This window comes from Candidatus Planktophila sp. (genome assembly GCA_030681675.1).
In the GTDB taxonomy this organism is placed as follows: Bacteria; Actinomycetota; Actinomycetes; order Nanopelagicales; family Nanopelagicaceae; genus Planktophila.
Map to the genome: position 1 here is coordinate 1 of JAUXRP010000003.1, position 57671 is coordinate 57671.

At 46.3% G+C, this 57671-nt stretch carries 56 protein-coding genes and 2 tRNA genes (1 of these 58 running past the window's edge); 15 read left to right on the top strand and 43 right to left on the bottom strand.

What is annotated here, in order from left to right:
- Nucleotides 1–174 precede the first annotated feature (174 nt).
- Nucleotides 175–567 carry a response regulator gene (locus tag Q8K48_00545; GenBank protein ID MDP1850889.1) on the bottom strand — a complete coding sequence of 131 codons (393 nt, stop codon included), beginning with the start codon at nucleotides 565–567 and terminating at the stop codon, nucleotides 175–177.
- 104 nt (nucleotides 568–671) lie between these two features.
- On the opposite strand from Q8K48_00545, the gene Q8K48_00550 reads away from it, so the two are divergent.
- Genes Q8K48_00550 through Q8K48_00560 form a run of 3 tightly spaced genes read left to right on the top strand, consistent with a single transcriptional unit; the run spans nucleotide 672 to nucleotide 2839 of the window.
- Nucleotides 672–1355, top strand: coding sequence for a signal peptidase I (locus Q8K48_00550; protein MDP1850890.1), 684 nt, complete (start codon nucleotides 672–674; stop codon nucleotides 1353–1355).
- Nucleotides 1356–2021 (top strand): hypothetical protein, encoded by a 666-nt coding sequence (locus Q8K48_00555; protein ID MDP1850891.1) that lies wholly within the window; start codon nucleotides 1356–1358, stop codon nucleotides 2019–2021.
- A 44-nt stretch (nucleotides 2022–2065) separates the two neighbouring features.
- Nucleotides 2066–2839 carry a hypothetical protein gene (locus Q8K48_00560; protein MDP1850892.1) on the top strand — a complete coding sequence of 258 codons (774 nt, stop codon included), beginning with the start codon at nucleotides 2066–2068 and terminating at the stop codon, nucleotides 2837–2839.
- On the opposite strand, the gene Q8K48_00565 is transcribed toward Q8K48_00560, so the two are convergent.
- The 11 genes from Q8K48_00565 to Q8K48_00615 all read right to left on the bottom strand — a co-directional run bounded on the left by Q8K48_00565 (nucleotide 2836) and on the right by Q8K48_00615 (nucleotide 17142).
- The gene (locus Q8K48_00565; protein MDP1850893.1) at nucleotides 2836–3837 is read right to left on the bottom strand and encodes a 2-oxoacid:ferredoxin oxidoreductase subunit beta; all 1002 of its coding nucleotides are present in this window, start codon (nucleotides 3835–3837) and stop codon (nucleotides 2836–2838) included. The two genes, Q8K48_00560 and Q8K48_00565, sit on opposite strands and share 4 nt — an antisense overlap.
- Nucleotides 3830–5662 (bottom strand): 2-oxoacid:acceptor oxidoreductase subunit alpha, encoded by a 1833-nt coding sequence (locus Q8K48_00570; GenBank protein MDP1850894.1) that lies wholly within the window; start codon nucleotides 5660–5662, stop codon nucleotides 3830–3832. The genes Q8K48_00565 and Q8K48_00570 overlap by 8 nt, the downstream gene beginning before the upstream one ends.
- Nucleotides 5663–5762: 100 nt before the next feature.
- Nucleotides 5763–6962 (bottom strand): FUSC family protein, encoded by a 1200-nt coding sequence (locus Q8K48_00575; GenBank protein MDP1850895.1) that lies wholly within the window; start codon nucleotides 6960–6962, stop codon nucleotides 5763–5765.
- Entirely contained in the window at nucleotides 6955–7656 is a 702-nt protein-coding gene (locus tag Q8K48_00580; protein ID MDP1850896.1) for a UbiA family prenyltransferase, read from the bottom strand. Before Q8K48_00580 ends, Q8K48_00575 begins: the two co-directional genes overlap by 8 nt.
- Nucleotides 7653–8501 carry a formate dehydrogenase accessory sulfurtransferase FdhD gene (gene fdhD / locus Q8K48_00585; protein MDP1850897.1) on the bottom strand — a complete coding sequence of 283 codons (849 nt, stop codon included), beginning with the start codon at nucleotides 8499–8501 and terminating at the stop codon, nucleotides 7653–7655. The genes Q8K48_00580 and fdhD overlap by 4 nt, the downstream gene beginning before the upstream one ends.
- The gene (gene betA, locus Q8K48_00590) at nucleotides 8476–10122 is read right to left on the bottom strand and encodes a choline dehydrogenase (GenBank protein MDP1850898.1); all 1647 of its coding nucleotides are present in this window, start codon (nucleotides 10120–10122) and stop codon (nucleotides 8476–8478) included. The genes fdhD and betA overlap by 26 nt, the downstream gene beginning before the upstream one ends.
- 81 nt (nucleotides 10123–10203) lie before the next feature.
- Nucleotides 10204–11157: a glycine betaine ABC transporter substrate-binding protein gene (locus Q8K48_00595; protein ID MDP1850899.1), complete on the bottom strand. Its 954-nt coding sequence runs from the start codon at nucleotides 11155–11157 to the stop codon at nucleotides 10204–10206.
- Nucleotides 11158–11248: 91 nt separating this feature from the next.
- A complete protein-coding gene (locus Q8K48_00600) occupies nucleotides 11249–13177 on the bottom strand; it encodes an ABC transporter permease subunit (protein MDP1850900.1) in 1929 nt (642 codons plus the stop codon).
- Nucleotides 13178–14206 carry a glycine betaine/L-proline ABC transporter ATP-binding protein gene (locus tag Q8K48_00605; protein MDP1850901.1) on the bottom strand — a complete coding sequence of 343 codons (1029 nt, stop codon included), beginning with the start codon at nucleotides 14204–14206 and terminating at the stop codon, nucleotides 13178–13180.
- Between the two features lie 19 nt (nucleotides 14207–14225).
- A complete protein-coding gene (locus tag Q8K48_00610; GenBank protein MDP1850902.1) occupies nucleotides 14226–15698 on the bottom strand; it encodes an aldehyde dehydrogenase family protein in 1473 nt (490 codons plus the stop codon).
- A 7-nt stretch (nucleotides 15699–15705) separates the two neighbouring features.
- The gene (locus Q8K48_00615) at nucleotides 15706–17142 is read right to left on the bottom strand and encodes a trimethylamine methyltransferase family protein (protein ID MDP1850903.1); all 1437 of its coding nucleotides are present in this window, start codon (nucleotides 17140–17142) and stop codon (nucleotides 15706–15708) included.
- Between the two features lie 111 nt (nucleotides 17143–17253).
- Here Q8K48_00615 and Q8K48_00620 point away from each other — a divergent pair, with 111 nt between their 5' ends.
- The 7 genes from Q8K48_00620 to Q8K48_00650 are packed head-to-tail and all read left to right on the top strand — an operon-like array spanning nucleotide 17254 to nucleotide 23340.
- Complete coding sequence (locus Q8K48_00620; protein MDP1850904.1) at nucleotides 17254–18015, top strand: IclR family transcriptional regulator; 762 nt, start codon at nucleotides 17254–17256, stop codon at nucleotides 18013–18015.
- A complete protein-coding gene (locus Q8K48_00625; GenBank protein ID MDP1850905.1) occupies nucleotides 18012–18677 on the top strand; it encodes a corrinoid protein in 666 nt (221 codons plus the stop codon). Before Q8K48_00620 ends, Q8K48_00625 begins: the two co-directional genes overlap by 4 nt.
- 7 nt (nucleotides 18678–18684) lie before the next feature.
- Entirely contained in the window at nucleotides 18685–19065 is a 381-nt protein-coding gene (locus Q8K48_00630; GenBank protein MDP1850906.1) for a methylenetetrahydrofolate reductase C-terminal domain-containing protein, read from the top strand.
- Complete coding sequence (locus tag Q8K48_00635; GenBank protein ID MDP1850907.1) at nucleotides 19065–19961, top strand: methylenetetrahydrofolate reductase; 897 nt, start codon at nucleotides 19065–19067, stop codon at nucleotides 19959–19961. The genes Q8K48_00630 and Q8K48_00635 overlap by 1 nt, the downstream gene beginning before the upstream one ends.
- 9 nt (nucleotides 19962–19970) lie before the next feature.
- Nucleotides 19971–20852 (top strand): dihydropteroate synthase, encoded by an 882-nt coding sequence (locus Q8K48_00640; protein MDP1850908.1) that lies wholly within the window; start codon nucleotides 19971–19973, stop codon nucleotides 20850–20852.
- Nucleotides 20849–22759: an ASKHA domain-containing protein gene (locus tag Q8K48_00645; GenBank protein ID MDP1850909.1), complete on the top strand. Its 1911-nt coding sequence runs from the start codon at nucleotides 20849–20851 to the stop codon at nucleotides 22757–22759. The genes Q8K48_00640 and Q8K48_00645 overlap by 4 nt, the downstream gene beginning before the upstream one ends.
- Nucleotides 22756–23340, top strand: a complete 585-nt coding sequence (locus Q8K48_00650; GenBank protein ID MDP1850910.1) for a DUF1638 domain-containing protein — start codon at nucleotides 22756–22758, stop codon at nucleotides 23338–23340. Before Q8K48_00645 ends, Q8K48_00650 begins: the two co-directional genes overlap by 4 nt.
- Here Q8K48_00650 and fdhF read toward each other — a convergent pair.
- Genes fdhF through Q8K48_00695 form a run of 9 tightly spaced genes read right to left on the bottom strand, consistent with a single transcriptional unit; the run spans nucleotide 23326 to nucleotide 35637 of the window.
- Complete coding sequence (fdhF, locus tag Q8K48_00655) at nucleotides 23326–26319, bottom strand: formate dehydrogenase subunit alpha (GenBank protein MDP1850911.1); 2994 nt, start codon at nucleotides 26317–26319, stop codon at nucleotides 23326–23328. The genes Q8K48_00650 and fdhF overlap by 15 nt on opposite strands.
- The gene (locus Q8K48_00660; protein MDP1850912.1) at nucleotides 26316–27839 is read right to left on the bottom strand and encodes an NADH-ubiquinone oxidoreductase-F iron-sulfur binding region domain-containing protein; all 1524 of its coding nucleotides are present in this window, start codon (nucleotides 27837–27839) and stop codon (nucleotides 26316–26318) included. Before Q8K48_00660 ends, fdhF begins: the two co-directional genes overlap by 4 nt.
- Nucleotides 27836–28261 (bottom strand): NAD(P)H-dependent oxidoreductase subunit E, encoded by a 426-nt coding sequence (locus Q8K48_00665; protein ID MDP1850913.1) that lies wholly within the window; start codon nucleotides 28259–28261, stop codon nucleotides 27836–27838. The genes Q8K48_00660 and Q8K48_00665 overlap by 4 nt, the downstream gene beginning before the upstream one ends.
- Nucleotides 28261–29925 (bottom strand): formate--tetrahydrofolate ligase, encoded by a 1665-nt coding sequence (locus Q8K48_00670; GenBank protein ID MDP1850914.1) that lies wholly within the window; start codon nucleotides 29923–29925, stop codon nucleotides 28261–28263. The genes Q8K48_00665 and Q8K48_00670 overlap by 1 nt, the downstream gene beginning before the upstream one ends.
- Nucleotides 29926–29928: 3 nt before the next feature.
- Nucleotides 29929–30888: an electron transfer flavoprotein subunit alpha/FixB family protein gene (locus Q8K48_00675; GenBank protein ID MDP1850915.1), complete on the bottom strand. Its 960-nt coding sequence runs from the start codon at nucleotides 30886–30888 to the stop codon at nucleotides 29929–29931.
- Complete coding sequence (locus tag Q8K48_00680; protein MDP1850916.1) at nucleotides 30888–31643, bottom strand: hypothetical protein; 756 nt, start codon at nucleotides 31641–31643, stop codon at nucleotides 30888–30890. The genes Q8K48_00675 and Q8K48_00680 overlap by 1 nt, the downstream gene beginning before the upstream one ends.
- A complete protein-coding gene (locus Q8K48_00685; GenBank protein MDP1850917.1) occupies nucleotides 31643–34162 on the bottom strand; it encodes an FAD-dependent oxidoreductase in 2520 nt (839 codons plus the stop codon). The genes Q8K48_00680 and Q8K48_00685 overlap by 1 nt, the downstream gene beginning before the upstream one ends.
- Before the next feature lie 31 nt (nucleotides 34163–34193).
- A complete protein-coding gene (locus Q8K48_00690) occupies nucleotides 34194–34856 on the bottom strand; it encodes a GntR family transcriptional regulator (protein ID MDP1850918.1) in 663 nt (220 codons plus the stop codon).
- 46 nt (nucleotides 34857–34902) lie between these two features.
- A complete protein-coding gene (locus Q8K48_00695) occupies nucleotides 34903–35637 on the bottom strand; it encodes a sulfite exporter TauE/SafE family protein (protein ID MDP1850919.1) in 735 nt (244 codons plus the stop codon).
- Between the two features lie 22 nt (nucleotides 35638–35659).
- Here Q8K48_00695 and Q8K48_00700 point away from each other — a divergent pair, with 22 nt between their 5' ends.
- Nucleotides 35660–35905, top strand: a complete 246-nt coding sequence (locus tag Q8K48_00700; protein ID MDP1850920.1) for a MoaD/ThiS family protein — start codon at nucleotides 35660–35662, stop codon at nucleotides 35903–35905.
- Here the strand turns inward: Q8K48_00700 and Q8K48_00705 are convergent, their stop codons facing one another.
- The 5 genes from Q8K48_00705 to Q8K48_00725 are packed head-to-tail and all read right to left on the bottom strand — an operon-like array spanning nucleotide 35906 to nucleotide 39055.
- The gene (locus Q8K48_00705) at nucleotides 35906–36328 is read right to left on the bottom strand and encodes a molybdenum cofactor biosynthesis protein MoaE (protein MDP1850921.1); all 423 of its coding nucleotides are present in this window, start codon (nucleotides 36326–36328) and stop codon (nucleotides 35906–35908) included.
- Nucleotides 36328–36807 (bottom strand): MogA/MoaB family molybdenum cofactor biosynthesis protein, encoded by a 480-nt coding sequence (locus tag Q8K48_00710; protein ID MDP1850922.1) that lies wholly within the window; start codon nucleotides 36805–36807, stop codon nucleotides 36328–36330. Before Q8K48_00710 ends, Q8K48_00705 begins: the two co-directional genes overlap by 1 nt.
- Entirely contained in the window at nucleotides 36804–37277 is a 474-nt protein-coding gene (moaC, locus tag Q8K48_00715) for a cyclic pyranopterin monophosphate synthase MoaC (GenBank protein MDP1850923.1), read from the bottom strand. Before moaC ends, Q8K48_00710 begins: the two co-directional genes overlap by 4 nt.
- Nucleotides 37278–37295: 18 nt before the next feature.
- Complete coding sequence (locus tag Q8K48_00720) at nucleotides 37296–38456, bottom strand: molybdopterin molybdotransferase MoeA (protein ID MDP1850924.1); 1161 nt, start codon at nucleotides 38454–38456, stop codon at nucleotides 37296–37298.
- A 2-nt stretch (nucleotides 38457–38458) separates the two neighbouring features.
- Entirely contained in the window at nucleotides 38459–39055 is a 597-nt protein-coding gene (locus Q8K48_00725) for a molybdenum cofactor guanylyltransferase (GenBank protein MDP1850925.1), read from the bottom strand.
- An 18-nt stretch (nucleotides 39056–39073) separates the two neighbouring features.
- On the opposite strand from Q8K48_00725, the gene Q8K48_00730 reads away from it, so the two are divergent.
- A complete protein-coding gene (locus tag Q8K48_00730) occupies nucleotides 39074–40630 on the top strand; it encodes a TIGR03767 family metallophosphoesterase (protein ID MDP1850926.1) in 1557 nt (518 codons plus the stop codon).
- On the opposite strand, the gene Q8K48_00735 is transcribed toward Q8K48_00730, so the two are convergent.
- Entirely contained in the window at nucleotides 40627–41082 is a 456-nt protein-coding gene (locus tag Q8K48_00735; protein ID MDP1850927.1) for an MgtC/SapB family protein, read from the bottom strand. The genes Q8K48_00730 and Q8K48_00735 overlap by 4 nt on opposite strands.
- Before the next feature lie 60 nt (nucleotides 41083–41142).
- Between Q8K48_00735 and Q8K48_00740 the strand changes: the two genes are divergently transcribed.
- The 3 genes from Q8K48_00740 to Q8K48_00750 are packed head-to-tail and all read left to right on the top strand — an operon-like array spanning nucleotide 41143 to nucleotide 43235.
- Nucleotides 41143–41439: a virulence factor gene (locus tag Q8K48_00740; GenBank protein ID MDP1850928.1), complete on the top strand. Its 297-nt coding sequence runs from the start codon at nucleotides 41143–41145 to the stop codon at nucleotides 41437–41439.
- Nucleotides 41439–42317: a homocysteine S-methyltransferase family protein gene (locus Q8K48_00745; GenBank protein ID MDP1850929.1), complete on the top strand. Its 879-nt coding sequence runs from the start codon at nucleotides 41439–41441 to the stop codon at nucleotides 42315–42317. The genes Q8K48_00740 and Q8K48_00745 overlap by 1 nt, the downstream gene beginning before the upstream one ends.
- Before the next feature lie 9 nt (nucleotides 42318–42326).
- Nucleotides 42327–43235 carry a rhodanese-related sulfurtransferase gene (locus Q8K48_00750; GenBank protein MDP1850930.1) on the top strand — a complete coding sequence of 303 codons (909 nt, stop codon included), beginning with the start codon at nucleotides 42327–42329 and terminating at the stop codon, nucleotides 43233–43235.
- On the opposite strand, the gene Q8K48_00755 is transcribed toward Q8K48_00750, so the two are convergent.
- The 16 genes from Q8K48_00755 to Q8K48_00830 form a co-directional block, all read right to left on the bottom strand.
- On the bottom strand, nucleotides 43232–44458 hold the full coding sequence (locus Q8K48_00755; GenBank protein MDP1850931.1) for an acetyl-CoA hydrolase/transferase C-terminal domain-containing protein: 1227 nt from the start codon (nucleotides 44456–44458) through the stop codon (nucleotides 43232–43234). The two genes, Q8K48_00750 and Q8K48_00755, sit on opposite strands and share 4 nt — an antisense overlap.
- 64 nt (nucleotides 44459–44522) lie before the next feature.
- Nucleotides 44523–44595, bottom strand: a tRNA-Glu gene (locus Q8K48_00760).
- A gap of 74 nt (nucleotides 44596–44669) precedes the next feature.
- Nucleotides 44670–44741 (bottom strand) — tRNA-Gln (locus Q8K48_00765).
- Nucleotides 44742–44771: 30 nt separating this feature from the next.
- Nucleotides 44772–46241, bottom strand: a complete 1470-nt coding sequence (gltX, locus tag Q8K48_00770) for a glutamate--tRNA ligase (protein MDP1850932.1) — start codon at nucleotides 46239–46241, stop codon at nucleotides 44772–44774.
- Nucleotides 46238–47023, bottom strand: coding sequence for a fumarylacetoacetate hydrolase family protein (locus tag Q8K48_00775; GenBank protein ID MDP1850933.1), 786 nt, complete (start codon nucleotides 47021–47023; stop codon nucleotides 46238–46240). The genes gltX and Q8K48_00775 overlap by 4 nt, the downstream gene beginning before the upstream one ends.
- Nucleotides 47024–47039: 16 nt before the next feature.
- Nucleotides 47040–48317 (bottom strand): hemolysin family protein, encoded by a 1278-nt coding sequence (locus tag Q8K48_00780; protein MDP1850934.1) that lies wholly within the window; start codon nucleotides 48315–48317, stop codon nucleotides 47040–47042.
- Nucleotides 48314–48751 carry an rRNA maturation RNase YbeY gene (gene ybeY / locus Q8K48_00785; protein MDP1850935.1) on the bottom strand — a complete coding sequence of 146 codons (438 nt, stop codon included), beginning with the start codon at nucleotides 48749–48751 and terminating at the stop codon, nucleotides 48314–48316. Before ybeY ends, Q8K48_00780 begins: the two co-directional genes overlap by 4 nt.
- Nucleotides 48752–49732, bottom strand: coding sequence for a PhoH family protein (locus tag Q8K48_00790; GenBank protein ID MDP1850936.1), 981 nt, complete (start codon nucleotides 49730–49732; stop codon nucleotides 48752–48754). It abuts the gene before it with no gap.
- An 18-nt stretch (nucleotides 49733–49750) separates the two neighbouring features.
- On the bottom strand, nucleotides 49751–50098 hold the full coding sequence (locus Q8K48_00795; protein ID MDP1850937.1) for a histidine triad nucleotide-binding protein: 348 nt from the start codon (nucleotides 50096–50098) through the stop codon (nucleotides 49751–49753).
- 4 nt (nucleotides 50099–50102) lie between these two features.
- Nucleotides 50103–50813, bottom strand: coding sequence for a 16S rRNA (uracil(1498)-N(3))-methyltransferase (locus Q8K48_00800; protein MDP1850938.1), 711 nt, complete (start codon nucleotides 50811–50813; stop codon nucleotides 50103–50105).
- Nucleotides 50813–51913, bottom strand: a complete 1101-nt coding sequence (gene dnaJ / locus Q8K48_00805) for a molecular chaperone DnaJ (GenBank protein ID MDP1850939.1) — start codon at nucleotides 51911–51913, stop codon at nucleotides 50813–50815. Before dnaJ ends, Q8K48_00800 begins: the two co-directional genes overlap by 1 nt.
- On the bottom strand, nucleotides 51914–52927 hold the full coding sequence (hrcA, locus tag Q8K48_00810) for a heat-inducible transcriptional repressor HrcA (protein MDP1850940.1): 1014 nt from the start codon (nucleotides 52925–52927) through the stop codon (nucleotides 51914–51916).
- Nucleotides 52928–52943: 16 nt separating this feature from the next.
- Nucleotides 52944–54065, bottom strand: a complete 1122-nt coding sequence (gene hemW, locus Q8K48_00815) for a radical SAM family heme chaperone HemW (GenBank protein ID MDP1850941.1) — start codon at nucleotides 54063–54065, stop codon at nucleotides 52944–52946.
- Between the two features lie 2 nt (nucleotides 54066–54067).
- Entirely contained in the window at nucleotides 54068–55942 is a 1875-nt protein-coding gene (gene lepA, locus Q8K48_00820) for a translation elongation factor 4 (GenBank protein ID MDP1850942.1), read from the bottom strand.
- Nucleotides 55943–55974: 32 nt separating this feature from the next.
- A complete protein-coding gene (gene rpsT, locus Q8K48_00825) occupies nucleotides 55975–56244 on the bottom strand; it encodes a 30S ribosomal protein S20 (protein ID MDP1850943.1) in 270 nt (89 codons plus the stop codon).
- Between the two features lie 81 nt (nucleotides 56245–56325).
- Nucleotides 56326–57671, bottom strand: the 3' portion of a protein-coding gene (locus Q8K48_00830) for an Rne/Rng family ribonuclease (protein MDP1850944.1). 808 nt of this gene lie beyond the right edge of the window; only the last 1346 of its 2154 coding nucleotides appear in the window; its start codon lies off the right edge, out of view — the gene reads right to left on this strand; the stop codon is at nucleotides 56326–56328.

Sequence of the window (57671 nt, forward strand, 5' to 3'; positions counted from 1 at the left end):
GACTGCGCCTTTTTTTGAATAGAGGAAAAGATTTGATTATCCCCTGATGCTCCACTTGAAATTTGGCTCGTCGAAAATGTTAATGCAACCATACCGAGCCCTATCATGATGAGTAAAGCGATCTGGGCGGGGTTAATACTAAAGCGTTTAATTGGTGTGCCCAAGCTCATTGAGTTAAGAGCTTTCGCTTTCAAAAATTGAAATGACTTTTTGGACCAACTTTTCTGGTCTAAAGGGTTTTACAACATAGGATGTAGCACCAAGGTCAATGGCCATATCAATATCCTCAACCGAAGATCTCGATGTCAACATCAAAACTGGTATCGAATTAATCTTTGAATCTCTATCTTTGCGAATCTTTTCGAGGACCTCAAACCCATTTAAACCTGGCATCATCGCATCTAATAAGATTAAATCTGGCTTGGCTGACCTAGTTTGGGCCAAACCATCGGCCCCATCAATACCGGTCAGTACAGTAAAACCCGCATTTTCTAAAATTAGAGTCAGGAGATGTCGAATATCCTCATTGTCATCAATGACAAGAACGCTCCTCTTACTCTCACGCAATTGTGTTATTCCCCTATTCTGCGCTGATTATTGCTCCTCAAAGTGTGCAAGCCACGAATGGTGCCCGCGAGGCTAATGAGAGGTTAGAGCTTTATCTTATCTCCATGGCTCAGATATCAACTCGTAAAAGCCTCCACTCTAAAAAGAGAGGTGGAGGCCTAAAACGCGTGTTTGCAGGCTTTATTATAGCCCTCGTTGTGGCAACACCCACAGTTTTACAGAGCTATTTCGGCTTTGGCATCTCCCCGGTTTTATCAGGGAGCATGAGCCCTTTCGCCCAGGCTGGAGATGCTTTTATCACAGTAGAGCGACCGGCCTCGCAGCTATCTGTTGGAGACATCGTTACTTTGCATGTTGCAGATTCGGAGGCCTTCTATGCCCACCGAATTATCGAGATTAGGGAACAAAGTGGCGGCATAAAGCGAATTGTCACTAAGGGTGATGCAAACCCCACCGCTGAGGAGGATCCATTTATGGCCTCACCTCAGGCAATGGTCCCTGTGACGCTCTTTAGTATCAAATGGATCGGGTATCTCCTGGTCTACCTCACATCGGTGCAGGGACGCCAAGCTGGGCTAGCGCTCATAGTAATCGCCAATGTTCTCATGCTTTTGCTTTCGTTATTTAAAAAACCAACCAAAGAGATTTCCTCACGAGGCCAAGATATCTATAAAGGACTTTACGAGGAGAGTTATGAAAATGCAGCAAATGAATACAAGAAGAGGGAGATCTATCGAGATCTCTATGAAGAAGCACACTGGGAACTACAAACTATCAGGGAGAAATAAATGAAACTAGGTTATCTGTCCACACTTAAAACAGTTGGGACACTTTCAACAAAAATTGCAATTGTCGCAGCAGCATCTATTGGAGGAGCATCACTAGTCTCTTCCTCTGTTTTTGCCGCACTTACAGCAAGTGCAACTAATACAACTGCCACCGCAGTCTCATCCGGATACATGAGTCTTACTCAGGCTCCGGGCGGCGCATCGGGAGGATTCACTACCGCAGTTACCGCCATGGCACCACTGGACTCTGTGGTCCGTTTAGTCACTTTAACAAATTCATCTACCTTAAATGCCGCCTCGATGACGCTGGCCGTATCTGATGCGACTCCAACTGTATTGACTACAAACGGTACAACTGGATTACAGACAACTATTCAGCAATGTAGCGTTGCTTACACTGCCGTTACTTATGCATGTTCTGGCACAGAAACAACTGTCCGTGCTGCATCCTCACTGCTTTCTTTGGCTACACCACAGGCCTTGACATTAATTCCAGCATCTCTATTAGCGGGCGGTGTCACATACCTGAAAATCACTATATCTTTACCAGACTCTACTGATAATACTCTCAATGGAGTTATTCCAGCAGGCATTCAAAATAAGAGCGCTGCTTTAACTTGGACAATTGCTGCAACTCAACGAACAGCAACTACAACTAACTCCTAATACGAGATAACACCAGTGTGGGGATTGAAGGGAGGGTAATTTTTATGAAGAAGATAAAGCTTGCCCTTATTGCAGCTGTAGTAGGCGCCATATCCATGGCGCCTACTCAGTTGCTCCCTGCAGCTGCAGCAATTCTAGGCAGTGCTATATCTCCCTCACTATCGGTGAGCACTGGCGATTTTGGAGCCGTTGCAGGCGCTTCCTCTGCTGCAACTGCTACAAGTGCATATGTGGTAGATACTATGGTCTCATCCTGTTCTTTCAATCAAACTACAGTGAACTCCAATACACCTAATAATTCATCCACTATTGCTCTACAAGCCGTAACGAACTTGGCAGTGGGAATGATTATTTCAGGTAATGCTGGAATTGCTGCCGGTACAAAAATTACGGCAATCAATACCACAACAAAGGTCATAACCATCACCCCGAATACGACGGCACAGATTGGTAAAAGTGTAAGTCTAACTTTTTCTGGCTGTTATCAGAAATACTTCAACGTCAATAATATTAGATCGATAGCACTTTCCTCATTTCAAATTTCGCAGACCGTTAATACCGTATCTCCCGACAGTGTTACCTTGCAATCCTGTGCTGGTACATGGACCGAGGCAACTGGCGCATGTACAGGTGCCATTACTAATATAGTTGTAACAACTAGCGGGACCAGTGCCTTCATCACAGTCTCGGGCGCTCTCAGTGCCGTAACCGGAACAGTCCGTCTGCGGGCGTTGTCTAATACCAGTGGCAGAACTTCTACTGTTTCAATAAATGTTGCTCGAGTTAATTTGCGCGCGGCAATAACTACAAACTCTTAGTCAACGACCCAGGTATCTCCAGAATGAAGGAGTTTATCCAGATCACCAGCGCCTTGTGCCTGGATGACGCTGGCTAACTGATCATTGACCATTGCCGAATATCCCGGTCGAACAACATCACGAAAAACGCCTATCGGGGTGTGCTCGAGATCTGAGCCAGACAGGCGCGATAGAGCGAAGGCATATGAGGGATCAGGATCGTGTGCATCATGAACAACGAGTTGAGATTCATCTACTGAACTCAACTCAACTAACTTAAGTGTTGCCCCGTCCCTAATAACACCAAAGGTAGAGGATTTTATGGGTTGGCCATGCACCATCTGTAGCAGAGAGCCCTCTTTGGTTTCATTGTCTTTAACCTGATCAAATGCGCCATCGTTGAAGATTGGGCAGTTTTGATAGATCTCGATGAGGGCCGAGCCCTTGTGAGAAGCAGCTTGGCGCAAAGTTTCGGTTAAGTGTTTGCGATCACTATCGATAGTGCGTGCAACGAAAGTTGCTTCAGCGCCGATAGCCAGAGAGACAGGATTAAATGGTGTATCGAGTGAGCCATATGGCGTGGATTTTGTAATCTTTCCTAGCTCACTAGCTGGCGAGTACTGGCCCTTAGTTAAGCCGTAGATACGGTTATTAAATAGCAAAATCTTTAACTCCACATTACGGCGCAGTGCGTGAATCAAATGGTTGCCACCGATTGAAAGAGCGTCGCCATCACCAGTGATAACAAAAACCGTTAAATCTGGTCGACTAATTGCTAAGCCTGATGCAATTGCCGGAGCGCGCCCATGGATGGAGTGCATCCCAAAAGTATTCAGGTAATACGGAAAGCGCGACGAGCAACCAATTCCTGAGATAAAGACGATATTTTCGCGCGGGATTCCGAGTTCAGGCAAAAATGCCTGCATCGTTGAAAGCACCGAATAATCGCCACATCCAGGACACCAACGAACCTCTTGATCTGACGTGAAATCTTTCTTTGTAAGTGCAACATCAGTCATTGTGAAGTACCCCCATTGCAGCTTCGACTAATTCGGCCGTTGTAAATGGCAGACCACGTACCATGTTGTAGCCCACGATATCCTTTAAAAACTTGGATCGAAGCAGCATTGCTAACTGCCCTAAATTCATTTCAGGTGTTATTACCGTTTCATACTTCGCAAGCACTGCACCTAAATTCTTAGGAAGTGGGTTTATATATTTGAGGTGAGCTTGGGCGATTTTCTCACCATTGTTGCGAAGCTCCTCAACGGCCGATGCAATTGGGCCAAAAGTTGAACCCCAACCAAGGAACAAAACCTTTGCATCACCTGTTAGATCATCGACTTCGATATCAGGAACTTCGATCCCGTCGATTTTTGCCTGCCGTGTCCGCACCATAAAATCATGATTGGCAGGCTCATAATTAATCTCACCGGTCTTATCCTGCTTTTCAATTCCTCCGATACGGTGCTCGATTCCGGCAGTACCAGGGATCGCCCAAGGTCGTGCAAGAGTTTCTGGATTTCTCTCATAGGGAAGAAAATTCTCTTGGCTCTTGGCAAATCCGATATCGAATTTCGGCAACGCGGCAACATCTGGAATCTTCCAAGGCTCTGAACCGTTAGCGATATATCCGTCGGATAATAGAAATACCGGAACCCTATACGTCGTTGCAATCCGCACCGCCTCCATCGCCATCGTGAAACAGTCACTTGGAGTCGATGCGGCGATAACGGCAGCAGGTGATTCACCGTTTCGACCAAACATAACCTGGAGCAGATCTGCCTGCTCCGTCTTAGTTGGTAATCCCGTGGATGGGCCACCACGCTGCACATCGATAATTATTAGCGGCAGCTCCAACATAACGGCGAGGCCAATCATCTCGCTCTTAAGGGCAATGCCCGGACCCGAAGTAGTTGTAACACCTAGGGCTCCTCCATATGAGGCACCCAGTGCTGATCCCACCGCAGCAATCTCATCTTCGGCTTGAAAAGTAATGACACCAAATTTTTTATGCTTTGAAAGTTCATGCAATATATCTGATGCAGGAGTAATGGGATATGAACCAAGAAATAATTTCAACCCACTTTGTTGTGATGCAGCGATTAATCCATAGGCGAGTGCGATATTTCCGCCGATGTTTCGATATATCCCTGGGGACATGTGTGCAGGTGCAACTTCATATGAGGTTGCAAAGTCTTCACTTGTTTCGCCGTAGTTCCATCCAGTGCGATATGCAATTAAGTTCGCCTCCAAAATATCAAGCTTCTTTGCAAACTTCGCCTTTAAAAACGCCTCTGTTGCATCCGTTGGACGGTGATACATCCATGAAAGTAGTCCGAGTGCAAACATATTTTTAGCACGCTCGGCCTCTTTGCGTGAGAGTGGAAGCTCTGATAGCGCCGATACAGTCATAGACGTAAGTGCAACGGGATGAATCTTGTAACTACTTAAAGTTCCATCCTCAAGAGGATTAGTTAGGTAGCCAACTTTTGTTAAGTTGCGAGAAGTGAATTCATCTTTATCGACGATGATTGTTGCACCTCGAGGAATATCCTTAATATTTGCCTTGAGCGCCGCTGGATTCATTGCAACTAATACATCGGGGGCATCACCGGCAGTTCTTACATGGTGATCAGCGAAGTGAAGTTGAAATGAGGAGACACCTGGCAACGTTCCTTGGGGTGCACGGATTTCTGCTGGAAAGTTCGGCAAAGTCGAAATATCATTTCCTAAACTGGCAGTGTCCATTGTGAAGCGATCGCCAGTGAGCTGCATTCCATCTCCACTGTCTCCGGCAAATCTAATAATTACGGATTTGACGGCGACAGTTGGTTTGCTCATGGCTCACATCTTGCCACCGCAGAGCCCGTGGGGCATTAGTTTTAGAGCATCTCATTGGTCACGTTTTGCTCACTCTGAGGGTTAGCCCTGTTGCCAGCCCCTACTTTCCAAAGAATCTCCGGAAGCGCCTAAAAACCGCCTTGCCGAAAGCGTTAATTTGACCGCGGAGTGAGATTTTCAAAACCTTGGCCGATGCTGGCTCATCTGGTGAGGCAACGTCGCGAAGTGATGGTGAGTTTAAATCAAGTGAGTCGGCGATGAGTTCGATGTTAGCTACCATTGAAATTCCTCGAACTATCTGTTCTTGATCAACATCCTTGGCATCTGAAATGAGCGCCTCAGCTAAGGCCGAACCTGCCTCTCTGGCATCTGTCGTAGCGCTCTGGTGTGAATCGTCTGAACTCGAACTTTCATCCTCAAACTTAGATGAGATTGCAAAACTTGCCGCAGACAAAGCAACGGCTATCGCCTTTTGAGTTGAATCGGCAATTCCACCTTTGACCGCAGAATCAAATAACGTTCGGGCAATGGTTCGAATCTCTACAACAGTATGTTCCAGTGCGATACCTTGAATGTAGATCTCTTCCGCTTCATCCTTCTTAGCAGTTGAGAACCAGCGCGCATGCCCTCGTGCTTCAACTGAGTGAGAACGGATATTTGGAATCTCCTCGTTGAGAAGTCGAGCTTTAGCGAGCCAATTTCCCGCCTCTTTTTGTGTATATCCCGAAGCAACGCCTTCAGACATCGTTGCTAATAAAGCTGCCGCCTTTACACTGACCGATTTAATTTGATCCAAAGAGCGGTCAATAGGAGTTTTGTGGTGGGAAAAATATGAAAAGAAGATTGCAATTGCTGCACCTATGAGCGTCGAGCCAAGTCGATGCAACGCAGTGCTCTCAGGTAAACCTGGACTAATGACTATGAGCGCGGTGACCGGAACATTGATAGATGCTACTTCACCTAGGTGTAGTGCCCGAGCAACTACTGCGCACATAATTATTGTGAGGCCAACTGAGATGAAACCAAAATCAAAGAGCGCAACCGCAGTAAGGGCCACGCTCGCACCGATGGCAGTACCGACAATTTGACCAAGGCCTTCCCGAAGTGATTTATGGAGTGAGATACGAATGCTTAATGCACAAACAATCGCCGCGACAACTCCTCCATTTTTTATGAGTAAATCACCCACTTGCCAAGCCGTCGCACCTGCCAGTCCAGCAACGGTAATTTGTCGAACCCACGTTTTACGCTGGCTAAAAAGGGCGATAACTCTTCTTATCAAGCCAGATTTCTCATCCATGGGGCACTCTCGCAAAGCTCGAGTCAATGGATGTGAGATCTCGCCCTACGGGGCTATTAATCAAAATCAGCGCACTCGAAAGCATTAAAGCAAGTGCGATTACGGTCGAGTTTCTCTTTCCTAAGCGCTGTGGAACTCCACCGATGTTGCTCTCTCGATCCTGCTCTAAATCTTTCAGGACGTTAATGAAGTGAAAGGCAACACCAAGCATTGCACCTACAGTTAACACCCACAGCGGTGGTGTGCGATCGATGGCATAAAAGATTGATGCCGGCAATGCAGCACAAGCCACTGCATACGGTAAAGGTGAGAGTGGAGAGAACTTAAAGTAAAAGTTATAGGCGATCCCGCAGCCAACACCTAATAGGTACACAAATCCGCCCTTGATACCAAGGGGTCCAATTAAGTTAGCAATTACTGCAATGGGAATGAGAAGAAACGTTGCCCTGCGAAGCTGCTGCAGTGATATAGCCCCGGCAACCAAAGGCTTGTTTGTACGGCTATGTTTTACATCATCACTGTAATCACAAATGTCATTGCTCCAACCAATTACTAGCTGGCCTAAGAAAACCGTAAAGGCGATTACAGATGCAGGTCCGACCCACCACAACTTTACCGAAAGTAGAAATGAGATTGCTGTGATAAGCATGGTCGGGCCAAAGTGTGCCGCTTTTGCATATGCTTTTAATTTCATGGTTCGCTGGGTAAATAGTGCTTGGCTAGACCATTTCGAGCGAAGGCTAATAGAGTTAAGTTGAACTCTGCTGCCAAATCAATTGCTAGCGAAGTCGGTGCGCTGACGCCAACAATGGCTGAAATACCAGCACAGATAGATTTCTGTACTAACTCATAACCGATCCGCCCTGATACAACCAAGGTCCAATCACTTAAGGGGAATTTCTTTTCTATAATCGCAGCACCAATTACTTTATCAACAGCGTTATGACGACCAACATCTTCGCGAACCCAAACAGGCTCCCCCTTCGGACTAACCAGGAGCGCTGCATGTAGACCTCCCGTTTTTTCAAAAATACGTTGACGTCCATCTAGAAGTGAGGCCATTACAGCTAATTCTTGAATACTGTGGCTTGGAGATGTGGTTTTAACAATGCCTCGTTTATGCAAATCAGAAATACTTGTAGAGCCACAGACGCCACATGCCGAGGTAATTGTAAATCGTCGCTCTAAAATTCTTATCGGCTCTTGCGAACTCTGTACAACTTCGGCAATGACAACATTTGCTCTCTGGCGAAGAGAGAGTGTCTTATCGGCACATACCTTGATGCTTACCAATTCATCTGGAGATGTAAGAAAGCCCTCACCCCAAAGAAAACCTGCGGCAAGTTCGAGATCATTGCCGGGTGTTCGCATTGTGACGCCCAGTTGTTCTTCAACTTCCCCACGTTTAATGCGGATTTCAAGGGGCTCTTCGACCACTACAGAGTCAGAGGTTGGTGCAGCTGAATCGGTTCTTTGCACCCTTACCTTTGCAATCGATGAAGGTGCGAGCTCATCACCTGACATGACGATAGAACTCAACGTTCTCTGGAGGCAAAGGGGCCCTACCAAGAATTAAATCGGCGGCTTTTTCTGCAACCATCATTACCGGTGCATATATATTGCCATTAGTGACATATGGAAAGACCGATGCATCACAGACGCGTAAGCCAGAAACTCCGTGAACCTTCATTGTCAATGGATCTACAACTGACATTGAATCAGTACCCATCTTCGCCGTGCACGATGGATGCAAAGCAGTTTCAGCGTCCTTGCGCACCCATTCAAGAATTTCTGCATCACTTGAGACTGAACTTCCAGGAGATGATTCACCTGCGTTGTAGTCTTTCATAGCGGGCTGAGTCAAAATTGTACGGGCTATTTTTACAGCCTCAATCCACTCGCGGCGATCTTGATCAGTGGATAGATAATTAAACTGCATAGCAGGCTTTTCAAATGGGTCAGCGCTTTTGATTTTCAACCAGCCACGCGAATCTGAGTACATTGGACCAACGTGAACTTGATAGCCATGCCCGCGAGTATCTCCAGTACCGTCATATCGAATTGCAAGAGGCAGGAAATGAAACATCAAATTGGGATACGTGACTTCATCATTACTACGGGTAAATCCACCAGCTTCAAATTGATTTGTTGCACCTGGACCTTTACGAAAAAATAGCCACGCTGCTCCAATTAATGGTCTGCGCCAAAACTGGGTTATTGGTTGTTGGGTTACTGGCAACTTACATTTGTATTGAACATAGACTTCAAGGTGATCTTGTAAGTTAGCTCCGACGCCGGGCAGATTGTGAACCATCTTAATCCCAAGTGGAGTTAAATCCTTCTCACTGCCAATTCCTGATAGCTGAAGAATCTGCGGCGTATTTATGGCACCACCACATAGAACAACTTCACGCGAAGTAAAAATCTTTTTCTTTCCTTTAATCATCACCTCAACACCTGTTGCCGTTTTTCCATCAAAGAGAACTTTGGTGACATGAGCCCGTGTTTTAATAGTTAAATTTCTTCGCTTCATGACAGGATGTAAGTAAGCACGTGCAGCACTTAAACGTCGCCCACGATAAACATTTCGATCAAAAGCGGCAAAACCCTCTTGGCGATAGCCATTTACATCATCGGTGCGTGGATAACCCGCTTGTTCGGTGGCCTTAAAGAATGCAGCAAATAGCGGACCTTTAACGGGACCGCGCTCTAACTTAAGAGGGCCACTGTGGCCACGAAAAACACTTTTCTGATCGGCTAAAGTATTTTCCATCTTTTTAAAATACGGCAGACAGTGGGCATAGTCCCAACTACTCATTCCGGCATCGTGCGACCAACGTTCGTAATCCATTGGATTTCCGCGTTGCCAAATCTGGCCATTGATAGATGAGGATCCGCCTAAGACTTTGCCGCGCGCGTGATAAATGCGGCGATTGTTCATGTGTGGCTCCGGTTCGGATTCATACATCCAGTCGTAGCGTTTATTTCCGATTGGGAAAGCTAGCGCTGCAGGCATATGTATAAAAACATCCCATTTGTAATCTGGGCGGCCAGCTTCAAGAACTAATACTGAGTTGGATGAGTCTTCACTCAATCGATTAGCTAAGGCGCTCCCAGCAGATCCACCACCAACGATGATGTAGTCATACATGGATTCCATGTCGCTCACTCTACTAATAAAACAACGCCTGTACTTAGCGATTTCTCGCTAAGTACAGGCGTTGCTCTTACCTATTGAGAGTTAGCCGAGCCAAGCCTTGACTGTGTCAGGGTTAGCATCGATCCATTTTTGAGCCGCAGCTGCTGGCTCCATGCCGCTTTCAATGTCGGCAGCTACTGAGTTCTGATCAGCATTTGTCCATTTAAAGTTCATCACGATAGTTGAGAAGATTGAACCTGAGTCCATCAACTTCTTACTCATTAACTTTTGTAGTTGAGTCTCTGGGTAATCAGTTAGTCCGCTTGCTTTAGCAGCATCGCTCCAGTCGTTAGGCGGGAACTTAATTCGTGACTGCTCTAGACCAGGAATCTTTATAAAGAGAGTGCCTGGAGTATAAAAGTAGGCAAGCGCAGGAGTCTTATTTGCCTCTGCCTTGGTAAGAACATCAACAAGTGCGGCCTCTGAGCCAGTTGCTATCGCTTTGAAGTTCAACTTATTAGCTGCAATCATCTTCTCGCCAATAGTTGTATACCCCGGAGGACCTTCATACCAAGCGCCCTTACCGCCTGAGTCGGCAGTTTTAAACAAATCTGCATATTTATTTAAGTTCGCCGAATCCAAAATATCTGGATACTTAGCTGCCATCCAAGGAGCCACATACATACCAATCAGGCCTACGTTTCCGTTGTCACCTGCCTCTAAAACTGCGCCACGATCTACCCACTCTTTCCAGCGTCCGCCGCCCCAATCTTCAATGATTACATCTATAGATCCAGCTTCCATCGCATCATAAGTAACGCCGGCCTCTTCAAGGGTTGTCTGCGTAATTGTGCAGCCATTTGCCCTCGCAACTTCGGCCACAACTTGAGCCGATGCCGTATATCCATTCCATGCATGCATTGCGATTGCCCATGTTCCGCAATCGCTAGCTTCATCCGCGCTCTCATTTACACTTGAGCTGCAACCTGCAAGAACAAGTGCTCCAACAACTACAAGCGATACCGCCGCTGAGCGGCGTCCAAGGCTAAATTTCAATTTTCTCCTCCTAAAGGTAAAAACGTTTATGCCGAGCGTATTCTAGGGGAGCGATATAAGTAAGAGGTAAGACCAAGTGTTTTAGCGTTTTTTACACTCTCTGCGCACTAGCCTGCGCTATACGGTCAATCGTCACACCAAGAAGTAAAATTACTAAACCAGCTACTAGACCTTTACCCTGTAGTTCAGGCTTTGAGCCACCTAAAATAACTAAATAGCCAAGGCCACCGGAGCCGACAAAGCCACCGATTACGACTACCGCTAACACAAAGATCATGCCCTGATTAGTTGCCAGCAAGATTGATTTCTTAGCCGCTGGTAACTGCACTTTAGTTATTATCTGTCGTACAGTAGATCCAGCCGCTGTTGCCGCTTCAATCATTGATTCGGGGACGCTGCGAATACCTTCGCCAACTATTTTCACGACTACTGGGATTGAGTATACGATTCCAGTAGCTATTGCAGTGAAACGAGTCGGGCCAAAAAGTCCCAGCATCGGAATTAAATACACAAAGGCCGGCAACGTTTGGCCGGCATCTAGAAATGGGCGAAGAATTTTCTCTGCACCTTTATTGCGACCAACCAATATTCCAAGAGCAATTCCAATTGTCATTGTCATTAATGTTGCAACAATTGTCTGAGTTAATGTAATCATCGCCTCATGCCAAAGTCCTGAAAAAACGATGAGAGAGAGCAGCACTGCCGCAAGAATGGCAACGCGTTTTCCGCCGATGACAAGGGCCAAGAATATAATCGCAGCGAGAGTCACATACCATGGAGAAAAAGCTAAGAGCGTCTCCAAAGGATTTAATACCCAGTTAGAGATGAAATCCTTAAAACCAACGGTGAAGATATAGAGATTTGTTGTTATCCATTTTGTCGCACTATTCGTTACATCTTCCACTTGCGAAGAGAAATTAATCGAAGTTGGCCACACGGCAAGTGATAAAACCGTACGAGATGCGAAAATTGAAACAATTGCGGCTAAACCAGCAACTCCCACTTTTATCCGATTATTTCGAATTTGAACCGCAGTTGGTGGAATAAAACTCTCTTGGGCTTTAGCCGCTGCACTCGTGCTTCGATCCAATAAAATCGCTACAAAAACAACTGCAAATCCGGCAACAAAACCCTGGCCGACATTTCGAATAATGAGTGCATCAACTACAGGCTTTCCTAAACCCGGTGCGCCGATTAAAGCGGCAATCACAACAAATGAAAGCGCGGCCATTACAGTTTGATTAATGCCTAAAACGATCATCTGCTTAGCCATTGGCAACTGGACCTTCGTAAGAGTTTGCTTAGCAGTTGACCCCATAGAAACCGCAGCTTCAACAGGTGATTGATTCAAATTTCGAATTGCATGTGAGGTGATACGAATTGAAAGTGGGATGCTATATACCATAGTTGCAATAGTCGCTGAGGCTGTTCCGATTAAGAAGAAAAGGGCAAGGGGTGCTAAATAAACCAACGTAGGAAGAATCTGTGCTAAATCTAAAAATGGTGTCAATATTTTCAGCACTCGATCGGATAAACCTGCCCAAATCCCTAAAGGAATTCCGATAAGCAGCGACAGGAGCACAGATGCAAAAGTCATAGCCAATGTATCCATAGTGAACTGCCACATTCCTAATGCACCACATGCCAACAAAAGTGCGGTTGCAAGGAGTGCGGTACGCAATCGACTTGTGGCATAAACAGTAAACGCGACAATTGCTGCGACTCCAAACCATCCTATGAGTGGAATGATCGAGTTACCGCGAGGAACTGAAATGAGGGTACGAATCGCTTCAACAAATCCATTGATTGTGGCGCGAATAGGATTAAAGAAATAGATAAAAGCCGCACTCTTTGTTCGGTTGCCGCGAATCGATGCCGCTGCATCGCCAACAGAGGTAGTAAAAGATGTATTTTCTGCAGTTGACAGTTCAAGTGTGTGGTCACCTTGGAAAATACGGGATAGGAAGACCCAGACAAGTGCACCACCTAGTAAGAGCTGAGATTTTTTCACATGAAGCATTTATGCAACACCAGAAATTAGCCGCAAAACATCCTCGCTAGAAACAACGCCAAGCGCCTTACCATTATCGTTTACCCGAACAGGTTTGTGCGTCTGCAAAATCACTTGTGCGGCATCTCGAATAATCATTGTTGCTGGTAGCTCGGGACCATCTATATCTTCACCGGGTTCGGCAGGACGCGCTAAATACTTAAGTGATAAGACATGCGATTTAGCAATGTCGCGAACAAAGTTAGCAACGTAATCATCGATTGGATTAGCAACTAACTCTTCAGGTGTACCGATCTGAACAACTGCACCATCGCGCATGATGGCAATACGATCACCAACCTTCACAGCCTCTGACAAATCGTGAGTGATAAAGACCATCGTCTTGCCGAGCTCGTGGTGTAGACGAATAACCTCTTGCTGCATATCGCGACGAATAAGTGGGTCTAGTGCGCTAAATGGCTCATCCAAAAAAAGAACTTGAGGATCTACTGCCAGAGCTCGAGCTAAACCAACACGCTGTTGCATTCCACCTGAAAGCTGTTCTGGGTAGGCATTGGCATAACCCTGTAATCCAACTAGTTCTATAACTTCATTGGCACGCGCATGACGTTCGGCCTTTTTCACTCCATTTATTTCAAGGGAGTATGCAATATTGTCGATAACTTTTCGGTGAGGCAATAAACCAAAGTGTTGAAAAACCATTGAAAACCGGGTCTTGCGCAGTTCACGCAACCGCGCAGCATCGACAAGTAAGACATCCTCGCCCTCAAAAGTAAGTGAGCCTGCTGTGGGTTCAATTAAACGAGTCATGCAGCGAACGAGTGTCGACTTTCCAGAACCAGATAAACCCATGACAACAAAGACTTCACCCGGCGCGACATCAAATGAAACATCCCGAACTGCGATTGTATTTCCAGTTTGAGCACGAAGCTCTGAACGCGTTAAATCGGCAAGTGGACTGCCTATAACTTTCTCAGCGTTTGATCCAAAAACTTTCCAGAGGTTTTTAACTGAAATCATTGGTGCTTCACTACTCACTCAATAATCCTTTCATTCGTTAATCTCTGAACCATCCAGATCGACTAGGAGCATTGTTGGTCCAAATGTGTTTGATTTCAAGGTACTCACCCAAGCCATGCTCGCCTAATTCGCGGCCAATTCCCGATTGCTTGTAACCACCCCACTCAGCAGCTGGACGATATGGACCAAAATCATTGACCCAAATAGTGCCATGGCGTAGTGCACTGGCCACACGAGCCGCTTTTTCAGAGTCACTGCTCCACAGGCCTCCTGATAAACCAAAATTCGTATCATTTCCTATCGCTATTGCTTGCGCTTCGGTATCAAATACTTCTACCGTCATGATCGGTCCAAAAGACTCTTCTTGGACGCAAGACATGGACGATTTAGCGTTATCTAGAACTGTTGGCAGGTAATACCAGCCATCGGCATGTTCGGGCTTCTCACTTCGTCTTCCACCCACTAAGAGTGTGGCACCCTCAGCAACACCCTTCTCAACATATTCGCTAACATTTTTTAAATGTGCCGCGCTAATTAATGGTCCAGCTTCGGCCAATTCATCATCTGGTCCCCCAAGTCGAATCTTTGCTGCGCGTCGAACAATTTCATTAACCACACGATCATGAATCGAACGTTCAACGATCAATCGAGTTCCTGCCGAGCACACTTGTCCAGAGTGCAAGAAGGCTGCAGTCACGGCGTTATCAATTGCAGCATCGATATCTGCATCGGCAAAGATAATATGTGGATTTTTACCACCGAGCTCGAGGGCTAATTTTTTCACCGTTTGCGCTGCCGCCCTCATAATTGTCTGGCCCGTTGTTAACCCACCAGTGAAAGAGACTAAATCTACGCGTGGATCATTAATGAGCAGAGTGCCAACCACAGAGCCAGGACCTAAAATTAAATTTGCAACTCCTTTTGGAGTACCAGCTTCTTCAATTATTTTCATGAGAGCAATTGCACTCTGAGGCGTTAACTCGGAGGGCTTAACAATAAAGGAGCATCCTGCTACTAGAGCAGGAGCAACTTTCCAAGCGATCTGCAAGAGCGGATAGTTCCAGGGTCCAATAAGGGAGGCAACACCGAGTGGCTCGTGAACAATGCGGCTACTTACATGCGGTAGACCAACATCAACCTTTCGTGCATGCTCTTTAGCGCCAAGGGTTGCGAAGTGTCTAAATGTCGAAATGACATCGGCGACATCATATTGGGCCTCGATAAATCGCTTTCCGGTGTCATCACTCTCTTTACGGGCGATTAAGTCGGCATCACGCTCTAGTAAGTCGGCAATTGTTGAAACTAAATCACTACGTTCTTTAAAACTCCATGAGGTAAATACACCAGAGTCAAAAGAGTTTCGGGCTGCGGTGATTGCATCGTGCACATCGGCCTGTGTCGCTTGTGAAACCGTGGCGACAACCTTTTGATCGTGCGGACTATGGACATCATGGTTGCCGTCATCAGATGCCGCTCTCCAAGCTCCATCGATAAAAAGCGTTGTGACCATAGTGGATTTAATCTAGTTGGCTTTTGCGCATAGCGACAAACTCGTCGAGCTCTTGTCGCATACGTAGATCCATGTCAGGAGCGACGTAATCCTCCAACTTTTTCTTGTAAATTTCACTAGCGCGTGCCTTCGTATCCCTAGCACCCAATCGGGTCCAACGTTCGAAATTATCGCTGTTGGTTAAAAATGGTCGGTAGAAGCAGTCACGGAAGCGCTCCATGGTGTGGGCCGCCCCGAGGAAGTGACCCCCGTGTCCGACTTCAAGATGGGCATCAAAGGCTAAAGATTCAATAGTAAATTCAAGTGGAGTGAACTCAGTCATGAGTGATTGGAGGATTTCAATATCGAGAATAAACTTTTCATAACAAGAGACCAGGCCACCTTCTAACCAACCTGCAGTATGCATTACCCAGTTAGTGCCCGATAAAAATGTAGGCATCATCGTCATCATGGATTGATATGCAGATTGTGCGTCAACTGTCTGTGAAGAGTTCAAGCCTCCACCGCCGCGAAATGGAAGATTAAAACTTCGTGCGATTTGACCGGTACAGAGAAGACCAATTCCAGATTCTGGCGTACCAAACTGTGGCGAACCCGATTGCATATCGATGTTAGATAGAAAAGAGCCAAAAACTATTGGACATCCCGGATTGAGTGTCTGCGCGAGCGCAATTCCAGTTAATGCTTCAGCTATCTGTTGTGCCAGTGTGGCAGGAATCGTTACAGGGCTCATTGCGCCCATCAAAAGAAATGGTGTAACTACAACTGGTTGCCCCGCTAAAACATATTCACGAAGTGAGTCCAGCATTCGATCATCCCAACGCAAAGGTGAGTTGCAATTAATCAGAGAAATCAGAGCGGGAGTTTCAACTATCGCTTCACGACCACCATGAATTATCTCTGCCATTGCGATGACATCTTTTGCATTCTGGGCCGTGACAACATTACCCATAAAAAACTTATCGGTCAGCGTAGCCGCGGCATAGGCCATATCTAAGTGGCGTGAATCAAGGGATAAGTCGTTAGGTTCGCAGACAACACCACCGACGCTATCTAGCGCATCAAATGATTGCGCTAACTTGCAAAAATTTTCGTAGTCATTAAAGGTCGCATCGCGGCGAATATCGCCTTCGCGTACAAATGGTGGACCGTAAACGCCACCAAAGACCATCGAATTACCACCAATGTGAACATTATTTTTTGGGTTGCGAGCGCGAAGGTTGAACTCACGTGGCGCTAATGCGCACTGCTTCAAAATCCAGTCTGGATCAAATTTAACGTTCTCGCCTTCAACGCTTTGTCCAGCCTCACGGAGAAGATCTATAGCCCAAGGCGACATGAACTCAATGCCAATTTCAGAGACGATTCGGCGCCAGCCAGCCGTTAACGTCGCCATAGATTCTTGGCTTAAGATTTCATATCGTGGCATTCGATTTTCAAACATGAAGCACTCCTTCGTGTCTATTGACCATTGGACACGAACGAGAATACCCTTAGATAGTGGAACAGTGGTTCCATATTATGGAACACTATGGTAACCGTGAAAGGAGGGGTGATGAGTGAGTTAGTGAGGGGAACACAGGCTATCGATCGTGCCAGTGCCTTGCTTATTCACATTTTAAAATCTTCGACCCCGCCACTTTTATCTCAACTGGCTCGTACCTATGAAATTCCAAAGAGCACTACCTCACGGATGCTCAGTGCTCTAGAGCGTCAAGGGCTTATACGTCGAGATCAACAAGGAGCCTTCATCGCAGGGGATGTGCTGACTCAATTTGCCCGCTCACAAAATCACGACTCAGTGTTGATCGCGCGAGTACATTCGGTTTTGGAGAAATTAGCAATGATTACTGGAGAAACAGCAAATTTAGCCATTGCAAGTAATGGCGAAATGAAATTAATCGATCAAGTTGATGGCCATTATTTATTAGGTGCAACAAACTGGGTTGGTAGAGGTATTCCTTTTCATGCCTCAGCTCTCGGGAAAATTCTTTTGGCGTATGGCGCAGCAACGATTCCACTTGGCAAACTTGAAAAACTCACGGCAAAGACAATTACTTCTCGACCAAAACTATTGACTGAACTCGAGAACGTTCGCAAAAAAGGATATGCAATTATTATCGATGAACTCGAAGAGGGATTAGTTGCAGTAGCTGCGCCCATTCGTGAAGATGATGGTCGAGTTGTTGGAGCAATTTCAATCTCTGGTCCATCTCCACGATTAACGCAGAGAGATTTAGCCAAGATAGGCGAAGTTATTATCCAAGAGATCCACTCACTCCAGGCAAAACATGAAGGAAAGATAGGTGCAGCATGACTCATGACGACATAATCAAGGCGCTCTTTGACGAGACCTTAGTTGGCAATGCTCCTGCCGTTTTAGAGTTAACTAAAGCGGGGATCGCCGATGGTATGACTCCGAGCACTATTCTCTTTGATGCCCTCATTCCAGCGCTCGAAGAAGTGGGTGCTCGATTTGAGCGCGGAGATTTCTTTGTTCCAGAGATGCTCGTTTCCGGTAAGGCGATGTCGGGGGCACTCGCATTTCTGCGTCCCTTGTTAGCAGAAACAGGCGCTGAAACTGTCGGTACGTATTTAATGGGAACAGTTAAGGGCGATGTTCACGACATCGGTAAAAACTTAGTAAATATCATGCTCGAAGGTGCCGGCTTTAACGTTATTGACCTGGGGGTACAGGTTGCTCCTGAGAAATTTATCGCTGGAATTCTCGAGCACAAGCCAGATATCGTTGGAATGTCGGCCTTTTTAACGACGACCATGCCGATGTTTAAAGTCAATATTCATGAAATTACAAAGGCTGGTCTTCGCGATCAAGTCATCATCATGGTTGGTGGAGCTCCAGTTACTCAGGAATATGCCGATGTCGTTGGCGCTGATGGTTTTGCCGCCGATGCATCGACTGCAGTACGTATTGCTAAGGATTTAATCGCTAAGAAGCGTGCTGCGGTTTCTGCATAAGAGAAAAATGCTAAAAAAACTTCTCCCCTTTATTGAACACGCGTTGAAAGCGCCTGTTTGGGACTGCCGCATGTGTGGTCAGTGCGTACTTCATTCAACAGGAATGACCTGTCCGATGACATGTCCTAAAACATTGCGCAATGGTCCATGTGGCGGAGTACGCGAAAATGGCAACTGTGAAGTTATTCCAGAGATGCAGTGCATTTGGGTAAAAGCCTACGATCGCACCATTTCACTTCCATTGCCAAAGGTATGGAAGGAGCATTACAACGAACTTCGTCCGCCGGTAGATATGCAGTTACATGGAACTTCTTCGTGGGTCAATTTAATAACTAAGCGCGATCAGCAAGTTCCGGATGGTTGGTCGGTACAAGGTAGTGAGCACTAGTGTCGGTGCTACGGGAAAAATTAGAAAATACAAGTGATGTAGTTTTCACTGCTGAGTTTCCATCTGTCGATGGCGGTGGAATGGCAAGTGTTGAAAGAAATGCAGCTCGCTTAGCGCCATGGTTTGATGCCGTGAATGCAACTGATAATCCAGCAGCTCATGCACATACATCTAATACAACCACTGCCATAGCAATGAAGATGTTTGGGTTAGAGCCAATCATGCAGATAGTCTGTCGTGATAAAAATCGCCTAGCAATCCAGTCCGACATGATGGGTGCATCCCTTCATGGGATAACAAATCTCTCACTATTAACTGGTGATGATGTCACGGCCGGCGATGAGCCCGAAGCTCGAAGAGTCTTTGATATTGATAGCGCTCAAGCGATAAATATCGCTCGAATCATGGGGGAAGGTAAGTACCTTTCAGGAAGGCCTATCAAACCAGCTCCAGATTTTTATTGTGGGGCCGTTGAAAACGCCGCAGCCCCTCCATTTGACTATCGAATTCAACGGGCGCTTAAAAAATACCGCGCAGGGGCAAAATTCTTACAACTTCAAATCTGCTATCACCCTGATCGCCTTGAGGCTTTCTGCAAAGGTGTGGCAGAAAGCGCGCCAGATCTCAAGCTCATTCCGACCGTAGTCTTAGTTAAAGGCGCCAAAGGATTGGGCTTTATGAATGATAAGGTTCCCGGCATCGACGTTCCGACTAGCACCTTGGCACGTGTACAAAGCGCCAGTGATCCCAGTGTTGAGGTCAATAAGTTAACTCTTGAGCTGGCTTTGCACGCACTCACTCTCCCCGGAGTCCGTGGTCTTCACATCACAGATTTTCGTCATGATGGATCACTTGATCTCTTTATGAGCGACTTAGGCAGAACACCGAAACGATAGGGGCACATAATGCATACAGTTCTCTCTTCTCCTGGCCAAACTGTAACAATCGGCCACGACCAACCTTTTTGCATTATTGGAGAACGTATCAACCCAACGGGCCGAAAGAAGTTTCAATTACAGCTGCGCGCTGGCGATCTTTCGGCTATTGAAAAAGATGTTGTCGATCAAATCGCAGGCGGTGCCAATGTTCTAGATGTGAATATGGGAGTCCCTCTGACAGATGAACCCGCTCTCTTATCTAAAGCCATTACTTTGATTCAATCAATAACCGACACGCCAATTTGTATCGACTCATCGATTATTGAGGCGTTGCAAGCCGGTCTTGAAACATATCAAGGTAAAGCTCTCGTCAATAGTGTTACCGGCGAAGATGAACGTATGGATTTAGTTCTACCCCTAATTAAAAAACATGGCGCTGCAATCATCGCACTACCTAATGATGAGACTGGAATTCCTGCAACGGCCGCCGAGCGCATAGTGATTACTGAAAAAATTGTTCGGGCAGTTGAAAAACATGGTATTCCCCTTGAGGATTTAGTTATCGATCCATTAGCAATGACCGTTGGCGCCGATCCCGAAGCGGTCAAAATTACTTTAGAAACTATTTACTTAATCCGTGAAAAATGGGGGCTAAATATGACCCTTGGCGCATCTAATATTTCTTTTGGTCTTCCCTATCGCCATGCACTTAACGCAGCTTTCTTGCCCGCGGCAATGTCACATGGTTTGACCTCTGCGGTCATGGACTCTCGTACCCCATTAATCGTTGAATCAGTGCGTGCTGCAGACTTGCTCCTCGGTCTAGATCCATGGGGATCAAACTGGATTACACGTTTTAGAGCAATGGAGGCTGCAAAAACTACTGCGACCTCTGAAAAAGGTGAATGAGAATTAGTAACAAAGAGCTCGATCCATCACTTGTGCCACATCATGACGGTACCAGTCGGGTCAAGCTCGCCTTTAGATCACTTGAAAAAGATAACTCAGTTGCATCGGAAAAAACTATTACTGTTCCGACAGGAGTCAGTGCCTTCGATGCCGCTTCTTGGAACGGTATTGCTATTGATTCAACATGCGGTGGATATGGAACCTGCAAGAAGTGCCGCATCAAAATTACCGATGGTGAAGTTGATCCATCTAAGTTAGATTTTCGAGCCTTCACTGAAACCGAAATTAAACAGGGCTGGAGATTGGCCTGCCTTGTGCGCACAAGCACCGATATTTCTATTGATGTTCCTGCTTTAACAACTCGCCCAAAGGCTGCAACTGTTGGCGTAGGGCGCCAGGTTATTTTACGTCCCGCGGTGCAGAAACGTTACGTTGAATTAGAGGAGCCGACGTTACATGATCAGCGAACTGACTTGGTGCGCTTGTTTGATGCCATTGATGATATCGAAGGCACAGCATCCCTTGCGGCAATGCGAAATATCCCACGAGTTTTGCGCGCATCCAATTTTAAAGTAACTGCAGTCTTTGTCGATCAAGCCTTCATAGATATTGAACCTGGAGATACAACGGCCTTTCGCTATGGAATCGCCTACGACTTAGGAACTACAACCGTGGTGGCAACTTTGTTAGATTTAAATACCGGCACACCGTTAGCGGTTAAATCTATTCTCAATAAGCAGCAACCCTTTGGCGCCGATGTAATCACGCGAATTAGTGCAACGATGTTGGATCCAGCTGCCCTTGAAAAACTATCATCGCTCGCACAAGAGACGCTTAATCAACTTACTCAAGAAGTCTGCATGGAGGCCGGTGTCGACCCACTGCATGTCTATGAAATCGCTATCGCGGGTAATGCCACTATGAACCAACTTCTCCTGGGAATTGACCCTGAACCACTAGGCGTTGCGCCATTTATTATGGCGGCAGCAGATTTTCCAGATGTAGAGGCTAAAGATATTGGGATCGTTATTCATCCGCGCGCAAAAGCGATTATTTTGCCATCGTTAGGTGCTTACGTTGGTGGAGATATTATCGCTGGTGCCCTTGCATCTGGAATGGATCGCGACAAGCGCTTGCGCTTATTTATCGATGTCGGAACGAACTGTGAAATCGTCCTTGGAGATGGTGAAAAGATCTTGGCGACTGCGGCCCCGGCTGGTCCGGCATTTGAGGCGGCAAGTATTAAATGTGGCGTCCGCGCCGCATCTGGTGCGATAGAAACAATTAAAATTACCGACGGCCAACTAGTTATCGGCACTATTGATGATACCCCGGCTATTGGTATCTGCGGCTCAGGTTTAGTCGATGCATGTGCCAGTCTCGTTGGCATTGGCTTACTCGATCACTCTGGACGCTTTGTCACCGATGAGGTCGCTAAAGAGTTAGCACCAACCTTGGCGGATCGATTACTTATGCGCGAGGGAGAACGGGTGTTTGTCTTAACATGGAGTAAAGAGGTCGGCGACTTAACTGATTGCGTGTATTTAACTCAACGTGATGTGCGCGAACTTCAATTTGCTAAGGCGGCCATTGCAACCGGTTGGGCATTACTTTTAGAAGAGTTTGGTGTGGAGGAGTCTGAGATTCAACAAGTCCTTCTTGCCGGCTCATTTGGCTCTTATCTCTCCCCCGCATCTGCCGTTAAAATAGGTCTCGTACCTAAACTCTCCGTTATGCGCATTTTATCGGCGGGTAATGTTGCGGGAGAGGGTGCAAAAATGGTCTTGCTATCTGCTCAAGAGCGACATGGAGCAGCGGCTTTATTGGAAGAGATCTCATATGTCGAACTCTCAGATCGCGCAGATTTCAACGACAAATTTGTGGATCGCTTAGCTTTTCCAGCATGAGTATCGGCATCGTGGCCTGTGGTGCATTGGCCACACATATCAGTGAAATTGCCGGAGATGCTGGCCTTGACATAACTATTTATCCATTGCCACCGCTTTTACATAACCACCCTGAAAAAATCGCTGCCGAAGTTGATGTGCTTTTGTCAGAGATTAAAGATAGGCACTCTAAATGCGCCGTTGCTTACGCCGATTGCGGAACATATGGTGCACTCGATTCTGTAATTGCGCGCCATGACGTCGCGCGATTAGGTGGTAATCATTGCTATGACATCTTTGCGGGAGCCTCTGAAATTGAGAGGTTGATGGCCGAAGATGCTGGAACTTATTTTCTCACCGATTTTCTCGTTAAATCCTTTCATCGAAGTGTCATTGTCGAGTTAGGCTTAGATAAATATCCGAATCTGCGAGATGATTATTTTCGCAACTACACGCGCGTGGTTTGGCTAGCCCAAAGGCCAACTTTAGAGTTAGAGCAAGCTGCTACGGATGCAGCCAATGAAATTGGTTTACCACTTGAAAAGCTAATCGTTGGATATAAAGGTTTACGAAAACAATTGGAGGTTCTAATTAGCCATTGATGTAATTTTAATTGCCCTCACTACGGCCGGTGAGAGTAATGAATGATCTACATCATTTCGTAACCGCTCAATCATTACTGGAGTCCAGAACTGCTCAATATGGTGGGCCACTTTAATTTCAGGCGCATCAGTTGCTAAGAAATTTGCTGCGATCTGATTAGCCATGCGCACTATGGAATCCAATTGAGGATCTCCACCGATATGTGTCTCGACCATCGCACCCGGGCCTTTAATACTAGGTGCAATTTCTACCGCCGTGACTTTATATTCGGGACAGTTAGTTGCCCAATCTGAAAAATCAGTCGTGATGACATTTGCGCCACTTTCAGGGAAATGAAAAGTTGTATATACGACACCTGCTGGAACCTCATCGGTGATTCGGGCTTTCAAAATAGTTTCACCAACCCGACTTGAGAGTTTGACCCACGAACCATCGGCAATTCCACGCAATTCGGCATCGGACTCATGCACATCTAAAATATCTTCACTATGCCAAATGTTATTTGACGTACGACGAGTTTGGGCTCCTACGTTGTATTGGCTCAAGACGCGCCCTGTGGTGAGCAGAAGCGGATATTTACGTGTAGCTTTTTCATCTGTTGGTACATATGGAGTTTTCATGAATCGACCTTCGCCACGTACGAATCTCTCTACGTGCATCATCGGAGTTCCTTCTGGATTGGCCTCATTACACGGCCATTGGATACTGCCGAGTTCATCCAACTTTGCAAAAGAGACACCTGCAAAAGTCGGTGTTGTCGCTGCAATTTCATCCATAATTTCGGCGCCGTTTTCATAGGACATTGGATAGCCCATAGCAGTTGCCAAATCACAGGTGACTTCAAATTCGCTCTTACCTGTCTTTGATTTCATGACGGGACGAACTCGATTGATGCGCCGTTCTGCATTTGTGAATGTGCCATCTTTTTCTAAAAATGAAGTACCTGGCAAGAATACGTGAGCAAATTTCGAAGTTTCATTCAGAAATAAATCTTGAACAATTACCATCTCCATCGCGCGTAGTGCTGCATGCACATGTGATGTGTTCGGATCAGATTGTGCAATATCTTCACCCTGTACATAGAGTCCACGGTACTCACCAGCGATAGCGGCATCAAACATATTTGGAATGCGCATACCTGGCTCAGATTGAAGTTCGATTCCCCATGCGTCATTAAAAATCTTGCGTGTATCGGGATTTGAAATATGACGATAACCCGAGAGCTCATGTGGGAAAGAGCCCATATCGCACGAACCCTGTACGTTGTTTTGCCCACGAAGCGGATTAACCCCAACACCTTTTCGCCCGATATTTCCAGTTGCCATTGCAAGATTTGCAATACCCATCACCATTGTCGAGCCCTGGCTGTGCTCGGTCACGCCCAAGCCATAATATATGGAACCGTTTTTCGCACTAGCGAAGAGGTGCGCCGCAGCCCGTATCTGAGCTGCAGGTACACGAGAAGACTCCTCTAAAGCCTCAGGAGAATTTTCGGGCAGAGAGATAAAATCCTCCCATTCCTTAAATGACTGTGCATCACACCGCGCATCAACGAATTCACGAGAAATCAATCCATCGGTTGCAACCACATGAGCTAAGGCGTTAATAACTGCAACATTTGTACCTGGCATTAATTGCAAGTGATGGGCGGCAACAACACCAGGAGTACGCACCAGTGGAATCACGCGGGGATCAATGACGATTAATTGGGCACCTTTACGAATGGCTTGTTTCATACGCGAGGCAAAAACAGGGTGAGCCGAGGTTGGGTTAGCCCCAATGAGCATAATGACATCACTATGTTCTACCGACTCGAAATCCTGGGTTCCGGCCGAAGTTCCAAAAGTCTGTCCTAAGCCATATCCAGTTGGCGAATGGCATACACGTGCACATGTATCTACATTGTTATTGCCAAATGCTGCTCGAACCATCTTTTGGACGACAAATACTTCTTCATTTGTACAACGTGAAGATGTAATTCCACCAATTGCATTCACTCCACTTTCACTTTGTATTCGTTTCAAACCATCGGCGGCAAAAAAGATCGCCTCTGCCCAGGAAACTTCCTTCCAGGGATCTGTAATCGCGTTTCGAATCATGGGCTTTGTAATTCGATCTGAGTGTGTGGCATAACCATAAGCAAAACGGCCCTTAACGCATGAGTGTCCCTCATTTGCACCGCCTGCTTTTAGAGGAACCATGCGTACAACTTCTTCTCCACGCATTTCAGCTTTAAAACTGCACCCAACGCCACAGTAAGCACATGTTGTAATGACCGATGAAGTTGGTGAACCGATAGTTAATAAAGTCTTTTCAGTTAAAGCTCCGGTAGGACAAGCCTGCACACAAGCACCACATGAGACACATTCACTTTCAATAAAGGATGTGCCCGATGATGAAACCCTTGCTTCAAATCCACGGTTTTCAATCGTTAATGCAAATGTCCCCTGGACTTCATCGCACGCTCGTACACAGCGATTACAGACGATGCACTCTGTGGAATCAAAAGTAAAGTATGGATTACTCTCATCTTTTTTCAATCCTAAATGTGTATCAATGCTGGCGTATCGACTTGATGTAACACCGACTTTCCTAGCCACTCCGTGAACTTCACACTCATCTCCAGTGGCACAATGTTCGGGATGATCCGAAAGGTACAACTCCATTACACCTTTACGAATTCGATCAAGCCTTTCTGATTGAGTTGAAACTTTCATTCCCTGGGCAACAGGAGTTGTACACGATGATGGCGTGCCGTTGCGACCATCAACTTCAATGACACATAGTCGACAAGAACCAAATGCCTTTAAGCGATCAGTAGAACAGAGTTTTGGAATATCGATTCCAGCCTCCAACGCAGCACGCATAATCGAGGTTTCGGCGGGGACCGTGATTGATCTGCCATCAATCTCAAGGTTGACTTCATCAGTACTTTGACTGGCAGGTGTGCCAAAATCAGATTCAAAAACCATTGTCATCTGCGTACTCCATTGAAGTCTGACGGGAAGTTAATCATTGCACTTTTGACCGGCAAAGGAGTCAAACCGCCCATGGCGCAGAGAGATCCATCGGTCATCACTTCGCAAAGATCAAGAAGTAGTTTCTTATTCTCATCTACCCTAACGCCCTTAATGATCAAGTCAATTGTTTCAGACCCCCGAGTAGAGCCAATTCGACAGGGTGTGCATTTTCCGCACGATTCGAGGGCACAAAACTCCATCGCAAACTTAGCCTGCACGGCTAAATCAATCGTGTCATCAAAGACCACAATGCCACCATGGCCCAACATTCCACCGGCAGCGATAAGTGACTCATAATCCATTGAAGTTTCAAACTGTGCCGTTGAGAAATATGCCCCTAGCGGACCGCCGATTTGTACTGCGCGAACTGGTCGACCAGTAAGTGTGCCTCCCCCATAGGTATTCACTAACTCATCGAGACTGATTCCAAATGCACACTCCACGATTCCACCTCGTGCGATATTTCCTGCTAATTGAAATACTTGAGTGCCCATTGAGCGTCCAACACCACGAGCTTTATAAAAATCGGCCCCTTGCGCCATAATCATCGGGACCGTGGACAGTGTTAAAACATTATTAATAACAGTTGGTTGGCCAAAGAGACCTTCTATCGCTGGAAATGGGGGCTTTGAACGTACTACTCCACGTTTGCCTTCAATACTTTCCAACATTGCAGTTTCTTCTCCGCAGACATAGGAGCCAGCACCCACCCGAATCTGTATATCAAATGAATGAGGGGTTCCTAGAACTCGACTTCCTAGCCAATCACTATTACGTGCAATATCAATTGCTTTTTGTAGAATTGAAATCGCATATGGATACTCAGATCGAATATAGACATAGCCTTGAGTCGCACCAACTGCAATCGCTGCAATAGTCATACCTTCTATCAGAGTAAATGGATCGCCCTCAATTAACATGCGATCGGCGAAAGTTCCACTATCACCCTCATCGGCGTTACAACAAATATATTTCTCGTCGCTGATGGTTTGTGATACCGCACGCCATTTTATGCCGGCTGGAAAACCTGCACCGCCACGACCGCGCAACCCCGACTCTGCAATTTCATCGATGATCGAATCCTTTTCAAGCATGAGCGCTTTATGCAAACCAATCAATCCACCATTGGCACGATAGTCATCGAGAGAGAGTGGATCGATTATGCCAACTCGTGCAAAGGTGACACGATCTTGCGAGGCTAACCAAACAATCTCATCGGTTTTCCCAAGTGACAAAGGATGTGCGCCGCCCTGTAGAAAATCCGCATGTATGAGAGATTGCACATCCTTTTTACTAACTGGACCATAAGCAATGCGCCCAGTTGGAAGTTCGACTTCGACAAGAGTTTCAAGCCACAAAGCTCCACGTGAACCATTTCGAACAATCTCAATATCTGGTAGTAACTCTGCAAAAGCCGCAGCAACTTCATCGGCGCCAACTGATACTGCAGCGCTATCGCCTGGAACAAATACTCTCATTGTCGCGCCTTCTCAATCTTTTCAAGGCTCGCTCGACCGATGAGCATTCCATCCACCATTGCAGCAGGCCCAAGTGCGCAGTTTCCAAAGCAGTAACTCTCCCGAGTTTCCTGCGGAAATTTACCTTTCACTTCGCGTTCTAATTCACGTGCCCCAACAGCTTGGCAAGCCTCAGCTACGCAGATAGAGATCTCGTGCGGTGGTGGTGGTGTAGTTCGCAAATCATGGTAAAAAGTTAAAACTCCATGTACATCTGCCCGTGTTTTATTAAAGAGTTGTGCAATGAGTTCCACGCAGGCTTTATCTACATACCCAAACTCTCTCTGCATTAACTGCAGGGCCATGAGTACTGCTCCTTTTTCTTCGCGCAGGGTCGCAAGAAGAGCTACTGCTCTCTCGTGTGACCACGTCGAATACTTCATTAGAACAAACCTACGACCTTTCCATCAACATAATCAATGCGTTCAGCCGCCGGAACTTTTGGCAAGCCTGGCATTGTCATTATTTCACCGCAGATCATCACGATGAATTCGGCGCCGGCAGATAGCTTTACCTCGCGGATATTGAGTGAATGCCCACTGGGTGCCCCGCGAAGGGCGGCGTCGGTGCTAAAGGAGTACTGAGTCTTAGCAACGCAGATAGGAAATCCACCATATCCGGAGGCTTCTAGCTCCTTTAACTTCAGACGTACTTTTGCATCGGCCGTAACTTCTTTTGCGCCATATATTTTTGTGGCAACGGCATTAATTTTCTCCCACAAACTCATCTCATCCTCATATACGAAGTTCATTTTATTGGGTTCTTCGCAGAGTTCCACAACTGCATGAGCTAAATCTGTGGCTCCCGCGCCACCATCTGCCCAGTGGGTTGCAAGAACAATTTTTACTCCCATAGCTTCTACGCGTGCACGAAGTAATTCAATCTCAGCAGCGGTATCGCTCGTAAAGTTATTAATTGAAACAACTAACGGCAAATTGTAAACATCCTTAATATTATGAATATGACGCTCTAAATTAACTATCCCCGCCTCAAGTGCTCCTAGATTCTCCTCAGTAATAGTCTTCAAATCAGCTCCACCGTGATATTTAATTGCACGCACCGTTGCAACGAGAACACATGCCGATGGACGCAAACCCGACTTTCGACATTTAATATCGATAAATTTTTCAGCACCAAGATCTGCGCCAAAACCCGCCTCTGTCACTACATAATCGGCAAGTTTCATGGCCGAAGTCGTAGCAACAACCGAATTGCAGCCATGAGCTATGTTGGCAAATGGTCCACCATGAATAAATGCAGGGGTGTTTTCTAAAGTTTGAACTAAATTAGGTTGAAAAGCATCTTTCAAAATAACCGTCATTGCACCTTGAGCATTGAGTTCGCTTGCAAGCACTGGAGTCTTATCGCGCTTATAGCCAACAACGATTTTGCCTATTCTTTCCTTTAAATCTTCGATCGATGTTGCAAGACAGAAGATGGCCATAATTTCGGAGGCCACAACAATGTCAAAACCATCACTGCGTGGATAACCATTGCCTACGCCACCAATAGATTGAATAATCTCGCGCAGCGCCCGATCATTCATGTCGATAACTCGCTTCCACGTAACTCTTCGGATATCGATTGCTAACTCATTGCCGTGGTGAATATGGTTATCGATTAGGGCTGCGAGCAAGTTATTTGCCAGAGCAATGGCATTAAAATCGCCTGTAAAGTGAAGATTTATGTCCTCCATAGGGACTACTTGGGCAAATCCACCTCCGGCTGCGCCGCCTTTCATTCCAAAGACTGGACCCAGAGAGGGTTCGCGCAATGCAATCATCGCATTTTTGCCGATGTGACGAAGTGCATCGCCCAAACCAACTGTTGTAGTGGTCTTGCCCTCCCCTGCTGGAGTTGGACTAATTGCAGTCACCAAAATTAGTTTTGATCCTTTTCGCTCAGGGAGTGCGGTTAAATACTTCAAATTTACTTTCGCTTTATATTTTCCATACGCCTCAAGATTTTCAACATCAATACCAAGAGATGCTCCAATCTCATTGATTGATTTCATGGTTGCAGCTTGTGCAATTTCGATATCTGACATTTTTTATCCCTTAGCCTGACGTAAGGCGCTTGTGAGCGCAGGTATAATTTGGTGTAAATCTCCGATGATTGCGTAGTCGGCATAACGAAGTATCGGAGCTTCTGGATCGGTATTGATAACGACGATTGTCTTACTATTTTTCATTCCAGCAATATGCTGCATCGCTCCTGAAATTCCCGCAGCGATGTAGAGATCCGGTGCGACTTTGGTACCAGTCTGCCCCACTTGTTCGGCATGTGGGCGCCAACCAGAACTAGTTACAACGCGAGAACAGCCCACTGTTCCACCAAGGAGCTCTGCCAACTCTTCTAACTTTCCGAAGCCCTCGGCTCCGCCAACTCCTCTTCCTCCTGACACTATTACCTTTGCATCATTGAGAGTGATCCCACCTTTAGACTCTCCGGAATCACGGCTTAAAATTCTTACAACGCGGTCTTCTGGATGCAACGAAGGTTCGAAAGAGACAACGGTTGCCGGCGCGCCACCTGTTGCTTGTGCTTCAATTGAAAAACCAAGAATGCTAGCAACGAGTAAATCAGAGTGAACAAGTGCTGATTCAATGAGGTTGCCCGCCCATCGCGCTCGAAGCACGTGATGAGGTGAGCCCACAGTTATTTCAGAGCATTCAGCGGCCATTGGCACATCTAAAAAGGCGGACAAATGTGCGAGTTGTTCATTTCCACGTGGGCTACCTGCCGCCAAAACCGCAGCCGGCTTTAGTTTTTCAACTAAATCCATAAGTGCACGGCCCGATGCCCTCGGCGTGTAATCGGTAATGGCGCTATGTGTTGCTACGTGCAAAACTGTTGCGCCATATTCGCCTACAATCCCCGCAAGTGAAGCGCCTTCACTACCAATCGCTACGGCTTCGACCCCATGGCCTAACTTTCGCGCAGCAGTGAGTGCTCGCAGAGATAACGGATCGATTTCTCCACGATCATGATCTATAAGAACCAGAATCATTAGATTGCTCCAATCTGCTTCAACACTTCAACCAAGGCTGGAACTGCTTCTGTGCCCTTACCTAAGATTTCAGCGCCTTTATCTTTAGATGGCGCTAAAGCGAGAGTCACTTTTTCAAGTTTTGGAGTTCGCGGCTCGGCCTTTTTCAAATCCACAATTTTTTTACGCGACTGCATACGTCCCGGCACCGATGGATAACGGGGGATGTTGAGACCATCGCGAACGGTCACGATTGCAGGTAACGGTGCTTCATAATGCTCGCGACCATTAGCTACAACGCGCTCACAGGCAACAACGCCATTTTCAATTTTCATGGACTTTACATTTGTAATAATCGGACGGTTAAGGGCATGGGCAACTCGAATATGAATTTGGTAGCCCGCACTATCTGCCGACTCGGCACCAAAGATAATTAAATCAAAGTTCGTCTCATCGGCATTAATCGCATCGACTAATGCAGCTGCCGTCCCCTGAGGGTCCCACTCTTGCCCATCGGTTTCAACTAAAACTGCACGAGTCGCACCAATTGCTAACTGCGATCGAAGTTGTTCTTCGGCATCACTAGGCCCAAGTGTTAAAAGCGTGAGCGTGCCACCCATTTGTTCAACTAGCTGCACGCCTGCCTCGACGGCATTTTCTTCGTGGGGAGAAATCCCAAAACCCAGATGTTTCGTTTCAATGTCTCGAGAATCTGGAGTCAGAATTAAAGTTCCTCCTGCTAATGGCACGCGCTTTAAACAGACAAGTACATCCATTAGGCCATAATCCTTTCATTTGAAGGATCAAAGACTGATGTTGCACCTACTTCAGCAACTGAACATGGATAATGCTCACCCAAATACTCAACCAGGAATTTATTGCCGGCGACGGCTAGCTCTGTTGGTAGGTATGACATCAAGATGTGCTTGCCTAGAGAAGGGGCAGATCCCGCACTTGTAACATACGAGCGGCGACCATGCGAATCTACAATTGGTTGCTTATCAAGAGTAAGAATTGGTTCGTTACCCATCATGTATCTCTTTTCACCAGCCGATGAAGTGTGATCATCAACAAAAAGTGTGCAGAGAATTGCGATTGGTTTTTCACCTCGATGCTTAACGTGTGCTTCCTTTCCGATGAAATCAGCCTCTTTTAGCTTAGGTGACACCATTCCAGCCTCTACAACCGTGTACTCGGTTTCAAGTTCAGGGCCATATGCGCGGTAACTCTTTTCTAACCGCCCAGTAGTTCCATAAACGCCAATACCGACTGGAATCATCTCGTGGTCTTTACCACTCTCCCACAACATTTCCCACAATTTGGCGCCTTGTTCGATTGGAATGTAGAACTCCCACCCAAGATCGCCAACGTATGAGATGCGAGATGCTAAAACGCGAAGTGGTCCTATTTCAATAACTTTGCAGGTACTGAACTTAAATGCCTCTTTACTCATGTCGCTCTTTGTAATTTTTTGAATTATTTCGCGCGCTTTAGGTCCCCAGACTCCGATAGTTGTGTATGAAGAAGTTAAGTCAAAAATCTGTGCCGAACCATCGGCCGGTAACAAATCGCTAAACCACTTCTTATCTGCCATTCCATGAGCGCCACCTGTCACAACACGGAAGTGATTGGTATCAAGTCGCATAATTGTTAAATCTGATTTGAACCCCCCATTTGGTCCAAGGACTGGTGTGTAAACAACTCGACCAATGGCGACATCCATCTGTCGTAACGCCGCCTTTTGCACCACTGCTAGTGCGCCAGGTCCAGTTACATCAAAAATCGTAAAGGCAGATAGATCAACAATTCCTGCGGTTTCGCGCATTTGTAAGTGCTCGGCATTGATTATTGGTGACCACCAACGCGACTCCCACTCGGAAGTACGTGGCATTACTTTCTCGCCAAATTTTTCAACGAGATGCTTATTTGACTCATACCAAAATGGACGTTCCCAGCCAGCGGTCTCATAAAAAACTGCACCAAGATTCTTTTCTGCCGCATAAAATGGCGAGAGGCGCACATTGCGGTTCGATGCATACTGCTCAAGTGGATGAACAATTCCATACGTCTTATTAAAACTTTCATCAACTCGAGCTTTAATATGGAACTCAGCTTTTTGGTGATCATGAAAACGTGCGATGTTTGAGGAGTGAAGATCAATCTCTGAATCCCCAAGAATCATCCATTCGGCTACCGATTTAGCTGTACCAGGTCCTTCTTTAATCCAAACCGCTGCTACCGACCACAAACCTTTTACCTCTGGAGTTTCGCCGAGAATCGGCATCCCATCAGGTGTGTACGAAAGAATTCCGTTGATTGCATATTTTTCACGCACATTTTCATCGCCAACAATTGAGGGCATTAATTCAAAGGCGTGTTCATCTTGGATATCAAAGTCAGCTTGGGTAAAAGCAAACTCAGTTGGTGAAAGTGCTGCCGTTGCATTTGATGGCAGATCCTCTGGTGTATAAAGAATTGGGCGGTGAGCATAAGAGCCAATCTCGAGTCCTGTTCCATGTTGGCGCTCGTACATAAAGACATCCATATCGCGAACGATTGGCCACTCGATATCGCCTTTTGCATCCTTAAAAAATGGAACTGGTCCAATGTCCTTCATTTGGTGCACCGCTGGCGTTAAGGGAATATGTGCACCTGCCATCGCTGCAAGTTTAGGTGACCAGCAGCCAGCTGCAATAACAACATAATCTGCCGCGATTGTGCCTTGATCGGTAACGACGCCAGTGACATGGCCATTTTCAACAGTTATATCTAGAACTTCGATATTGGCAAAAGAGAGGGCGGCACCGATTTCAATTGCATACTCACGCATCAAAGTTCCAGTGCGTAGTGAGTCAACTACGCCAACGGAAGGCTGATAATAACCTCCCACAATGACGCTCTCGTCAATGTACGGAACCAGAGTTTTAACCTCTGCGGGCGTAAGAATTTGACCACCATCAATGCCCCACGATTTAGCTGAGGTTATACGACGTGCTAGCTCTTGCATCCGCTCTGAAGTGCGAGCAACTTCAATGCCGCCGGTTTCGGTAAACGTTCCCCACTCTTTATATTGGCGCATACTCTCTGCCGTAATCGCCGTCATCTCTTTAGAGTGATCGACAGGAAAAATAAAGTTCGAGGCGTGCCCAGTTGAGCCGCCAGGGTTAGGCAATGGCCCTTTATCAATCTGAACAATATCTTTCCAACCCAATTTCGCTAAGTGATAAACCATTCCATTGCCGACAATACCTGCGCCGATCACTACGCACTTTGCTTTTTCAGGTAACTTACTCATAGCGTTTTTCCTCGTTCTTTTAAGTGGTGGGTTATAAAGATTTACGTATAGATGCTTCAAAACCTTCAACGTGATCGCGCATTGCCTTGCCTGCCGCACTCGAATCAGCACTTGCAATCGCTTCAAGAAGTGCGCGATGTTCGATTATCGCTTCTGTTAAACCAGTAACGCGATCCAAAGCTAAAAACCAGATACGTAGAGCGTGTGCATAATAGTTATCGAGCGCCGCTGCCAAGAATTTATTGTGAGTGCATTGATAGATATGGTGATGAATGCGTTGATCTAATCCAATTAAAGTCGCCATATTTACATCGCCTTTAATAGCATTAATTTCAGTGATGAGAGCTGTAGTAATTGCATGATCGGCTAACGTTGAGCGCTCTGCGGCGAGTTCGGCCGCTTTAATCTCAAGTACCGCGCGAATTTCAGAGAGCGCTGAGAGATTTTGTACATCTACGCTTGAGACAAACATTCCGCGGCGAGGATAAACCTCCACCAATTTTTCATTAGCTAAGGATCGAAGGGCCTCACGAATCGGCGTACGACCAAAGCCGAGTTTGGCCATTAAATTACTCTCACTCAGTAGCGATCCTGGAACGAGTTCCAATGTGATGATCATGGAGCGAATTTGGCTATAGGCCTCGTCTGATAGCGAACCGCTCTCTCTGGAGAGGATATGAATGGCCTGGCTCATAGAGTTGATGATATATCAGTCATATACAGATTGATACACCAGCGAGCTAGCCGAAATAATACTTCTGAAATAGCCAGACTGAAGCCCCAAAACCTACGGTAAGAATCAGGGCGCGATAGACGAGGACAGGCATGCGGGCGGCCCAATGACCACCAAATGTGCCCCCAATGCTTGCGCCTAATACGAGGGCAATAACGAACGGCCATTCGGCCCGGCCGCTAAAGATATAGATGATGTTAGAGATCAGTGAGGTCCACCCGACGATGAGGTTCTTAGCTGTATTCAAGCTCTTGGGATCTCGCCGGATATCTCGAGCAAGGACGGCAATAACGATGACACCTTGGCCAGGGCCAAAGTAACCGCAGTACAGCCCACTTCCGAACAATCCAATTTTTTCAACCTGCTCGTGCCGTGCTCCTCTATCGGGTTTAGCCTTAATTAAAAATGAAAGACTCGCAAAAAGGAGTAGAAAAGGCACCATCTTTTCAAAAACCCCTGGTGGAACGGTCAATAAAGCCACTGCTCCGATGGCTGAGCCGGTAATTGAAATGAGAATCAAGGTTTTGTACTGCTGAAAATAGGCTCGCATCTGATGTCGCACGGCAATGAGTGCAAAGAAGTTTGCGGGAGTAACACCTAAGGCGTTTGTAATTGCCGCGCTCACAGGTGACATTCCGGTTGCAAGTAATACTGGATATGAGATGACCGATGCTCCGCCTGCCATTCCATTTATTCCGCCGACTAAAATACCGACCGCGAATATTAGGAAGTATTCAAGCATGGCATAACCATACAATGGTGAAATGGATAATGGGGTAGAAATTAGATTCTTTGCTGCCGCTCGAGCTGCTGCAGGTGTCGATCAGATGTTCTGTGCCAGCGCGCAATTTCAAGAGATTATTAGCGAAATCTGTCAAACTAGACCCGCTCTGGCCCACGTAATTGCACAGTGCAGTTTCTTACTTGATTCAGTGGCTGTACATGATCAAAATTTTGTTGTAGATGATGGAAGTATTATCGATGTGCTTCCACGTTTTGCTGGTGGCTAGCTAGGCCGTATTGACCCACTCATCGGTTCCATCGGTAAAGCGTTGATGCTTCCAGATGGGCAATTTGGCTTTAATCTCATCTACTAAGGCCGAGCAGGTTTTAAAAGCTGCTTCTCGATGTTCGGCTGAAACTGCAACGCCAAAAGCTGTTTCTCCAATTGCTATGTCGCCATATCTATGCGAAAGCGCTACTTTCACGACATCGCGCCCATTAAGCAAAGCCGTTGTAATTAATGCAATCTGCTCATGTGCAGTTGGATGAATCTCATATGTCAACGATAAGACTTCTTTGCCTCCATCATGATTTCTCACATCGCCGCTAAAAACTACTACCGCGCCGGCACGATTATCTCTAACCAGTGCGGCAAGTTGCTCGACTACAATAATGTGCGTCGTAACATCGGCTCGCATAACCTCTGACATCAGTGGTCTCTACCTTCGAGTTGATCCAATATGTGTGCTGCTACACGCTCAATTATTACTAAGCCATCACGAACGGCACCCGGTGATCCGGGCAGATTTATTATGAGTGATGTGCCATTTGTTCCAGTCAATCCTCGTGTTAAATCAGATGTTGGCGTTTTTTCTCTTGAATAGGCCCGCATAGCTTCGGCAAAACCCGGAATAGATTTTTCAATGAATGCTGCAGTGGCCTCAGGAGTAACATCCGTCGGCGATACACCCGTGCCGCCAGTTGTAACGATTAATCTAACCGTGCTCGATAGTGCTTTGGAAATCTCTGCCGAAATAGCTCCAACATCATCGCCAACTACAACTGGAGCACTCACGTCATATCCGAGTGCTTCTAAGCCGGCTCGCAACAATTCACCACTTGTATCAGAGTACATACCGCGCGATGCCCGGTCACTAGCGGTAATTACACATGCGCTTCGCTTGCTCACGTGCGCGACCAGTCACCGTTCTTACCACCAGACTTTGAATCAATCTGTATATCGGTAATACTCGCAGCAGGGTCTAAAGCTTTAACCATGTCGATGATAGTCAGGGCTGCGACGCTAACTGCAGTTAATGCCTCCATTTCTACACCTGTGCGATCTGATGTAATCACACGAGCATTGATAGCCACACCAGTATCCGTAATTGATAAGTCAATAGTTATTGAATTGATTGCAATTGGATGTGTGAGCGGAATCAACTCGCTCGTTTTCTTGGCGGCCATAATTCCCGCAATACGTGCCGTAGATAGGACATCGCCTTTGGGGGTTGTGCCATCTCGCAAAAGTGAGACAACGTGGGATGAGAGATTGACTTTTGCTGATGTATCGGCAATTCGAACCGAGATTTCGCGACCGGTAACATCGACCATATTCGCCTCACCGGCCGAATTTAAGTGGGTTAAACCATCGCTCATAGAGTTAACTCTAATTCCTTAAGGCAGCGATAGCCAACGGACAGATTCGCCCGCAGCAGTTAACTCTTTAGTAACGACAGCAAATCCAGTTGCATGGGCTAAGCCTCGCAACATTGCCGACCCTAAATATTGGCCGACTTCAAACTGCCCATTGACAATATTTCCAATAACAAGTCGGGTGAAATCTGCTGGAGCTGTTAACTCGCTTCGGGTTATAACTATTGGAAGTTCGCTCCCAGATCGTCCCAGCATTGATGCAATTACGGGGGCGCCTAAAGACATTAATGCCACGACCGCTGACTGTGGATTACCGGGCAATCCTAATAGCGCGCATTTATTGTGGCGCGCTAAGAGCATTGGGTGGCCCGGACGAACGGCAACGGTATCGATAAGAATCTGTGCATCGATATGTGAGAGTGCATCATGGAGAAAATCTCTTGGACCGTGGGCTGTTCCACCCGTTGTTATGACGATATCGGCATTAGCGCAGCCATCATTAATCGCTTGAATCACCAGTGAAATCTCATCGGAAATGAATTTCGTACTTATAACTTCGCAGCCCAATTTTTCTAACCAGCCTGGGAGTTGTGGACCTAACGCATCACGTACTAATCCATCACTTGGTACACCCGCCAATTGAATTTCATCTCCAAAGAGAACCAGTGCCACTCGTGGTTTGCGTGTAACCCATAATTGATCTAAGCCAGCGGCAGAGAGCAAGCCAAGGCTGCCTGGGTTTAGCTCTGTTCCAGCAGCCGCCAAAACATCCCCGGCTTTACACTCATGTGCGGCAGGTCGAATATCTTGATTTTCAAAAACTTCGCTCTCCAAAATATTTTCACTCACTATGGCAATTTCCCAACGGATAATTCCACGTGTGCCTGTTGGAATTACTGCGCCTGTGGCAATTCCAACTGCATAACCTTCAGCTAACTCTCCTTTCATCGGAAGACCCGCTTTAACTTCGCCAATAATTGTCCAAGGTCCATTTCCTGCAACGGCATATCCATCCATCGCTGACGTTGCATACGTTGGTAAATCACAGAGTGCACGTGCATCTCGAGACAGTGTCCTACCTACACCATTTTTAACCTCGATTAGTTCATCAGGTAAAGATGTAAAAGATTGTGTGGCGATAGTGCGTGCAACATCCCAGCTTCCTTCAACGAGTGCGCTCATAACTACAGACCATCCTTCATGTGTAATGCAAAAGCGATTGCGCGCTCGAGATCTTCGGTCGTATCGATATCACTTAAAGCTTGTGCAACTTCTTTACTCATTACAATTTCGCGGATGTGGAGATGTGAAAGCATTGTTTGCATTGATTGCCCATCGGCATTACCCATCAGAGACAATGCCCGCTCCACTGCTTCGACACGATAGATAGCCGCGAGTGATTGCTTAAATCCTTCTGCATCAACATACATGACGGCATCATCGTGCGGCTTCATTGAGTCCATGAGATGTAGTGTGCGAGATACTGCAAATGGCATATCTGTTGCAATGAGAACTACGATTTCGCTCATGCACACCTCAAGACCGGCTTTGAATCCAGCAAGTGGTCCGCCACCAATGGGGTGTTCTTGCACGCTTCTATAATCTGCATTAAGAATCATTGGATCTGGCCCAACAATTATTGTGTCGAACTCAGATGGAATCGATGCAAGAATTCGTTCAATCAAACTTACTCCGCCAATTTTTGCTTGTGATTTATCAGAGCCGAAACGTTTGCTCGTGCCACCAGTTAAAATTATGACGCTCGCGCTATTGGATTGCATATGGCTAGGATACTGACTATGGCTTTTGGACGGGGTGAGGCTAACGCCCTTGGTTGGCGCGATATTGTTGAAATTGCGCAGGAAGAACACACTGGTCACACCTTTCCGAAAAAAAGCACTCCCCTGCTTCTCATGCACCATCTCTCTGATCTACATGTTTGTGATGCACAGTCACCGACTCGTCCTGAGTATTTAGATCGTTGGGCCGATCCCGATAGCCCAATACGTGAAAAAGTTGGAACAATAGGAACGTACCGTCCACATTCAATGTTATCCCCGCATGTCGTGGAGGCGATGATTCAATCGCTCAATGCCATTACATCAGGCCCGCTCTCTGGCCATGCAATAGATGCAGCAATTATTACTGGTGACACAACTGATAATGCGCAGTTAAATGAAGTGAGTTGGTATTTGGCACTTCTCGATGGTTTAGATTTTAGACCAGACTCCGGAAACTACGAATGTTATGAAGGTGTCATAGATGAAGGTGTTGAGAATTACGATCTTCGTTACTGGCATCCTCATGGGACTCCCCCTGGCAATGAAAATGATGATGCTCGGGCCAAATATGGCTTCCCAGTTATCCCTAATCTTCTGAACTCATGCCGCAAACCCTTCAAAGCTACTGGGTTAAAATTTCCTTGGTATGCAGTTCACGGAAATCACGATGCACTTTTGCAAGGCACGGTTGCACCTGCACCGGCAATAAATAATGAGATGATCGGTAACAAGCGATACATCGGCTTACCTTCAGATGTAACTCTTGCCGATGTCCTTACAAGTTTTCAAGAGATTGGCCCCGCCAGTTATCCTGATGCATTTGATGCTCCATATGTTGAGGTAAGTGCAGATATCGAAAGACGAGCAGTCGAGCGTGGCGAATTTGCAGCAATGCATTTGGCCTCACCTGGTTTGCCTGTAGGTCATGGATTCACGGCGGTAAATGTTGATAAGAAACACATGTATTACTCAACACAGATCGGTAAAGTAAAGCTAATAGTTATTGACAGTGTCAATCACTTCGGTGGTTGGCAAGGCTCGCTAGATGTAGAACAGTTTGAATGGTTAGAACGTGAAGTTGCTTCAGCAGATAGGCCGGTAGTTCTAGCCTCCCATCATCCATTGAGCAAGATGTTTAATAGTTACGCACCGATAGGTAAGCGAGTATGTGTTGAAGAGATTCAGGAGATGCTATTGAAATATCCGGGCATAATCGCCTGGTTTGCCGGTCACGAACATCGCCACCACATAAAGTGGATTGGACCCGAAGAAGAAGTGCGTGGTTTCTGGCAGATAGAAACGGCCTCGCATGCTGATTGGCCACAACAATCACGCACAATTGAAATCGTTCAGGATGAGCTTGGAGATATTTACTGTGGACTAACTGTAATCGATCATTTAGGGGGGGCTCAATTTGGTGATGCAAGCGAGCCAGTTGAGATGGCAGCTCTTTCAAGAGCACTGAGTGCAAACATTTGGCAGAAGAGAGCGGAGTTAGGCGCAACCCACGATGTTAACTGGTGGTGCGGGCGGCCAACAGATCGCAACGTCGTTTTAAAAATTAGTAAACCTTAAAGTGAGCGAATTATTGATCTCTCAATCACGTGAGTCGAACGTAAAATAATCAAAATAATGACCGTTAAACCCCCACCTGCAATTTGAAAACCAAGGCCAACGGCGACTCCTACTGCCGCAGTTGAAAATACGGTAGCTGCAGTTGTCACACCTTGAATTCCTGATGAATGTTTATCGGTGAAAATTAAACCCGCACCTAGAAAACCAATGCCCGTTATGATTGCATGAAGGGCTCTAGTAGGGTCGCCGTCCTGTGTCGCATCATTGATAATGGCACCTATTGTGACAATTGCCGCTGATGCCGAGCCTACTAATGCCATCGTGCGAGGGCCAGCCGATTTTCCTGCACGATCGCGCTCCCAACCAATGAGTGAGCCAAAGAAAGCGGCAATTGAAGCATTGATAATCACAGATAGTTGTTGCCACACATCAATTGAGTGAAGGTCAATCATTGACTCAGGGTAGTGGTTTTCGTGCAGTTGAGCCATGATTTCGCCGTATAGAATTGCGTTATGAGCCAATATCAAATCATGCGGTGGCGAGAAATCCCTTCAATGGTAATTGCGCGTGAGGGCGAAACAACAATCAAGGTAATGCTGGCCTCACGTTTTCAAGAGGCGATTGATGAGGCTGCGATGCGCCTTGGCGACATTGATGCCGATGCTTACACCGCCGGCTGGAATCGAGATCCATGGGTTGAGGCGGAAGAGGTTCCCGATATTTTGGCGACCACAATTGCAACTGAGTTAGAGAGTGAATTGAGTGAAGAAAAATTAGAGGAGCTAATAAAGGCTATGGGAGATAAATAATGTCAACTATCTACGAAGCGCTCGCACAAGCAACGCTTGCATCCGATGGCGCAATGGGAACAATGTTGCAAGAGCGTGGATTAACCGACGGTGGCGCCCCTGAATTATGGAACGTCGAAAAACGAGATGAAATCGATGCGGTGTTAGAGGCTTACGCGGCAGCAGGTGCGCGTTTTATCACTACAAATACTTTCGGTGGAACTCATGGTCGCCTTGCGATGCACGGTCTTGAAGATCGTGTCTTTGAACTTAATAAGGCAGGGGCTGAAATTGCACGTGCAGTGGCCGATCGTCATCCTGGCTGTTTTGTTATGGGTGACATAGGACCATCTGGAGATCTCATGGAGCCAATGGGCACAATGACCCTTGAGAGTGGTCAAGCTCTATTTGCCGAACAGATTCGTGGCTTAGTCGCTGGTGGTGTCGATGCAATCCTCATTGAAACGATGTCTGATCTAGGCGAAGTTGAAGCCGCTGTAAATGCCGCTAATGAAGTTGCACCTGGTATGCCAATAATTGCAACTATGAGTTTTGATACAAATCTTCGAACCATGATGGGAGTAAAGCCAGGTATCGCGGTTACCCACTTAGCCGCTTTGGGCGTACGTATTATTGGCGCAAACTGCGGACGTGGGACCGATGAGATGCAGGTAATTGCACAAGAGATGGTTAACGCTCGCCCAGATGGTGTCTTTATCATTACGCAATCAAATGCGGGCTTACCTAAACTTCACGGTGATGAGTTTATTTATGATGGAACTCCTGAAGAGATGGCAAAGTATGCAGCCAAGATGAAAGCTATGGGTGTCAATATTGTTGGCTCTTGCTGTGGTTCATCACCTGCACATACGGCAGCAATTGCCGCCGCATTGGCTTAATGAACCGCAATGAACTTTAATAAAGTAATTCTGTACTACGGTTTTGCTCCCATTTCAGATCCTGAGGCCGTAAAGCTGTGGCAAAAAACTCTGTGCGAATCCCTCAACATAAAGGGGCGAATTCTCATTTCGCCTCACGGAATTAACGGCACATTAGGTGGTGCTATGGATGATATAAAAAAGTACATCAAGAACACACGTCAGTATCCAGGATTTAAAAAAATCGATTTTAAGTGGTCCGAAGGTACTGGCAAGGATTTTCCAAAGTTGAAGATAAAAGTAAAGGATGAACTCGTTGCTTTTGGCAACCCCGACGAAATTAAAGTCGATGTGAATGGTGTAATCGGTGGAGGCGTGCATCTGCGACCGGAGGAGGTCAATAAGTTAGTAGAAGAGCGTGGCGACGATGTATTTTTCTTCGATGGCAGAAACGCTTTTGAAGCTAAAGTCGGTAAATTTAAAAATGCCGTTGTACCAGATATCACGACATCCCATGATTTTGTAAAAGAGATTGAAAGTGGCAAGTACGATCACATGAAAGATAAGCCCGTGGTTACTTACTGCACAGGTGGGATTCGATGTGAAATTCTCTCAGTAGTAATGAAAAATCGTGGATTTAAAGAGGTGTATCAAATCAAGGGCGGCATTGTTCGCTATGGCAATACTTTTGGCGATGACGGACTTTGGGAGGGCTCGTTATACACATTTGATGATCGTTTGACAATTGATTTCAGCGATCATACAAAATTAATTGGCAAATGCGCACACTGCAATGGAGCGACGAAAGAGTTTAGAAACTGCCAAAAGGCAGAGTGCCATCAATTAGTTCTACTGTGCGATGCTTGCTATGAATCTCATGTGGACCGTCCCTGCAAGCATGACCGTGAAATTAAGCGCAACCGCGAACTGATCGGCTAAAGCAAACCAAACTCAGCCGCTTTTGCCACTAACTCCTCACGCACACTTGGGTGTGCAGCTTTGTGAATAATGTTTATAGCTTGATCGTTTTGTGAATGTCCAAAACAGGCCGCTACACCTTGCTCAGTAACAACAAATGAATGTTGAAAATGCGTGATATTACTTTGCAGACGAGGCACAATAGTAGAAACATCGGCCTTGGGGTGCCATGAAGGTAGCGCTACGAAAGACTGGCCACCTCGACTGTGAAGTGCGCCAACAATGAAATCCGTTGAACCTCCAAAGCCACTATAAATTTCTCCTCGTACATGACTGGCGTTGGCTTGATCAAACAAATCAACCTCAAGGGCGCTATTAATAGATACCATCTTCGCTTGACGGGCGATTTGAGATGGGTCATTTGTGCGCTCTGTCCGAAGCATTCGAACTTTCTTATTTAAATCAAGCCATTGATATAACTCGCTTGTTCCAAAGATGAAAGAGGCAGTAATGAGAATCTCCTCATCGAGGGTACCTGCGCGGCTTAATTCGAGAACACCATCTGAAAACATCTCCGTCCAGATTCGCAGACCTATGCGCCCCTTTAGCGCCATAAGAACCGCGTCTGGCACTCCCCCGATTCCTAACTGTAACGTCGAGTTGTCTTCAATTAAGCTAGCGATGCGACTTCCGATTTGGGCTTGTATATCTGTGATTGGCGCTGCGGGTTTCTCTTGCAACGGTTCATCAACTTCTACAAGATAGTCGATTTCGCTATCGTAAATCTGTGCGTCACCATAGGTATACGGCATCTGCTTATTAGATTGGGCAATGACGACCCCTCCATGAGCACGTGCCGTTTCAATAGATCGTGGCAGAATGTTGACTTCAGTTCCAAGGCTCACGGTATCGAAGCGTTGCTGGGAAGTATGTAGGAAAACTACATCAGGGCGATAAAAGTTTCGAATCAAAACTGGAAGTAATGAGAGACGAGATGGAATGTAATCTAACCGTTCGTGGTGTCGCATTGCTGGACCTACGAATGCAGTTTCAAACCTAATGCCCTCTCGATCTGGAATATCACCATGGGCATTGAGCATATGCAGTCTGAACTCTGGAATAACTTCATCGGCAATTTTCAAAAGCGTCCGGGGGGCCGAAAAATTACCTGACGCGATAATGCGGGGATTGCTAGGCAAATTGGCGAGAATAGATTTTAGCTGCTCCGAATTAACTACTCTCATGCCATCATTCTAGGCCAGAGCAGGTACTTACAAATCCTTAAAACTTCAAAGATGAAACCAAACGTAGCCCCGAAGGGATTCGAACCCTCGTAGCTGACTTGAGAAGCCAGAGTCCTAGGCCGCTAGACGACGGGGCCGTGCCTTTTAATATCTTTTATAACTAGGACAAAACATACTTATTTAATTGTAGAGCGTTGTAGAGCTTAGTTCGCTGGGGTACCAGGACTCGAACCTAGACTTACTGAACCAGAATCAGCAGGGCTGCCAATTACCCCATACCCCATTACTTCAAGCGAGAAGAATACCGTATTGATTAGAGGGTCAACGCCGCCGAAATTCGAGCTAAAGAAGCCTCTTTGCCCAGCAACTCCATAGATTCAAAGAGTGGCGGAGAAATTGAACTTCCAGTTGTAGCAATACGGACTGCACCAAATGCGATGCGTGGTTTCAATCCCATCTCATCGATTAATGAAGTGCGAAGAGCGCCTTCAATAGCAGTATGTGACCAATCAATAATTGGTTCAAGCTCTTTAAGAGCGCGCCTAAGCACATCTTTAGCACCAGGTTCAGTAACTTTAGCAACGCTATCGGCTTCTATTTCAAATTTCTCGTCAAAGAGAAATTTAAGCATTGCAGGTATTTCACTAAACATGATGATTCGCTCTTGAATGATAGGCAGTGCAGCCTTAACGAGTGAGACCTCAGCCGGCGTACCGGTAATAATTTTGGATTTAATCAGAAAAGGCAAAGCCCACTTCAAAAACTCATCGATAGTCAATGCTCTAATCTTGTCACCATTTATAGCTTCAAGTTTCTTCATATCGAATTTAGCCGGTGAGCTATTTACCTTTTCAACCGTAAAGAGTTGGCATAACTCTTTCATAGTCAGGTCTTCGCGATCATCACCAGGTGACCAGCCAAGTAATGCCAAATAATTACAGATTGCCTCCGGTAAGAAACCCTTGTCTCTATACCAAGCAATTGATACTTCACCATTTCGCTTTGATAATTTAGCGTTATCGGAGCCCATCACAAAGGGAAGATGGGCAAAGATTGGGTAATCTTCTAGCGCAACATGCATCGCCTGATAAACTCGAATCTGACGAGGTGTCGAAGAGAGTAAATCCTCGCCACGTAAAACATGTGTGACCTTCATCAAAATATCATCAACTGCAACAGCCAATGTATATAGAGGCGAACCATCGGCCCGCACTAAAACAAAGTCCGGAACAAATTTGTGATCAAAGGCCATCTCACCGCGAATCAAATCAGTAAAGGTGGTTTCGCCTTCAGGCATGCGCATTCGTACAACGGCGGCACGACCCTCTGTAATAAAATCGGCTACTTGATCTGGGGTTAAGTCTCGACATCGTCCGTTATAGCCAGGGGCTTGATTTGACGCTCTTTGTGTCTCGCGCACCGCCTCCAGCTCATCCGGTGTGCAGTAACAGAAATAAGCATCTTTTTGCTCAATGAACTTCGCCGCCCAATACGAATAAATATCTAAACGCTGTGATTGTAAGTAAGGGCCGTTATCCCCGCCAACTTCTGGGCCTTCGTCCCAATTGAGTCCAAGCCATTTGAGCGTATCAATTGCGGCATTTATGTACTCATCTGTTACGCGAGTCGTATCAGTATCTTCAATACGAAAGAGGAAAGTTCCACCTGTGTGGCGAGCGTAAGCCCAATCAAATAACGCTGTTCGGATGTTACCAACATGCAAATCTCCAGTTGGGGATGGTGCGAATCGAACTTTGATTTGTTTTCCTACTGTTGTGCTCAATTTCTACTCACTTTATTAGTTAGTTCGCCGAGGCCTTCAATGCTCATTGTTGCGGTGCCGCCAGCGATCATCGGGCCAATTCCTGCTGGAGTGCCGGTCAAAATAATATCTCCCGGCAGGAGCGTCATGACTCGAGTTACAAAGTTAATTATCTCTGGCACTTTAAAGATCATCTCGTTTAAGTGTGCCGATTGTTTTATTTCGCCGTTGACTCTGGCAGTTATCAACTGTGTTCCAGGAATAAAATCAGTATCTATCCATGGGCCTATGGGACAGAAAGTGTCGAAGCCTTTAGCCCGGGTCCACTGGCCATCTTTCTTTTGCAAGTCACGAGCGGTGACATCATTTGCAATTGTGTAACCGAAGATCACATCATTAACGCGCACTTGTGGAACATCTCTGCAGAGTCGACCGATAACTATCGCAAGCTCAGACTCATGATCTACTCGCTCTGACATATCTGGCCAGACAATTGTGTCGTTGGGACCGATCACCGAGGTATTTGGCTTTAAAAAGATTATCGGCTCATCTGGAACTACGCCGCCCATTTCAGCTGCATGATCGGCGTAGTTCTTGCCAATGCAGACAACTTTGGAGCGCGGAATAACTGGCGCTAAGAGGCGAACTTTAGTGAGAGCAATTGTCGCTGCACTTTTTTGAACTCCAGAGTAAATCGGATCACCCGTTATGACGTGGATCAGTCCATCCTCTTCTAAAACCCCAAAAAGTGGATCAGTGCCAAGACCAGAATCGGGACCGGGAGAGAAACGAACAATGCGCATTGGGCGATTCTATCGCCTACTCGTGGTCCTCAATCTCAACATCTAAACGCTCAATTAAAACGCTACTAATTCTGCGGCGGCGACCGAGTGGGCGTTCAGATGTAACCGACCAGCCATTAAGTGAGATTGTGCTACCCGCGATTGGAACTCGTCCAAGCTTTTGTGCCATTAGCCCACCAATAGTGTCAACATTGTCGAAATCAGATTCGCTAATTTCAATCTTTAACTCAGCTGCTAGATCTTGGATGTGCAACGTAGCATTTGCACGAGCTTTATCAGGTGTTAGCCACGTAAAGTGATCTTCACCATCGTCGAACTCATCCTCGATTTCTCCAACAATCTCTTCAATAATATCCTCAATAGTAATAATTCCGGCAGTTCCACCATATTCATCGACAACGACTGCTAAGTGAATTTGATTTCTTTGCATCTCTTTTAAGAGTTCATCGGCCATCTTTATTTCTGGGATAAAGTTAGCAGGGCGCATATGCTGTTCAATACTTTCACTCTGTTCGGCTTCATGATGATCCAAAGCGCGCTTAGCTAAATCTTTAACATACACGATTCCAATAATATTGTCGGGACCTGTTCCAACCACTGGAATTCTAGAAAAACCAGAGCGTAAGGCGAGAGATAGACCTTGACGTAAAGTTTTATCCTTCTCAATCCAGACCATTTCAGTTCGAGGCACCATTAATTCACGTACTAATGTATCTCCGAGCTCAAAAACTGAGTGAATCATCTCGTGTTCATTAGATTCAACAAGACCCCGCTCGTGAGCCTGATCCACTAAATCACGCAACTCAGCCTCTGAAGTAAATGGGCCGGAGCGAAAACCTTTGCCTGGAGTGATTGCATTTCCAACGGTAATGAGAAGTTTTGTGACTGGACCTAAAATGAATGCCAGTCCATAAGCCACAATGATTCCGTAGCGAGCATATTTATGGGGTTGCTGTTTGCCTAAAGTCCGTGGACCCACACCAACTACTACATACGACAGAACGACCATAATCAAAACCGTGAGTGCCATTGCCTGAGCTGATGGATAGTTTCGAAGAAAAATCGAGGCAAGCAATACCGTCGCAGTTAATTCACACAGTTTGCGTACGAGCAGAATTACGTTCAAGTAACGAGCTGGTTGAGCACTGTACTTGCGCAGTAATGCACCACCGCGCTTGCCTTCTAGCTCTTCGACAACGATTCGTGAAATTGAAGTAAGTGCTGCTTCACTCGCTGCAAGAAAGCCGGCAAAGGCTAATAACGCGATGATGCTGATAATTGCGATCGGACTCATTGTGTTTTCTTCCAGTTTTCTACTATCTCCTCTTGCAGGGAAAACATAATTCGCTCTTCATCTGGTTCTGCATGGTCATAACCAACTATGTGTAACAGGCCGTGAACCGCCAAAATATAAATTTCATGTTCGGTAGTATGCCCAGCTGCTTGTGCTTGGGTCGCGGCAAAGAGTGGACTAATCATAATATCGCCAAGAGTTACGACATCCCCATCATTTTCTGGCATATCCATAGGAAAAGAGAGAACATCAGTACTGCCGAGTTCATTCATCCATTTATTATGCAGTTCGCTCATGTATTCATCATCAATAAAACCAACGCTTAAATCACAATCTGCGTTGAGATTGAGTTTGGTCATAGCAAACAAAAGTAGCGAAGTTACTTCACTTGAAGGAACTAACTGCCCTGAGGAATTTGTGACTTCAATACTCATTTATTGCCGAATCGGACGAATTGAATGGCGCTGCTCATCAAAGAGTTCATAAGCCTTAACAATGTCTCCTATTAAACGATGGCGAACTACGTCCTCGGCCGTTAATTCGAGGAAGGCTATGTCGTCGATATCGTCCAAAATATCTCTAACTACGCGCAAACCAGAGTGTTGTCCGTTAGGCAGGTCAATTTGCGTAACATCTCCAGTAATAACCATCTTTGAACCAAATCCCAATCGAGTCAAAAACATTTTCATCTGTTCAGGCGTGGTGTTTTGCGCTTCATCTAGGATAATAAAGGCATCATTCAAGGAACGCCCGCGCATATATGCAAGTGGTGCAACTTCAATTACTCCAGTTTGCATTAATCGAGGCACTGTTTCTAAATCAATCATGTCGTGCAGAGCATCGAATAGAGGGCGTAAGTACGGATCGATTTTCTCACTGAGCGTACCCGGTAGGAAACCTAAATGCTCCCCTGCCTCAACTGCAGGTCGAGTCAAAATAATTCGATTGACACTTTTGTTGTGCAACGCCGCGATCGCCATGGCCATCGCCAGATATGTTTTACCAGTACCCGCAGGTCCTATTCCAAAAGTTATGGTGTGATTATCAATCGCATCTACATATCGCTTTTGATTTGCCGTCTTTGGGCGAATCGTGCGGCCTCTATTAGTTAAGATATTAAGCGATAGAACTTCAGCTGGATGATCAACTGGTTTACTTTCGAGCATTGCAATTGAGCGATTAACGGAATCAACGGTCAAAATATTTCCTGATCGAATTACTACCATGAGCTCTACGAAGAGATTTTCCAGATTGCTACAATCAAAGTGTGGACCTCGTAATGTAATTTCATTTCCGCGGACCGTGATATTTACCGAAGGAAATGCCGCTTCGATTGCCCGTAAGTTGTCATCGTGTGGGCCAATTAATGCGACCATAGGAATGGCGATTGGTACGGTGATTAATATTCGCTCCATGTGAGGCTAAATCTATCTTTAACCAGGTGGCCAGGCCAGCGAGCGACCACCAAGAAGATGAAGATGGGCGTGGAAGACGCTCTGACCAGCCTCTGCACCAGTGTTAAAGACGTTTCGGTAGCCCACAAGGCCTCTTTCACTGGCTATCTGCGCGGCCGCGGTGAAAAGCTCGGCGGTAATAGTTGGTGAGATTCGAGCTAGGGCCGCTGCGTTTTCTACATGCAACTTCGGAACAATCAAGACATGGGTTGGAGCTTGTGGGTTAATGTCGTTAAAAGCCAGAACGTTTTCACTGCTAAATATGATATCTGCCGGAATCTCGCCGGTGATTATTCGGCAAAAGAGACAGGTTGAATCTAAATCCACGTAATCACCATACCTTGAGAAGTGCAGATACGGCGGCGACCGCGGCGATTCCGGCGTGCGCTGAGCGCAGAATTGGGCGGCCCATTAACGCAACCTTAGCGCCGGCCTCTTTGAATGCTTCGAGTTCGGTTGAGGTGATTCCGCCTTCTGGGCCGATAATTATTAGTAAGTGTGCAACGTTATGCGATGAGATGCAGTCGCTGAGCTTTACATCACTGCTTTCGTGAAAGGCAATTGCTAAATCACTTAACTTTATTGCTTCGCAAATCTGCTCAGTGGTAGCGATATCGGTGACTTCAGGAATCCGTAATCGACGCGACTGTTTGCTGGCTTCGCGCGCAGTAACTGAAAACTTTTCAGATACTTTCCCAATACTTCGAGCCGCAGCCCAAGGGACGATTCGATCAACGCCGGCTTCAGTTAATAGCTCAATCGCCTCTTTAGCACGATCACTTTTAGGCAACGCTTGCACAACAGTAATAGTTGTTGCAAGCGCCTCTTGAAAACCAGTTGCAATCACTTCAACTTCCATTGACTTTTTCCTTATGGCAAATGCTTTTACTTGGCTCCAAGCACCTGTGCCATCAGCGAGCATAAAAACATCGCCTGCAGCAATACGTAGAACTCGGATAGCGTGGTTAGCATCTTCGTTATTGAACTCGTAACTTTGCCCAACTTTCGTGGGAAGATTATCTACAAAAAATAGAGTTAACATTATTTAGTAAATGCACCTTTAATTTTAGAAAAGATTCCACCATCATGGCTCTTCACATGGGCATCCCCGGCGCTTTCCCCACGTAATCGTGCGAACTTCTTTAAAAGCTCCTCTTCCTCACGGCTCAATTTAGTTGGAGTAGCAACCTCAATATGAACAATTAAATCTCCTCGACCACCATTGCGAAGTCGACCCATTCCTTTACCTTTTATTACTACCGGTGCGCCATTTTGCGTCCCAGCTTTAATGTGCACATCTACCGGACCATCCAAGGATTCGACACTAACTTTTGTGCCTAACGCTGCAGCGCTCATTGAAATCGATAAGGACATGTGCAACGTATCTCTATCCCGGATTAAATATTCATGTTCGATCTCAACTATTTCAACATAGACATCGCCAGCGGGTCCGCCGCCATGTCCCACTTCTCCACGTCCAGATAGTTGAATTCGATTTCCTGTTTCAACTCCTGCAGGAATTTTGACGTGTAAATCTTGGCGAGCACGTACTCGACCTTCGCCGGCACATTCGCGGCAAGGGTTGGCGATGATGCTTCCATAACCAGAGCATGGACGACATGGGCGCGATGTCATTACCTGGCCAATAACAGAGCGAACCACATGCTGGGTTTCACCGCGACCTTTACAGACATTACACATGGTTGGTTGCTCGCCATCTATGCCACCGCTGCCTTCACATTTAGGGCAGACAATCGCACTTTCAACACTTATGTCACGTTCCACACCAAAGCAGGCTTCATGCAAAGTAACTTCAATTCGAATGAGTGAGTCTTGACCTGCACGCATACGTGGACGAGGACCACGTGAACCACCACCACCAAAGAATGCATCCATGATGTCACTAAATCCGCCACCAAAGTTAGCTCCACCAAAGTTGGTTCCGCCCATATCGTAGTTCTGACGTTTCTGTGGATCACTCAACGTTTCATAAGAGGCAGTGATCTCTTTGAACTTATCTTGAACCGCTGGATCTGGATTAACATCCGGGTGAAGTTCACGGGCTAACTTGCGATATGCCCGCTTAATTTCATCGGCCGATGCTTCACGCGAGACCCCTAAAGTTTGGTAATGATCTGCCACTTATGCACCTTCGTTTATGTATCGTCCGACATATCTGGCAACTGCCGATACTGCTGCCATTGAACCTGCGTAATCCATACGTGTGGGCCCAATAATTCCAAGGGCACCTAGTGGTACATCATCGGATCCATAACCAACGGCCACTAAAGATGTCGAGCGAAGATTCACATCCTGTTGTTCGCCACCGATGCGTACTTTAATACTTTGGCCAGCATCGCCTAGCAAGCGAAGTAAAACAACTTGCTCCTCTAAGGCCTCTAAGACCGGATGCATAGTGGTTGAAAAATCCTCTTGAAACCTTGCTAAGTTTGCAGTTCCGGCTAAAACTATCTTCTCTTCATGACGTTCCATCGCCATTTCAATAACCGATGACATAACAATTGCAACGTTCTTACGATCACTGTGTGAATAACTTTCCAGAATCCCGCTAATGCGGTCGGCAACATCGGGTAAACGATGTCCCATCATTTGTGTATTTAGCTGCGCGCGCAAGGTTTGCAGAAAATGCTCAGATACATCTTCTGCTAATTCAATTACTCGTTGCTCTATTCTTCCTGCATCGGTAATCAGTACCATCATGAGCCGTGCTGGGGTTAGGGAGACTAATTCGATATGTCGGACCCGTGATTTAACCATCGACGGATACTGCACCACTGCCACTTGTTTAGTTACATCTGCCAGTAAGCGAACTGTCCTCATCACAACATCATCTAAATCTAAGGCTCCTTCTAAGAAAACCTCAATGGCTCGACGCTCAGCACTAGATAAAGGTTTAACTTCAGCTAACTTATCAACGAAGACTCGGTAACCTCGATCTGTAGGAATCCGACCAGCACTTGTATGTGGCTGGGTGATCAAGCCTTCCTCCTCTAAGACCGCCATTTCATTGCGAATAGTGGCCGGGGAGATACCTAAACCATGACGATCTGCGATGGATTTTGAGCCGACAGGCTCCTGCGTTGCGACATATTCGTCGACAATTGCACGGAGGATTTCTAGACGGCGTGATGACATAGTGTGGACAAGGATACTAGAAAGTTATTTCTCGCACGATTCGATCTGCAATCAAGCGCCCTATAGGGGTTAATACCACTCGATTATCTGTGATTTCTATGAATCCATTCTCACCAAAGTTGGCTAAGCGATCAATTTGCGCTGTGGAAAGTGCGTTAATCGCTAGACCCTCACGCATGCGAATCCTCAGCATTATCGATTCGACAGTAATCTGCTCCGGCGTTAATACTTCACTCTCTGCAATCGGTGTCTCTGCGGCAAATAACTTTTGCTTATATGCCGTTGGATGTTTAATATTCCAAAACCTTTTTCCATTAATGTGTGAATGTGCACCTGGTCCTAGCCCCCACCAGTTTCTATTCTCCCAGTATGCGATATTGTGTCGGCATTCATAGTGCGGCTTTGACCAGTTAGAGAGTTCGTACCACGAGAGACCATGTGTTTGGCACACTTGATCGACAAGTAAATACATATCGGCCATCAAATCATCATCGGGCATTGTTAAATCTCCGCGTTTAATTTGGGCCGCTAACTTTGTTCCGCTTTCAACGATTAAAGCGTATGCACTGATGTGATCGATATCTAGTGACAGGGCTGTTGTAACCGTTTCACGCCAATCATCGAGTGATTCACCGGGTGTTCCGTAAATAAGATCGACGCTGATACTTGCAAAACCCGCAGCACGTGCCATGTCTACAGCTTGCTTTACGTTTTCGGGATTATGCGTGCGATCTAGAACAGCCAAGACATGTGGTTTAGCTGACTGCATTCCAAAAGATATTCGGTTGAAGCCAACCTCAATGTAACGGCTAAGTTTTTCAGCCGTAACCGAATCTGGATTTGCCTCTAACGTTATTTCGCAATCACTGTTCAAGCCATTGCGAGCCTTAATTGCGGCAACGACTCGGCCTAAATCATCGGCCGGCAAGAGTGATGGGGTTCCTCCCCCAAAGAAAATCGTTGGGACTTCATCTAGGGGTGCTGCATCGAGCTCTCTTAAAACCGCATCGATGTAGTCATTGCTAACAATCTCTAATGTGGCACCAACTTGAAGTTCGTTAGGAGTGTAGGTATTAAAATCACAGTAACCACAGCGCTTAATGCAGTACGGGATATGAACATAGAAAGAGAGAGACATAGTTAGAGTTTTCGTGCAGCTTTCACCTTTTCAATATCGGCATCGGTTGCAAGGGCGGCGACGAAGGCCTCTTGAGGGACCTCAACTCGACCCACCATCTTCATGCGCTTCTTACCTTCTTTTTGCTTCTCAAGAAGTTTGCGTTTACGTGAAATATCTCCGCCATAGCACTTAGCCAAAACATCCTTACGGATCGCACTAATGCTTTCGCGGGCAATAATTCGAGAGCCGATTGCTGCCTGAATAGGAACATCAAACTGTTGACGTGGAATAAGTTGGCGAAGTTTTCCAGTCATCATGACGCCATAGGCGTAGGCCTTATCGCGGTGAACTATTGCGCTAAAAGCATCAACGGCCTCGCCCTGTAACAAGATATCGACCTTTACTAAGTTGCCTTCAGCATCACCCTTTTCTTCATAATCCAATGAGGCGTAACCTTTAGTGCGAGATTTAAGTTGATCAAAGAAGTCAAAAACGATTTCTGCAAGTGGTAGGTCGTAACGTATTTCAACGCGATCCTCTGAAATGTAATCCATACCAAGTAATTGGCCGCGACGTTCTTGGCATAACTCCATGATCGTGCCAATAAATTCAGAGGGCGCCAGAATCGTAGATTTAACTATTGGCTCTTTTACAACGGCTACTTTCCCATTCGGGAACTCTGATGGATTAGTAACGCGAACTTCTTTGCCATCATCCATCGTTACGTTGTATACAACGTTAGGAGCAGTTGAAATTAAATTCAACTTGTGTTCGCGCTCTAACCGTTCACGAACAATCTCCATATGCAAAAGACCTAAAAAGCCACAACGAAAACCGAAACCAAGTGCGGCAGAGCTTTCAGGTTCATAAACGAGGGCTGCATCATTTAACTGCAACTTATCTAATGCATCACGCAGGGCAGGAAAATCTGCGCCATCTAATGGAAATAGACCTGAAAAAACCATAGGTTTTGGATCTTTATATCCAGCTAATGCATGTTTTGTGGGGTTGTTGTACGTTGTAATCGTGTCACCTACACGTGATTGGCGAACATCTTTTACGCCAGTAATTAAATATCCGACTTCACCAACGCCTAGACCTTTAGATGCAACAGGTTCTGGTGAAATCACTCCGACTTCCAATGCCTCGTGGCGTACGCCAGTTGAAAACATCTGAATCTGTTCACCTGGAGTTAAATGACCATCTATCACACGAACATAGGTAACCACCCCGCGATAGCTGTCATAAACCGAGTCAAAGATTAAGGCGCGAGCTGGCGCAACGGGGTCGCCTGTAGGGGCTGGAATCTGTTTTACGATTTGATCGAGTAGCTCTTTAACACCATCACCAGTTTTACCTGAAACGCGCAGGCAGTCTTCAGGTTCGCAGCCAATGAGTTTTGCGAGCTCTGCGGCAAATTTTTCTGGTTGAGCGTTTGGTAAATCTATTTTATTCAGGACTGGAATTATCGTTAAATTATTTTCCATAGCTAAATATAAGTTGGCCAAAGTCTGCGCTTCGATACCTTGAGCGCAATCAACTAGTAAAACCGCGCCTTCACAAGCAGCCAGAGAACGTGAAACTTCATAGGTAAAGTCGACGTGACCCGGTGTATCGATCATGTTCAAGATATATTCATTGCCATCGATTCCACTGCGCCACGGCAGTCGAACGGCCTGGGATTTAATGGTGATTCCGCGTTCGCGTTCGATATCCATGCGATCTAAATACTGCGCGCGCATATTTCGTGGGTCGACGACTTCTGTAATACCCAACATGCGATCGGCAAGAGTTGATTTACCGTGATCGATGTGAGCGATGATGCAGAAGTTACGTATCTGCGCCGGATCAGTTGATGCTGGTTGCGGCGCCTTGGCAAGTGAAATTGCAGGCATGAACCTAGCCTCGCTTTAAAGTATTAGAAGAATTAACGTGCGCCGGCTTTGGCAGCAGCCTTAGCCATTGATGACTTCTTGTTAGCTGCAGAGTTCTTATGAAGGACACCCTTTTGAACTGCAACATCCAACGCCTTTGAGGCGGTGCGAAGTTCAGTCGTAATAACAGCAGAGTCACCAGTAGTAACTGCATCACGGAATTTACGGACAGCGGTCTTAATAGATGAGCCCACGGACTTATTGCGAAGGCGCGCCTTCTCGTTGGTCTTAATGCGCTTAATCTGGGACTTGATATTTGCCACGCTGTAGTACTCCGGACTCTTGTAGTTAGTGAAGGGTAAAGGTTACCTGCTTGGGCTCGAAGGCTCAAATCAGGGTTAAAATCAGGTGGTAATAATGCCTGAGGATGAGGCGCGGCGGCGTTTGCGTGCCCCCGCCTTTGGCGCTTCAGGCCTAGTTTGCTCAATCTCATCCGTTGCATCAATTAATACATCGGCGTTGAGTGATTCGTGAAACTCATGCTCAGTGGCATCATTCTCGTCGGCATCTTCATGCCTAGATGATGGAACATCGAGCTGTGGCATTGGTGCCTTTATCTTGACCGGCTCCATATGAATATGTATTCCGCGACCATTACAAGCATCACACGTTGTTGAAAAGGCCTCGATCAGACCCTGACCAACGCGTTTGCGTGTCATTTGAACAAGGCCAAGAGATGTAACTTCTGCGACTTGATGCTTAGTGCGATCGCGTCCAAGGGATTCAACTAAACGGCGTAGAACCATTTCTCGGTTAGATTCAAGGATCATGTCGATGAAGTCAATGACAACGATTCCACCTAAGTCGCGAAGACGTAGTTGACGCGCAATCTCTTCAGCGGCCTCAAGGTTATTTTTAGTAACGGTCTCTTCAAGATTTCCACCCTTGCCGATGAACTTACCGGTGTTTACATCGATAACTATCATCGCTTCAGTACGATCAATAACAAGGGAACCGCCCGATGGCAGATATACCTTGCGATCAAATGCCTTAGCTAACTGCTCTTCAACGCGGAAATCTGCGAATAAGTCGCCGGTGCCGGTGTATTTTTCAATCTTAGTTGTGAGCTCAGGTGCAATAAAGCCAAGATAATTAGTAACTTCATCCCAAGCACTCGAACCTTGAACCGTTAACTTTCGGAAATCCTCATTGAAGATATCGCGAATAACACGGACTGCAAGATCAGGCTCTTGATACAGCGCGGCAGGTGGATGGAAGTTTGGATTCTCACTTTTAGCATAAATATCATCCCACTGTGCTTTCAGGCGAGCGACATCACTTGTTAGATCTTCTTCGCTCACACCTTCGGCTGCGGTCCGAACAATTACACCGGCAGTCTCTGGAATCAAATTTTTCAAAATCGCTTTTAAGCGAGTGCGCTCAGTCTCTGGCAGTCGCTTTGAAATTCCCGACATTCCGCCGCCTGGGACATAGACAACATAGCGCCCTGGCAAGGAAATCTGACTTGTGAGGCGAGCGCCTTTTTGTCCGATTGGATCTTTAGTCACCTGAACAAGAACGCTTTGACCGCTCTTTAAAACAGTTTCAATTTTACGTGGCTGAGACTCTGAAATTCCTGCAGCATCCCAGTTAACCTCACCGGCATATAAAACTGCATTTCGACCTTTGCCAATATCAACGAAAGCGGCCTCCATAGATGGCAGAACATTTTGTACGCGGCCTAAGTAAA

Coding starts and splice junctions, on each gene's coding strand:
- Q8K48_00550 (MDP1850890.1), top strand. CDS start 672: ATGGCTCAGATATCAACTCGTAAAAGCCTCCACTCTAAAAAGAGAGGT.
- Q8K48_00555 (MDP1850891.1), top strand. CDS start 1,356: ATGAAACTAGGTTATCTGTCCACACTTAAAACAGTTGGGACACTTTCA.
- Q8K48_00560 (MDP1850892.1), top strand. CDS start 2,066: ATGAAGAAGATAAAGCTTGCCCTTATTGCAGCTGTAGTAGGCGCCATA.
- Q8K48_00565 (MDP1850893.1), bottom strand. CDS start 3,837: ATGACTGATGTTGCACTTACAAAGAAAGATTTCACGTCAGATCAAGAG.
- Q8K48_00570 (MDP1850894.1), bottom strand. CDS start 5,662: ATGAGCAAACCAACTGTCGCCGTCAAATCCGTAATTATTAGATTTGCC.
- Q8K48_00575 (MDP1850895.1), bottom strand. CDS start 6,962: ATGGATGAGAAATCTGGCTTGATAAGAAGAGTTATCGCCCTTTTTAGC.
- Q8K48_00580 (MDP1850896.1), bottom strand. CDS start 7,656: ATGAAATTAAAAGCATATGCAAAAGCGGCACACTTTGGCCCGACCATG.
- betA (MDP1850898.1), bottom strand. CDS start 10,122: ATGGAATCCATGTATGACTACATCATCGTTGGTGGTGGATCTGCTGGG.
- Q8K48_00600 (MDP1850900.1), bottom strand. CDS start 13,177: ATGCTTCATGTGAAAAAATCTCAGCTCTTACTAGGTGGTGCACTTGTC.
- Q8K48_00610 (MDP1850902.1), bottom strand. CDS start 15,698: ATGGTCACAACGCTTTTTATCGATGGAGCTTGGAGAGCGGCATCTGAT.
- Q8K48_00615 (MDP1850903.1), bottom strand. CDS start 17,142: ATGTTTGAAAATCGAATGCCACGATATGAAATCTTAAGCCAAGAATCT.
- Q8K48_00620 (MDP1850904.1), top strand. CDS start 17,254: ATGAGTGAGTTAGTGAGGGGAACACAGGCTATCGATCGTGCCAGTGCC.
- Q8K48_00625 (MDP1850905.1), top strand. CDS start 18,012: ATGACTCATGACGACATAATCAAGGCGCTCTTTGACGAGACCTTAGTT.
- Q8K48_00630 (MDP1850906.1), top strand. CDS start 18,685: ATGCTAAAAAAACTTCTCCCCTTTATTGAACACGCGTTGAAAGCGCCT.
- Q8K48_00640 (MDP1850908.1), top strand. CDS start 19,971: ATGCATACAGTTCTCTCTTCTCCTGGCCAAACTGTAACAATCGGCCAC.
- Q8K48_00645 (MDP1850909.1), top strand. CDS start 20,849: ATGAGAATTAGTAACAAAGAGCTCGATCCATCACTTGTGCCACATCAT.
- Q8K48_00650 (MDP1850910.1), top strand. CDS start 22,756: ATGAGTATCGGCATCGTGGCCTGTGGTGCATTGGCCACACATATCAGT.
- fdhF (MDP1850911.1), bottom strand. CDS start 26,319: ATGACAATGGTTTTTGAATCTGATTTTGGCACACCTGCCAGTCAAAGT.
- Q8K48_00660 (MDP1850912.1), bottom strand. CDS start 27,839: ATGAGAGTATTTGTTCCAGGCGATAGCGCTGCAGTATCAGTTGGCGCC.
- Q8K48_00665 (MDP1850913.1), bottom strand. CDS start 28,261: ATGAAGTATTCGACGTGGTCACACGAGAGAGCAGTAGCTCTTCTTGCG.
- Q8K48_00670 (MDP1850914.1), bottom strand. CDS start 29,925: ATGTCAGATATCGAAATTGCACAAGCTGCAACCATGAAATCAATCAAT.
- Q8K48_00675 (MDP1850915.1), bottom strand. CDS start 30,888: ATGATTCTGGTTCTTATAGATCATGATCGTGGAGAAATCGATCCGTTA.
- Q8K48_00680 (MDP1850916.1), bottom strand. CDS start 31,643: ATGGATGTACTTGTCTGTTTAAAGCGCGTGCCATTAGCAGGAGGAACT.
- Q8K48_00685 (MDP1850917.1), bottom strand. CDS start 34,162: ATGAGTAAGTTACCTGAAAAAGCAAAGTGCGTAGTGATCGGCGCAGGT.
- Q8K48_00690 (MDP1850918.1), bottom strand. CDS start 34,856: ATGAGCCAGGCCATTCATATCCTCTCCAGAGAGAGCGGTTCGCTATCA.
- Q8K48_00695 (MDP1850919.1), bottom strand. CDS start 35,637: ATGCTTGAATACTTCCTAATATTCGCGGTCGGTATTTTAGTCGGCGGA.
- Q8K48_00700 (MDP1850920.1), top strand. CDS start 35,660: ATGGATAATGGGGTAGAAATTAGATTCTTTGCTGCCGCTCGAGCTGCT.
- Q8K48_00705 (MDP1850921.1), bottom strand. CDS start 36,328: ATGTCAGAGGTTATGCGAGCCGATGTTACGACGCACATTATTGTAGTC.
- moaC (MDP1850923.1), bottom strand. CDS start 37,277: ATGAGCGATGGTTTAACCCACTTAAATTCGGCCGGTGAGGCGAATATG.
- Q8K48_00720 (MDP1850924.1), bottom strand. CDS start 38,456: ATGAGCGCACTCGTTGAAGGAAGCTGGGATGTTGCACGCACTATCGCC.
- Q8K48_00725 (MDP1850925.1), bottom strand. CDS start 39,055: ATGCAATCCAATAGCGCGAGCGTCATAATTTTAACTGGTGGCACGAGC.
- Q8K48_00730 (MDP1850926.1), top strand. CDS start 39,074: ATGGCTTTTGGACGGGGTGAGGCTAACGCCCTTGGTTGGCGCGATATT.
- Q8K48_00735 (MDP1850927.1), bottom strand. CDS start 41,082: ATGATTGACCTTCACTCAATTGATGTGTGGCAACAACTATCTGTGATT.
- Q8K48_00740 (MDP1850928.1), top strand. CDS start 41,143: ATGAGCCAATATCAAATCATGCGGTGGCGAGAAATCCCTTCAATGGTA.
- Q8K48_00745 (MDP1850929.1), top strand. CDS start 41,439: ATGTCAACTATCTACGAAGCGCTCGCACAAGCAACGCTTGCATCCGAT.
- Q8K48_00750 (MDP1850930.1), top strand. CDS start 42,327: ATGAACTTTAATAAAGTAATTCTGTACTACGGTTTTGCTCCCATTTCA.
- Q8K48_00755 (MDP1850931.1), bottom strand. CDS start 44,458: ATGAGAGTAGTTAATTCGGAGCAGCTAAAATCTATTCTCGCCAATTTG.
- Q8K48_00775 (MDP1850933.1), bottom strand. CDS start 47,023: ATGCGCATTGTTCGTTTCTCTCCCGGTCCCGATTCTGGTCTTGGCACT.
- Q8K48_00780 (MDP1850934.1), bottom strand. CDS start 48,317: ATGAGTCCGATCGCAATTATCAGCATCATCGCGTTATTAGCCTTTGCC.
- ybeY (MDP1850935.1), bottom strand. CDS start 48,751: ATGAGTATTGAAGTCACAAATTCCTCAGGGCAGTTAGTTCCTTCAAGT.
- Q8K48_00790 (MDP1850936.1), bottom strand. CDS start 49,732: ATGGAGCGAATATTAATCACCGTACCAATCGCCATTCCTATGGTCGCA.
- Q8K48_00800 (MDP1850938.1), bottom strand. CDS start 50,813: ATGTTAACTCTATTTTTTGTAGATAATCTTCCCACGAAAGTTGGGCAA.
- hrcA (MDP1850940.1), bottom strand. CDS start 52,927: ATGTCATCACGCCGTCTAGAAATCCTCCGTGCAATTGTCGACGAATAT.
- hemW (MDP1850941.1), bottom strand. CDS start 54,065: ATGTCTCTCTCTTTCTATGTTCATATCCCGTACTGCATTAAGCGCTGT.
- lepA (MDP1850942.1), bottom strand. CDS start 55,942: ATGCCTGCAATTTCACTTGCCAAGGCGCCGCAACCAGCATCAACTGAT.